The sequence below is a fragment of the Paenibacillus shenyangensis genome, from assembly GCF_000346635.1.
Classification (GTDB): Bacteria; Bacillota; Bacilli; order Paenibacillales; family Paenibacillaceae; genus Saccharibacillus; species Saccharibacillus dauci.
In genome coordinates, this window is the sequence record NZ_AOIG01000025.1 from 1 (window position 1) to 57671 (window position 57671).

Genomic DNA, 57671 nt, shown 5'->3' on the forward strand with positions numbered 1-57671 from the left:
TCCTTTACAAAGGGTACAGTTTAAAACGGATGTCCTCTTTTTTGTTATTCCACGGTTTTGGTATATGGCATGTCTGGAAATGGATTAGTTAATCCACTGCACAACCTGTTCTTTGGTTCTGCGTGCTTTTGGACGAAGACCCTTTTCTGTACGGTAACCAAAAGCAGCCATTACACTAACGCCGAATTCGCCGTTTTCCAGCAGACCTTCATCGCCCAGAATTTTCTCGACGGATTCCATATGGAATCCTTCGATCGGACAGGAATCGATACCGATCTCTGCTGCTGCGGTCATCATGTTACCCAGCGCGATATATGTCTGCTTGGATGCCCAGTCGAACAAAGCGCGTTCACTTTCCAGCAGGTTCAGATCTTTTTCCTGGAATTCTCTGTAGCGACCCAATGCCTGATTGAATACTTCTTCCGGCATTTGCTTCACTTCGACCATTTGCTCACGCAGATAAGCAGAGTCATAACGTACGTTTTTGCGGGCCAGGATTACAACAAAGTGACTCGCTGTTGGCAACTGTCCCTGTGCACCCCAGGTAACTGCACGAAGTTTTTCACGCAGTTCCATATTTTGAATGACCACAAATTTCCACGGTTCGGAACCTACGGAGCTTGGTGACAGACGTCCGGTCTCCAGAATAAATTCAAAATCATCTTCCGAGATCTTTTGTTCCGGGTCAAATGCCTTTGTCGCATGTCTGGACTCGTACGCTGCCAGAATTTCCTGTTTTCTTTGCTCTTTATTCATCTATTTCTTCCTCCTGAATTCGCAACTATTCATAACATACTTACTTTTAATAACAATAACTAGTATAGAGATATCTACTGATCCAGTCAACTATCATTTGTTATTTTCCCAATCGGTTTGCCGGGATATAGAGACGACAAACAGCATATTCGCATTGTTGGCAAATATGCTGCATTATCTTCCCTCTTGTCGGCATGACAGATATGTAGAGCTGCCGGCAGACAGGGACAGCTCTTTGGATATTTTTATTCCCTGTCTGATGGATCATAATATTGCTCATTATGGATGGAATCGATTACTTTTTGGAAGAAGCAGGCAGGATGATCGTATATTGTCCGGATTTGGGCAGAGCAAACTTCATGCCGTGCTTATATTTTTCGTTATAGGAAGTCAGTGCAGCCTGAACATAGCCTGCTGTACCATCCGGGTATTTGGCATATACTTTGAGCCGGTTCATCTGGGTAGAGCTCAGCGCCGCATTTTCCAAAGGGAGTGTGACCCATACCTGTCCGGAAGTATCCGCTGTCTCAATACCGAGCGGTGTACTCTGTGCGCCTGCCGGGCGTTCTGCTCCATGATCGGTATGCAGCTGCACATTAAGGTCTTCCTGGAGGGAAGATACCCGTGAAGGCGGAAGCTGCAGCTTGGCGTACAATGCCTGTACATCCATTCCCTGCTTGGAGGTGGACAGGATCTGAGCGGCACGCTGCGTCATACTAAAATACAGATCAGCGACTTCGGTTTTGTCCGCTTCCGGCATATGAAAAACTCCCATATTACCACCGTCTTTGCGCAGCATATCGGCAGTTAACGCCGCTTCTTTGGGCCCTATCGTCAGACGATCCTTCATCCAGGCAGACTCATTGGTCTCACGGGCTACTGTCAGACTGACCGGCAGCTTGCCTCCTGGTTGATTGCTCACCAATAAGCCGGTAACATACTCGATATTCGATGCAATCTCGGCCTCTGGCAGTTCATCGATGCTGATAGGGGGGCCTGTTGGAATACCAACCGATACATCATTCGTTCCAGCAGAAGTTGACTGCTGGGTAACCGTTACTGCCGGAGAGCTGGCCGCATGAGCGATATGATCAGAACCGGACGCTGGCCAGGCAGTCGGTGCCATCACACAGGTTACAACCAGAATACCCGCTCCAGCGATTTTCGCTGCGGGGGCATGAATGATCCGTCTTCTTTTTTGTTGTTCATGATGATCTTTCATGTCAGCATTCTCCTTATTGTGTCATCGAATAAAAAACACAAATTTATGAGCGAAAATATACTTGGTTATACAAGTATATAAGGAAAAGAGCATTGAGAAGTCTAATACAGCATAGCAGCGAACTTTTCTTATTTCCTATTACTAGGATAATTATATATTAATTAACGGATAAAAGGGAGGTTTGGATGATGTTTTTTTGAAATTATTGTAAAAAAATTGTAAAGGAAAGTTTGGAGGTCTGTCCATAAGGGTAAAGACAAAGGAACTCTCTTTGAGGAGGTACTGCAATGGGATTTATGGAAAATTGGAAAGCACTTCAGAAGTACTCTGCCCAATCGGCAGAACGTTTCCTGACGATCTATCTGAACACTGAGCCAACTGCCAACACCCAGCCGGAATGGAAAATACGCCTCAAGAACGGTTTCAAAAAGCTCGCCGAGTATACGCAAGCTGGAGAAGAACCAAGATACCTGGATATGCTGATGGAGCTTCAGGCCAAAGTCGAGGAAAAGGTGGAAAACAGCCGTACCGAGATGAAAAAAGGTCTGATCATCGTCGCCGATTCATCCGGAGGATTATTCTTCTGCGAAAAGATACAGACTGGCGTGCCCAATGCTTTTTATTTTGAGTCCGAGCCGCATCTGGAAGAATTGCAAGCCCTGATGTCACGCTGCCCGGCTGCCGGAATTGTGCAGTTGAGCAATGATACCGTAACCGTTCTGGACAGTCTGCTCTGTGAGATCAATGCGGAGTATTACTATGAATGGGATATGATCAATGATGAATTCCGGGAACGTCCAAGCACAAGTACCAGCGATCTGAAATCTGCATCCAACAAACAGCGCGAGAATTATTCGGAGCCGTGGGAGGTTATTCGCCCACGCTGGATCAAACGGTTAACTCCGATTATTGAACGCATGGCCCGTGAACATCAATGGGAAGAAATCATTCTCAGTGGTGAGAAGCAAATTGCTTCGCAGGTTAAGGAAGCACTAAACAGCAAAATTTCGGTGCATATCGTACCGAAGAATCTCAGCAATATGCCTTCGCAGAATGTACTGCAGGAAGCATACGCTGTGCTTCACAGCTGATCCTCTGCCATTATTTTTTTCATACTGAATACAACAGCCCTCCCCAAAATCGAAGCTGATTTTGCTGGAGGGCTTTTTTAGTGCTTTTATATTTCAGTCATCAAAAAGGAACATTTGTTCCCTTTTTCCTATTATGATATGCTTGGGTTATTGGTGTATCATAAAAGATATATTTCGATCGAGGAGGACAGCCATGCTGATTTATATCACGGTCAAAAGTCTGGGCCGCCGCAAAAACTGGCTTACCCGTCAGCCGCTTCAGCTTGCCGGTACGCCTGCAACGCTGCGGGAGCTTATCACCTGCATCGTCGAACAAAATGTACGGGAATTCAAGGAAAAACAGACTGACACTTCATTTATCCCCTATCTGACTGCCGAGGCAATCAAAGAGCAGGCCGAAGTAGGCAAAGTCGGTTTCCAGCTGATTCGTGATGAACGAATACCGGAAGAACAGCAGGCTGTAGAGACGGCACTACTGGCTTTTGAAGATGGATTATACAAAGTATTTCTGCGCGAGGAAGAAGTCACCGGGCTGGACGAACATATCGAGCTGGCTGAAGGAGATGAGGCTGCTTTTATCCGGCTGACCATGCTGGCAGGACGCGTGTGGTAATACCCATTATGGAAAGGAGAATGAAATAATGAAGGATATGAATGAACTATACAAGCAGCATCTCAGCCGGATCGAACGTCTCGCAGCCGGCGTACCGGAGCCATTACATGAACTTGCAGACAGCTGTGCGAAGCTGTGCGCCAGCAGATATATACATAATCAGCAGGAGGAGATTGCCCGGCTGATGCAGTGCCTGGAGCAGCTCGTCCAAGATGGCAACCCGGACTCCCTGTATGAACCACTGATAGGTATGGTAGCGACACTGGCAGATGAACGGACTGCCGGCATATTCCGGTATATTACCGCCCATGCGGTCGAATATCCTTACAGCACAGGATATAACCGTCGTCCCTACCGTACAAAGGATATCACACTACATAAGGAACGAATTCTCGACAAAATGGCTTCCCTGATATCAATGCATGGTTTTGGCTTTGACCTGATGACCATGCTGACCCAACGCAATTATGAACTATTGGGCGACTACCGGTTGAATCAGGAAGCACTGTCCGATCTGATTGCCTATGAGCTGGATCAGGATAATGCACAGGTGATGCAGGCATTGCACGATATCATTTATGGAGATAATCAGGCAGCACTGCTCTCTTACGACATCATTCTGGGCATACTGATGTCGCACCGTACCGAAGCTTACCGGATGATCAGCGAGCTATTGGTAGCTGCCCGGCTGCAGGAAGGTCTGCGCCAGTCGATCACCGAGACACTGGATCAGGGGACCCTTGAAGCTTCCATCATGCTGATAGATACTATTCTGCAGCATGATCTGATCCGCTACAGTGCTATCGTCAGAGCCCTTGGTACATGGATAGGCATGCCGCTTGAATCGGCGAATACACGGGTTACGGGACAGTTGATCCGTCAGACGTATGAAGCGCTGACGGACAGCTCGCTTCGCCATGAATGGCTGACCGACGAGAATGCCAACAAAGTATATATCAGCCTGTGGGCGACTGCGGTCCATGAAGAACAGGAACTGTATGACCGGATTCAGTATCTGATGGATACCGGTGTCCGCTACCAGAAGATCGTTGCTCTGTATGTGCTCAGCAACAGCCAGAACAAGGAACTGCGCCTGCGTATGGCCCGTCCTCATCTACAGGAACAGGATGGAGAGCTGCTGTACTGGGTATTGGACAACTATGCTTATGAATGCGAATATACCTGGGATTTTGTCAGCAGCGTCACTGAATCGGAGCGTGTACTGCGGGTTCCCCAGACTTCTTTGCTGGAAGAAAAAGCAGACAGGGTGCAGGATTTCAACCGGATCAGGGATATTTATCTCGGACTGTCCGAGCGTGATATCAGCTTCTCCTCCAGCGTTCTCGATGGTATCACGATTCAGTATTCATCCGACCGGCTGATCCATAAGCTGATCTATCTGGCTGCATATGACATGGATGCACAGCTGATCGGCGAGATTCTGCAGCTCAAGGATCGGATGAGCGCAGATCTGCGCGGCACTCTGCTTCAATATGTGATCAAGGATAGTAATGATCCTGAGCAGCGCCAATTTATTTTTGCATCCCTGACCGACAAGAGTATGTCCAACCGGGAAACTGCACTGAAACTGGCCAAAACTTTTGTATTAACCGATGCGGAACTCCGATTGATCGAAGATCTGCTCAAGCTAAAAACCGGCTCACTGCGTCAGAGTGCAATTCAGCTGCTGCTGCGCCAGCCTGGAGAATTGCTTGAGCCTGTTGTTGCGAGACTGCTGGGCAGCAAAAGTGAATTGCAGCGGCTGGCTGCACTGGAAACGATCACAGAGCTGCAAAGCCAGCCCGAACGTCAGGATCAGTATGAACGGCTGACCGTAATGGCCGAATCACTTACCCATCCGACTGCCAAGGAGAAGACACTGCTGGCGAAGCTGGGACAGGCAGCCGAATATACGACAGCCAATGGCTACGGGTTATGCGATCCGAATCTGGTCGAAGAATGGCTGCAGATACCGCCGAGCACAGCTACTTTTGATATGAAGACACAGGTGTTCACACTGGGATCCGAGCCAATCAGATCATTCCTTCAAGGATTGAATGACCTGATTCATGAGCACCGCGAGCATGAATATGAGGTCGAATACTACAATAATTACAAAGAAACCCTGCTGATCGGCAACAAGCTTCAGCCGCTCTCTTACAACAATTGGGTAGCCGATGATGAAGATACTTCCAAAGTACTGGAACGCTATCCGCTGACCGCGCTGTGGCAGCAGTATCTGGAGCAGAGCGGTATGGACAATCTGGCTGTCATGCAGATCGCTTTGTATACACAACCGGAACGCCTGGATCAGAGTCTGCAGCAGCTGTACCGTTATTTCTCCCATGCCATGGAGTACAACCAGCTGGACAAGCATCAGCTGCTGGAAGGCTGGCGCGGAGAGTTTATCCGTTCCCTTTATCCGGTAGAGCAAATGATCGAGATCCGAGACTGGTATGATCGTCTGCCCTACCAACAGCAGATCGACAACCTGCTGGTCGCTTATCTGGAAGACAGCCGCAAAGAAGAAGTATTCGATATGGCTCACCTGGCGCTAAACTATCTGATGCAAAACTTCCCGGCGGATCATCTGGAGCCGGATGGCGGCACGCTGGTACTGCTGGCCGATCCATGGATCAATCTGCTGCGCAGCCGGTCATATAACGAAGATTCCGCACGTCGTCGCTTCCATACGCTGTATAATTTTCTGCCGCTGGATATTCATTCGATATCCTATACTCATTTGGCACCGGAAGATTACGCCCGAATGTATGATATGAACATTATCCAGGATAATGAACTGTACAAGCAGATGCTGATTGGCTATCAAGCCCGTGACTTTATGCGGCTGATCACCAGTCCTACCAGCCAGTATAATCTGGTGAATCGCTTCCCGAGTATTCGTCCGCTCGCGGAACAGGCGATTGCACGTATTCTGGATATTGAAATGCAGCGCGGAGAACTGCCAACCGAGGTTACCCCTCTGACTATGTCGATCCAGCGTATCGATGGAATGAAGTATTTCCTGTCTATTTTGTCGAATCTGCAAAAAGAAACCTTTATCCGGGGCTATATATACAGCTATGGTAATTCCACCAAGAAAGAGACATTCAGCCATCTGCTGAAAAATAACTACCCGCTCGAAGGCGAGAATGAACAGACGCTGGACGACATGCTGAAGACTTATCCGATCAGTGACAAGCGGCTGCTGGAAGCGGCAATGTATGCCCCACAATGGATCGAGATTATCGCTGCCCATTTGAACTGGCAGGGACTGCGCAGTGCAGCCTGGTACTTCCACGCGCATATCAATGAGACATTCTCTGCCGAAAAGGAAACGATCGTCGCCCACTATTCGCCGATCACTCCACAGGAGTTCAATGATGGCGCATTCGATCTGAACTGGTTCCAACGGGCTTATCATGAGCTGGGAGCAGAGCGTTTCAAGCTGTTGTATGATGCAGCCAAATATATCTCGGCAGGCTCAAACCACAGACGAAGCCAGCTGTTCGCCGATGCTGTACTCGGCAAACTCAACTTGGAGCAGACCCGTCAGAACGTCGCAGCCAAGCGCAACAAAGATCAGCTGCTATCCTATACGCTAATCCCACTATCAACAGAGCAGCGGGAACAGGATATCCGCGGACGCTATGAATTCGTCCAGCAGTTCCTCAAGGAAAGTAAAAGCTTCGGTGCCCAGCGTCGTACCAGTGAAGCGGCTGCTTCTACGATTGCTCTCGATAATCTGGCACGTAATGCCGGTTACGCAGACGTCACCCGCCTGACCTGGGATATGGAAGCACGCAAGGTGGATGAACTGCTCGTTTATTTTGAACCACATGAGATTGAGGACGAACTGTATGTTCAGCTGGAGATTGATACAGAAGGCAAAACCAGCCTGACAGCGGTCAAAAGCGGCAAGCCGCTCAAGTCCGTCCCTTCCCGCCTGAACAAAAATGAATATATCGTCCGGCTCAAAGAACTGAAGACCGAGCTGACCAATCAATACCGGCGTGCACGCAGCGAGCTGGAACGCTCCATGGTGAATCAAACGTCATTCACCGCAGCAGAGCTGAGCCGGCTTCAGCAGAATCCGGTGCTATCGCCGCTGTTCCGTTCTCTTGTCTTCCGCAGTGGTAAGCATCTGGGCTATATCAACCAAGAAGCCTCCTCGCTGCTTCAACCACAAGCAGCCGGAGCAAGTTCTGCCGAATCCAGTGCCAGCAGCAATCCGAATACGACTGATGCCGGCACTGCTCCAGCCGCAATGACCGATTATATCCAGCATCCGCTGATGCCGGAGGATGAAGTGTTTATCGCTCATCCGCTTCATCTATACGAGAGCGGACAGTGGTCTTTGTTCCAACGTGATCTGATCGAGCACCAGTTCTATGCCGAGCAGCGCGAACGAATGGATCAGCGCAGTCGGGAGCCTTTCAAACAGGTATTCCGGGAGCTGTATGTGCTCAATGAGGATGAAAAATCCAATGGCATCGTATCCCGGCGCTATGCCGGACATCAGGTGCAGCCGAACAAAACAGTAGCTCTGCTGCGTGGACGCGGCTGGACAGTCAGCTATGAAGAAGGACTGCAAAAGGTCGATTACCGGAATAATCTGATCGCCAGCGTCTATGCAATGGCAGACTGGTTCTCTCCAGCAGATACCGAAGCTCCAACACTGGAGACGGTACAGTTCCACGACCGGACGACCTACAAACCAGTACCTCTCGAACAGGTTCCAACTGTACTGTTCTCCGAGGTCATGCGGGATATGGATCTGGCGGTGAGTGTCGCCCATGTCGGCGGTGTTGATCCGGAAGCCAGCCTGTCCACCATAGAGATGCGCCGGGCTATTGTGGAAGAGTCGCTTCGACTGATGAAGATTAACAATGTCCAAATCGACAAGAATCATGCGCTTATTGAAGGCAGTCTTGGCACATACAGTGTCCATCTCGGCAGCGCCATCGTATACAAGCAGGCTGCAGGTGCACTGAATATACTGCCTGTACATTCCCAGCACCGCGGACGAATCTTCCTGCCGTTTATGGATGAAGATCCACGTACAGCGGAGATTCTTTCCAAAATCGTCATGCTGGCACAGGATACCAAAATCAAGGACCCAATGATCCTGAACCAGCTGAAGCAATGATTGTTGCTGGTAGGCTCGGCTTGCGTGTGTATGAATCTTCTTCTCTTTAGAAATAGATTCGTATATATCTATGTATCTCTAAGCCAAATTAGATAGTATTTCTCAATTCCAACCATAATAGCCCGAGTGTCATTCTTTGAATATATCAGAGAATGGCACTCGGGCTATTTACATTAGGCTCATTTTCAAGTTCACTTTTCTTCGCTAAATAGGACAATTCTACGCTAGATCAGACAAGGAGCGGATGATGCTCTATTTTCCTGACAACGGTCAAATATCCATCTCATTCCATACCATCACCGCAGCACCGGTCGAGACCGCTGTCTCCTGCAGAATCCCGCGCGAGAACTCCGGCTGGTAGCTGTCTGAATAATAAATATTCTGCTCGGCTACCGCTATCGCTGTATTGTAAAAAAGATCATTGGCGCTGATCATCACGCCGCCCAGAATAATATGCTCGGGATGCAGCACATTGATCAGGTTGGCAAGCCCGATGCCCATATAGGCAGCAGACTGTGCGAAAATCTCGCGTACATACTCATTGCCCGAATCCAGCGCCTGAACGATCGTGGTAAAGTTGATTGCCTCCGGCTTCAGCGCCAGACTTCCTCCCGTCCACTGCTCACGGCTCATTTTGCTGCGCGCACGTACCTGCTGCTCAACCGCCTGCACCGAAGCAAAAGCTTCCAGTGCCCCGTAGTTGCCGCTGCCATGCAGACGCGGACCGTCTGTCTGGATAATCATCTGCCCGATCGAACCTTCCATATCTACTGCACCATGCACAATCCGGCCATTGGACATCATCGCCGAGCGCAGTCCCGTCCCTATATGTACATACAGCATATGCCGGATATTCTCACTGCGTACCATCCAGTGTTCACCGATCAGCGCTGTATTTGCTCCATTTTCCAGAATCACGGGCAGACCGGTTGCCTCCTCCAGCCAGCTGCGCAGCGGCACATCGTTCCAGCCCGGCGCGGCAAAATAGAGCGGATTCAGGATTCGTCCCTGCTCCCGACTGAGTGGTCCTACAGCTCCCACGCCCATACCTATAACCTGTTCCCGGTCCAGCTGATGGCGGAGCAGCAGTTCATGCGTCTGCCGTCCCACATGTTCAACCAGCCGCTGCGGAGTCATCTGCTCATCCATATTCCAGCGCAGCAACTCCAGCGGCTTCATCTCCATATCGTACAGACCCAGCACCGAATAGATCCGCGAAATATCCAGTCCCAGAATATACCGTGCACCGGCATTGATTTGATACAAAATCGGCCGCCGACCGCCTGTAGACTGCCCAAAGCCGGATTCCATAATCCAGCCTTCACGCGTCATCTCGTCCAGCAGACGGGTCAGACTGCTGCTTGTCAGCCGAAAATGCTCCATAATATCCGCTTTGGCAATATCCCGCCGGGAAGCGATCAGATCATATACCGCTTTTTTAACAGAGGGTATCCCTTTGATGTGCTTTACCATATCATTTCACCATTCCCTATAATTCTGATCGGAATTGTTTTTCAATCATTATATATGGTTTTTTGTGGGAATGCTATGTATTTGTGAAAAATTTACAGCTTGTTTATTTTTCCAGATGTTGGAGCGGTGGACTGGCTGCGGGACGAGGATTCTCGGCTCCTGTCGGCCATACATCCGCTTGCATCACCGGACGATGCGCATAGTAAATATACGTAGCGTAAGGTTCATCCGCAAATATGACTTTGACATAAAAAGGCGGCAGTTTTTTACCCCAGACTCCTTTTACAGAAGCGATCTCCGCCTCACTATAATGCTTTTGTTCAATCAGATACTCCTTGACCCGCTGTGCGTAGACCAGTTTATTTACCTGTATGTAGAGTATAGGAAGCAGTACGATTAGTACGATCACGATTATCGCGATCCTGTTTTTTATTTTTGGTTTGTTCATGCTTTCCTCCCTGTTCAATTCGCTTGAAGATCGTTCACAATAACGGGATCCGTAGACGCAAAATGCAGACTGTATCGGTATGGGCAATGCTATAGGACAACAGTACTTTTATATTACCATCAAATGGTAATCATAATACATTTTGGAGCCTATCCACGGCCATACCATTTCCGTTCATGCAGGGTCAGTAACTGTCTGCCGGTTTGCATCAGGAAACCATGTTCGATAGACTGGGAATAAAGGAGGGTCTGTATGCACTGGACTATTTTTATGATTGGACAGCTTGCTTATGTAGCACTGGCACCCCTGTTTCCACCGGAAAAACGCAAATATGACTACATATATCTGGTGATGAATCTGGCTTTTCTTATGGTCGTCATATGGCGCAGTGATAGCCATCCCCTGCTGCCGGACAGCATAATCTGGTGGCTCACGTTCTGCATTTATGCTCCGGTGCTGGTAACGTTCACCAAAAGAAACGCAGAAAAAAGAAAGATTGGCTGATATGCCTTAGTTCTCGTTCGTTTCCCCTTGCTCATCTATGTCTATGTCTTAAAGGTAAAACTCCTATAGCCTATTGATTTGTTATTTGTAACAATTGGTCCACATCATCAAAAGCCCTGCCTAGCGTCAGAGTCATCCTCATGATCGCCAAGCAGGGCTTTTTAGTTTGTCATTTTACAATTCGGCAAAACAGCGAGATCGAAGCATACTGGATTTAGCTGCAACACTCATCAGAATAGATGCGCACTGGGGACAGCCGCTTAATACTCAGCCGAATTTTTGCCGACTCGTCCGAGTCATTACTTCGCTTCGGTTACCACGCTAATCCGCTCGTTCACATGAGCAGCTTTTTCCGCTTCGTCCACGATAGCAATTGCATAGTCTGCATAGCTGGAGTAGCTGTTGCCTTCGCTGTTCACTGTCAGCTGCTCACCTGCCAGTTTGTACGTGCCGGTACGTGGGCCTGCAGGGTCAAAGAATGCACCTGGGCTGACAAATGTCCATTTGATGCCGGACGATTGTTTGAGGTCTTCCAGGTTTTTGCCCTGGTTGGTTGCTGTTGGTTTGTAAGCATCCGGGAAGTCCGGTGTGTCTACGAGGCGAGTTGTATGCGCATCATCTACATACAGACTGCCCGCGCCGCCAACAACGATCAGACGGGTATTGGATGCACCTTTCAATATATCGATCAGATGACGACCTACGACTACATGCTGCTCGGCATCCGGTGTACCAAATGCATTCACCAGTACTTCGAAGTCCTGTACATCTGCTGTCGTCAGATCCGTCACTTCTTTTTCTACCACATTCAGTTTGTCATTTTGCACTTTGCCTGCGCTGCGTACAAATGCGGTAACTTCATGACCTCTGCTCAATGCTTCCTCGGCGATACGTGATCCTGCTTTGCCTGTTGCTCCGATAACTGCGATTTTCATGGTTAATTCCTCCCTGGATTTGGATTATTTTATATTTTAGTATGAATTACATTAAGAATGGCTTACATGTAACAATTATAGTTACATGTTTTTGCAAAGTCAACTTCTTCTTCCTGTTCATTCCATAGATCGTTGTCAGCCGAAGGATAGAGAGGCTTGGACTCTCTTCACGATGACTGCTTAATCTCCGGATAAACGGTATAAAACACAGAAGCAATCGGACTGCTCGCTTATACAACGTATAGGGAAATCCGTTATGATACAATCAAGCAGGGATAAGCATGCTTCTGTAGTTTATTACACACTGCAGAGGTCGGCTCAACCTATTTCGGGTAAATAAAAGAAGCTTTCGGATGATGCATCTGTTAGTGGAAGCAGCGAGGCATTCTCCGTAATGCTTCACGAGATGCAGTTCATCTTACTTTATACAGTCAAAGGAGTGCGTTCAAATGAAAAATCTCGCATGGATCGGCACAGGACATATGGGTCTGCCGATGGCCCGCAATCTGTTAAAGGCGGGATACCCCGTTCATGTCTATAATCGCACAGCCGACAAGGCTGCTCCGCTGCAGCAGGATGGTGCCGTGCTGCATTCTACTCCAGGAGAGGCAGCTGCTGAGGCAGAAGTTGTCTTTATTATGCTGACTAAGGGAGATGCGGTCGCCGAGGTGCTGAATGGCGAGCAAGGCATTCTCGCCCAGACTCGTCCTGGCACACTGATTATCAATATGAGTACAATCAGCCCAGGAGAAGCTCGGGAGCTAGCACAACAGACGCAGGAGGCGGGGGCAGTCTATGTGGATGCGCCAGTATCCGGATCGGTCGCTCCTGCGCAGCAGGGACAGCTCGTGATTCTGGCGGGCGGAAGCGCAGAGGCTATACAGGATGCGCAGCCGTATTTTGATATTCTCGGCAAGCATACGATTCACTTTGGCGAGGTTGGTGCAGGCAGCTCGGCCAAGCTGTCGATTAATCTGATGCTGGGTATTACGATGCAGGGAATCAGCGAAGCGCTCGTCATCGGTGAGCAGGCTGGATTGAAGCGTGAACAGCTGATCGAAATGATCGGCCAGTCTGCTGTAGCCACTCCAATGCTCAATGCCAAAAAAGACATGCTGATGAACGAAGATTTCCCTGCCGCATTCATGATCAGCCTGCTGTCCAAAGACCTCGGTCTGCTCATGGACGAAGCGCGCCGCGACGGAATTGATCTGCCGCTCGCCGCTGCTGCCGACCGTACATTTGCCGAAGCCCGACAAAACGGCAAAGCCGATATGGATATGGCTGCGATCTGGCTGGAACTGCAGGAACGCAGCCGGAAATAAACAGTACAACGTATATTCTTTACAGGAACAAAATGCATAATCCATGCCAAACAGCAGTGTCACATTAAGTGCACTGCTGTTTGTGGTATTCAGGTAATCCGACCCGTTCGCAAATTTCAATTAAAAGCGATGCTTTGATGGGGAACCCGTATGACTGTTATGATTTCAGAACATTTTCCTCAAAACACTGACATACTGTTGTCAGCGAAGATGGCCTATAATGCAGGTAATTCATGCCGAGGTAATGGCGCTATCCGATTAAAGGAGGAATGCAAGTTATGGAAAAAGTAATTGCAGAGTTCACTCCTTATTTAGGTCAACATTGCGAGACAACGGCTATCGGCAATCTGCTGCAGCATGCCGGAGTTCATCTGTCCGAGCCTATGCTGTTTGGGCTCGGTCAAGGTCTGGGATTCATATACTGGGACTCGAAAGCGATGGATTTCCCCTTTATCGGAGGAAGGGTAAAACCGGATGTACTCACTACCAATCTTGCTGCCTGTCTGAATTTAAATATTAACATTCAAGAAACCTCGTCTGTCGACAAGGCGTGGCAGAATGTACAACGTTATATTGAACAAGGGACTCCGGTCGGGCTGAAATTAGACTCTTACTACCTGGATTATTTTACGAATAACGTTCATTTTGCCGGGCATTATGCAGTGCTCTATGGATTCGATGACGAATATGCCTATATGGCAGATACCGAGCAACAGGGAGCACATGCACAGACACGCTTGACCGGTTTGGCCATGGCCCGAAATGCCAAAGGATTTATGAGCTCCCGCAATCGTTCTTTTACCCTTGATCCTGTCAGTAAGCTTCCTCCGCTCGCGCCTGTTCTACGCAAATCCTTAACCCAAAATGCACAGGACTATCTGAACCCGCCTATTCGCAATATTGGCAATAAGGGGATCGTCAAAATGAGCAGTGAAATCCTGAACTGGTTTGCCCGCAGCAGCAATATCGAACAGGATCTGTGTCTGACTGCCTTGTTAATGGAGCGGGCAGGAACCGGTGGTGCTTTGTTCCGCAACTTGTACCGGGACTTTTTAAGAGAGTGCATCGATCTTCTGGCAGAACCCCACATCGAACTGGCGTACCATTTATTTGCTGATATTGCTCCGCTATGGGTCAGTGTCTCTGCAGCGATCGACCGGGCAGGCCGCACGGGAGATGATCAGGAGCTGTTACGAGCGTCACAACTATTACTGGAGATTGCGGATAAAGAACGAACTGCCATGGAGTTACTGCTGTAAAACAATTCATTGGAAAGTGGTCAGGAGAATCCTGCGAGACCGCCCACGATTACCTATTACGTACCCTGTTCAAGTAAAAGAGCTGGCTTAAATTCCACCCAGTCCTGCACGTAAACAGTCAATAATCGCTTCTGCCGTATGCAGCTGTCCGTCGTCATTACGGATAATCAGATCGCACTGGGACAGCGCAGCCATCTCCTCATCAAAAGAAGCCATACGAAGCTCCTGTTCCTCCATACTCACATTGCGTTCCGCCAGTCTCCGCTCCAGCTGCTCACGACTGGCAGAGATGCCGATCAGCAGTGCGCGCTCTCCGAGCAGCTGCTTGACCAGCTTGGCGCCCTGCGCTTCCATAACGCTAGAACGGGCCTGTCCCTGCTCACCTGCCTGCTCCAGCGATTGCAGCGATGTCCCGTACAGATTGCCCCGGTATTCATTGATCTCCAGCATCTGTCCCTGCTGATGCATCCGCTCCATCTGCTCGCGGGTCGTAAAATGATACTCTCGTCCATCCTGCTCTCCCGGTCTTGGCTCACGTGAAGTCCAGGTCACAATACGAGGCAGTCCGAGACGCGCTTGCAGCGTACTTTTCCCCGAAGCGCTTGGTCCCTGAAAAATAACAATCGAAAATGACATTCAATCTCCTCCTGAATGATAGGTCTGTATCTGAAGTATAAGTCTGTATATTATATAGTATGATGAGACCGTTCGTTGATTCATTTTGTAGATGATTCGTCCTGCAACCAGATCTATAGCATACATAGCACTGCTGTGGTCTTGAATTTTCTTTGTCTTAATTCTGGCTGTACTTTATAGCGAGCAGTGATAGCTTCCCTGCTGATCCGGTGCATGATAAGTTTAATAAGCGATAGCCGGCAGTATGACTATCCAATCTTCTGTATCCATTTGCAAGCGATCGGGCTGCTGCTTGATTGGATAGCCTGATGCTATGCGACTTTGTTGATCATTCCGATTTTTATTTATGAATCCAGAAAGGTGTATCTCCCATGAATTCCGTGATTTCTTCGGCTGCAGCCGTGCAATTCCAGAACGTCAGCAAGAATTTTCCTGGCCCGGAAGGTGCATCTGTTCCAGTACTTCGTCAGATCAGCGGCCAGATCGCCAGCGGCTCGATTACAGCGCTGATTGGTCCTTCCGGTTCCGGCAAAAGTACTCTGCTCTCTCTGTGCAATCTACTGATCACTCCCGATGAAGGCAGCATCCATATCCAGGGCAAAGACATACATAGCTGGGCCATTACTGAACTGCGGCGCCGGGTCGGCATGGTGTTCCAAGACTCGCCCATGCTGCCAGGAACTGTAGAGGATAATCTGCGGACTGCCCAGCGGCTGCACGGTACAGATATCGGCAGTCCAGCAGAGTGGCTGGAAAAGGCGGAACTGTCAGCCACCCTGCTCTCGCGTCCGGCACAGGAACTGTCCGGCGGTCAGAAGCAGCGGATTGCTCTGCTTCGCACACTGGCAGGACGCCCGGATATCGTTCTGCTAGACGAGATTACGTCTGCGCTCGATCCCTCTTCGGTTCGGGTCATCGAACAACTGCTGCTGGAGCTGAACCGTCAGCAAGGCACGACCCTGATCTGGGTCACTCATCAGATGGAGCAGGCCCGGCGGATCGGGCAGCATATCTGGTTCCTTCAGGATGGTCAGCTGTTGGAAGCGGGCGATGCGTCCGCCTTTTTCGAACATCCGCAGACAGAGGAAGCGCAGCATTTTATACAGGGGGAATCGTCATGAGCATACTCGCACTAAGTCTGTCCCTCTGCTTTGTATTGCTGGCGGTTGTGCTGTCCCGCTCCTTTAAGCTAGGACTGGAAAAGGACGTGCTGATCGCCATGATCCGCGCAGCGGTACAGCTGCTGATTATCGGTTATGTACTGAATGCCATTTTCGGTCTGGAGAATCTATGGGTGGTCGGTCTGTTCGTCCTGCTCATGATAACGGTCGCAGCCCTCAATGTATCCAAAAAAGGCAAAAACATTCCACAGATCACCCTGAAAATCTTTGCTACTCTGGTCGTCGTCGAGATTATCACGCAGGCGATTATGCTGGGGCTCGGGATTATTCCGGCTCATGCCCGCTATATTATCCCGATCAGCGGCATGATTATCGGCAACTCTATGGTACTGAGCAGCCTCCTCGTCACCCGGCTCAAGTCCGAAGTCCAGCTGCGCCAGCGCGAGATTATTGTCGTGCTGTCCATGGGCGGTACACCGAGACAAGCGATTCTGCCAGTACTCAAAAGCGCTGTCCGTTCCAGTATGATCCCGACGATCGACGGACAGAAGACAATCGGGCTTGTCCAGCTGCCCGGCATGATGACCGGCCAGATTATCGCCGGCGCTGATCCGATCACGGCAGTGAGATTCCAGCTGCTGATCGTCTTCACCCTGATGACGTCGGCGATTATCACGAGTATTCTGCTGGGGCTATTGATTGCGCCGAGTTTGTTTAACAATCAGCAGCAGCTTTTATTGAAGCCGCTGGAGTAAATAGACTACTCGGCCATTCGGTCCTTTAAGACGATAAAACAGTCATTGTTCTATCGTAGAAACAGCTTGTATTTTGGTATGAATCACAGCTTTTTCCAAAATAGCAGTTGCAAATTACTGTCAGCAGGCATATAATCACTACTAATTTACACTACAAATGAGAGATCAGGAGGGATCATGATGAACAATACCAATTTCATTGCGCTGGATAATAATTTCATCATGACAAGCCCATTCACTGATCTGCCGATAAATCTGCATCATCATCACAGGCGTTAGCCTCTCTGTATGAATTAACTACAGGGTGGCTAGCGCTTTTCGCGTTGGCCTCCCTGCGGGATATCGAGCGCGCAGGACCATGGGGTCCTGCGCGTTTTTTGTGTTCTGGAGCGATTTACCGGCGACACCAATCACAGAGGAGAGTTGATTTATATGCAAAATGTCAAAGGAACCCACGACTTTATCGGAGAAGAACAGCGGCTGCGCCGATCTATCCGCAATCTACTGGAACGGCAGTTTGAACTGTATAACTACGAGGAAGCCGATACGACTATCCTGAACGAAATGGGCTGGCTAATCTCGAAATACGGAGGCGGCGAAGAGATCGTCAAAGAGATGTACCAGCTCAGCGACCAGCGGCAGCGTGCACTCGGACTGCGTTACGATCTGACCATGCCGCTGGCCAAGCTGATGGCACTGAATCCGGGAATTCGGCTGCCCTACCGCCGCTTTGAAATGGGCAAGGTCTTTCGCGATGGACCAACCAAGCGTGGACGACTGCGCGAATTCTGGCAATGCGATGCGGATATTATTGGTCTGGCTGGACCGGAAGCGGAGCTGGAACTGTTCCAGCTCGCTTTGCAGACTTTTGCACAATTGGAGATTCCGGTCGTTCTGAAATGGAACAATCGCCGCTTCCTGAGTGAGGTGCTTGGCGCACTTGGCGTTCCATCCGGCATGCTCTCTTCTGTCATGCTGACGCTGGACAAGCTCGCCAAGATTTCCATAGATGAAGTCGCCGTAGAACTGCAGGACAAGCTGCTGCCTGCGCCCGCCATTACTGCCCTGCTGGAGCTGATCGGCAGACCATCTGAGCTGCTGGAGATGAATAGTATCGCACGGATGTATAATCTGACGGAAGCGCCGGGTTATCTGGAAGTGCAGCAGCTTCAACAGCTGCTTGATCAACTGCCATTTCTCGGGCAGCAGTGCGAATTCGATCTATTTCTGTCGCGCGGATTATCCTTTTACACCGGCACGGTATATGAGCTGTTCGATGTCACCGGTTCTTTCCCTTCCAGTCTGGGCAGCGGCGGACGTTATGACGGCATGATCGACAAACTGACCGATCGGGAAGAATTGGAGCTGCCTGCAATCGGATTATCATTTGGTCTGGAATCGATTATGGCTCTCTACCGTGAACGGACAGAACCAGCAGGAGTAGGAGAAGTCTCCACTTCTCGCAGACCGGCTCCTGTCGTTATTGTGCCGATAGGAGATACACTGCCGGATGTGATGAATACGGCTCTCCAGCTACGCGCTGCAGGCATTCCTGTACAGACCGAGCCAGGCGGACGCAAGCTGGGCAAACTGCTGAACAGTCTGTATGCCCGGAACATACGCTATGTCATTCTGCTGGGCGAAGACGAGGTAAAGGCACAGATCGTCACTCTGAAAGATCTGGAACAAAGACAGGAATTCACGCTTGCTCTCGATAAAGCGGTGCATAACCTTACTCAGCTTTATCTGTAAAAAGGACGATTGTTCTTCCATACAAAGTCATACTATAGAAAATGATGCTATAGCAGATGTATCTATAGGAAGTCATTTTACAGAAAGTCGTCTTGCTGAAAGCAATCATGCAAAAAAGACCCCCGGATGACGGATAAATCCATCATCTGGAGGTCTTTGAAATTGAGAAAATGCTATCTATGTTGGACAACTGCATGTATAGCAGTTGCCCCAGTATGCGCCTAATCTGCTGGATCAGACCGCTTTGCCGGATGGGGCTGTTGGTACCTCATTCGCCGGAACTTTGGCTTTTGGCGTACGATTAACCAGCAGAATACTCACGACAATCAGAACCAGTCCGATCACCAGATTCACCGTCACGGATTCACCCATGAACATTACGCTCAATATGATCGATACGAGCGGAATCAGGAACGTGTACGAACCAACCGTACTGGCTTCACCCGAACCAACAAGGCGGAAAAAGCAAAGCCAGCTAAGTGCAATCGCGAAGATCGAGATAAACAGCAGTACCCCAATAAAGGTCGCGTTCCACGTAATATCTGCCCAGCTCTCGGTACCACTGCCAACCGCTGTCATTACGACACCGCCAAGCAGCAGCTGGATCGTAACGAGCCAGATCGGATCAACGCGCTCACCGACTTTTTTGACATAGACGGTACCTACGCCCCAGCTTACCGCCGAAGCCAGTGCCAGCACAATGCCAAGCACCGAGATACTGCCGGTAAATCCGCCTGCACTGATCGTGGCAACCCCTGCACAACCAAGTACCAGACCGATCGCTTTGAGCGGATTCATGGACTCACCCAGCCACAGCCAGGACATAATACCGACGAGTACCGGCTGCAGGAATACAATCGCCGAGAACAGTCCGGCAGGCATATAGGCGATACCGATCGTCTGACAACCGTAGAACAGGATAATGTTCAACACTGCCGAGATCACATAGATTGGCCAGGTCTGGCGCCAGCGTAGTTCACGCAGCTTGGGCAGCGCTACAAACAGCAGCAGCACGCCAGCGATCAGCGTCCGAATGCCCGAGAATAAAATAGGTGGAGCGTACTGCAGACCGTATTTGGACAGCGGCCAGTTCACACCCCACATCAAAATTAGAAACGTCAAAAAGAGGGCAGTCTGCCCTTTGGATAGTGCTTTCAAAGTAATCTTTTCTCCTTTAAGCGTCTGCTTCATTTCTTCCCCAATGAAGCGCTTTAATGATGTAAGTAATGAGTATACATCCGTTTTAACAATTGTTCAATAAGTATTGCACCTATGTTCATTTAATAAAATGAATTTTGCTGTCTACTGCATTTGATTGATCCTAAAGTCAGGTCGTCAATTGTTTTGATTTTCTAATGTATTACACTCTAAACAAAAAGCACCGATTGGGAAATCGGCGCTTCATCATCTTATTTTTCCACTTATGTTTTGGCTATCTTTAAGGTTGCATATAATGTTTCCGTATTTACTACGTCCCACTGACTTCAAGCGCCGACAGGATCCGATGCGTGAATACTAACGTTATCTAAAGGAATCTGACCTCGTGAGATACTTATAAAGTCATCATTAATTCCAAATTGGAAAAGCTAGATTCCGAGTAAATCGAATCGCCATAAATTCCATTCACTTCACTAAATCCGGATTTAATCCAATATCTTAACGCTGGCCAGTTCTTCGTAGAGACATTAATTCGAATTTCTTTATACCCTAATTCAGCAACAACTGAGGAGAATTCCTTTATGATCTCTTGTCCAAATCCTTGCTTTTGGATGTCTCCATGGATATATAGAAACTCAAGATACAGGGAATGTTCTACTGGATATCCATGATATAGACTAATTAGACCAATGGGTTGCAGATTTTCCGTTATTCGTATCGTTTGTATTCTATAGTTCTCCAGTAAACCTTCTGGTGGAAGATTTCCATTCATTAAGCATTTTCTGATATGATCCGGATCATACTCACGACCGTCCCATGCATTCATATATGTACTTGTTTGGTATATCTCCTGAATGATTGGAACTTCCTGCTTGGTTAAATTAGAAATGCTAAGTCTATCTGTATTCCAACTTTTTGGGATTTGATTCAATATAATCACTCCATTTTTTTGCTATTTAGATTCTTTCAGATAACGTTGTTGTATTCATGACTCGACGCATGTCGAGTGTCTGGCGAATGCCAGAACAAGGACGAATGTCCGCAGCATAAATATTATGTTATGCTATCCCCTTGTCCTCTTCGAATCACTCCGACATTTCTTTTACTGCATCTACTATCAGTGATACGAATCCTAGTTCATCATTTTTATTTCGGTGATCAAATCGAAGGGATCTATAAATAAAACCATCTTCAGGATTCCAGTCCTTATAATGAAACTCTCCATGTTCGTCACAGTATTCCAGTAATCTAATCTTAAATCCTGCTTCTTCAAACATACTTGTAATTGTCTTATAATTATGTACGATTTTATGACTTGCAGCCGGGTGCTCTTTCGGACCAGGTCCACCGATCTGAACTATATCCTGGTATTCTTTATTCCTAAAAAAAGCATCTGGAACTGCACACCGAATATATCCTTCTGGTTCGAGAAAATCATAACAAATCCTTGCTGCTTTCATACCTTCTTCATAAGACAAATGCTCCCATACATGTTCTGCAAGAATGGCTCTAATCTTTCTCGAATTAAAGCTTTCTTCCCAATCAGATCGATCTAGTAAATTCAACTCTTCTTCTTGGGTTTGAATCCAGCCTGGATAGGCTTGTGAAGATGCTCCTAATATAATTTTAAGAGGTTCTGACCATTCATTTTTATTGATTTTTATCATGTGATTATTCCTTTGTTTTCGAGTGGTTTTATCTAACGTTACGGTATTCACGACTCGACGCATCTCGAGTGTATGCCCGCGGCGTGAATATTATATTATGAGATGTTATTGTCTTCTTCAAAATCTCTTTCAAGTTGGTTTCCATGAAAAGCTTTAATAAGAAATTCTCGATCTGGAACCTTCAACTCTTCAAAAGACTTTAAAAACGCTTTGTTCTCATAGGCTCTTCCTAAAAGTTGTATGTCTATTGTCTCTTCCTTGAGCTCGACAATTGCATATCTAGCAATCGAATAATCATTACAACCCAATGCACCAGGATTTAAATAAACTCGTTGAGCCGTCTTGAAGTAATGAATCGGATGATGATGTCCAAAGCAGATCAAGTCATAAGGAGAGCCATTATATCTTGTATCTAATTTCAATCCTGTAGGAACTCCATCAATCTCCTCTAGTTCTTCTTTCTTCCTATGATAATGTGTAATTAATATTCGTTGTCCTTCTATCTCTACATCTAATGTTCGGGGTAAATGGGTTATAAATTCAATGTTCTCTTTAGTTAAGTGCTTCCCGATCCACTCATGGTGTTCAGCAACCATTTCATGACCCAAGAGAGGGCCTTTACCTTGCAGTAGATTCAACACTGCTTCTTCGTGATTTCCAGAAATAACTGTTGTGTCTTTACGGTTTTTGATCGTTTCAATTACCTCATTAGAATTGGGACCAATACCAATCATATCTCCTAAACAATAGATATGTTCAATATCGTTATGGAAATCGAGATCAGAAAGAACGGCCTGTAGGGCTGGATTATTACCATGTATATCAGTCAAAAGCGCAATCTTCATTTCGACTTCTTCCTTTAGTTTTAAAATTTATCTTTCCAATAATTTTCTATAACGTTGCTGTATTCATGACTCGACGCCGTCGAGTATCCGGCGACTTTCAGATCATGGACGAGTGTCTTTAGCATAAATATTATATTATGCGATTCCCTTATCCTCTTCGAATCTTCTATTCTAACAACAGGGTTGCTTTCTCGATTTCGCCTTGTTCATCTAAATGTTTTAAAGTGTGTTCAATATCTTCATTATTCATTGTTCTTACAATGATTAAGTGCTGGATATTAAACCCTGGTGGATCTAAATGAGGTTGTTTAAAGTGGTTGACCAATCTCTCTGGTGTTGTAATTAGACACCATCTCTTCATTCCATTACTAAAAGTCACCGTCACTTCGATCAAATCGAAATCCTCTAAGGGATCATCAAACTTCCAGCTACTTAGAATAGGAACCTCTACTTCTCCGTCAGCAAAATAAGATTTATCAATCCATACTCTCTTACTATGGTTTCCAATGACTCTAAATCGATCAGCTTCTTCAGCTACCGCCTGATAAACTTTCCCTTTAGTAAGAGCGTGTCCATACATGCCTATATGTGTACACGTCACCAATTTAAAATCCAATTCTTCACATCCATTACTAGGCTTTAGTTAGGTTTAATCTTACAAAGTTTTCGCATAACGTTTTTGTATTCACGACTCGACGCATATCGAGTGTCCAATGTATGCCGGACCCAAGGCGTATGCCCGCAGCGTAAATATTAGATTATAAGATGTCAGCGCTTTCTTCGAGATCCATACCTATTTACGTCTCATGTAACTAAACAGGTCTTTCCAGTTTGATGCTACATTCTGACGTTGTCGCAGTAACGTATTCGATATAATTTACAGACCCGTTAAAGTTCAAATAGGCTTCATAACGCATACGGATAGCAGGCAGAGTAATCATATCTAGTACCTTTTCTTTTGGAACCCACCTGCAATCGCTTGTTTCTTCAGAGGTGGACAACTCACCACCTAAAAATCTGCATGCGAAATCAAACATTACTTTCGTTGGAACATCAGTCACACCGTCATACCACTTATGAATCGCTGTATTCGACACGATACTAATTAAATGGCTAACTGTAGCATCTATTCCACTTTCCTCTTTAATTTCACGAATTACGCCATCTATCAAGTTTTCACCAACTTCAGTTATACCGCCCGGATAAACCCAACCATCGTCATGGGCCTTTACTAACAGAATGTTTCCATTCTCATCTTCAACAATTCCCCCAGCCGATACAATGTGTGTTGGAAATGCCATTTATACAACCTCCTATTTAGGTGAAATGTATTTTCTATGGTACTTATACTATATTATGTTAGGTGATGTCCCTGTCTTTTATGAAATACTCTAAAATATTATTGGCTCCCCGCTATTCCAAAAGTACTATTAATCGCTTTCTCATAGTTATCCCACTTGAAATAAAAAGGGCCTATATCAATACTTTGATTGCTAGGTTCTACCTTAAAATCATGCCATATAATCCAATCGTCTTCCCTCTCAATGTAAACAGAGATGAATCCACACTCTTCGTCTCCGCACCATGGGCAAACTAACAGGGGATATCGTTCATACAAATAATCATGTTGTTTCTTTAATAGAAAGTAATCAATCATATTTTTTTGATGTTCTTGACCTCCCCATCCTAGAGAAGGAACCCTATCCTGCTTTCTGAGCATTTGATATAACGATCTACCATCAATAATGAAATCTGCAAATTGGGTGTTTTTATTACCATCTTGGTCCGGATCAAACTCATCGTATCGACTTGAAGATCTAGTCTCTAAGTAATTTAAAGTTTTCATATGCCTCCTTTACTTGCTTTACAGGGATTTCACCTAACGTTCCTGCATTCACGACCCGATGTATGTCGGGTGTCCGTCGACCGCCGGAGCAAGGACGGATGTCCGCAACGTAAATATTATGTTATAGGATGTCAGCGTCTTCTCCAAATCGCCTATACAATCTTCATTTGGTTTTCACCTATCATTTATATAGATTTATTTATCGATTCTGGTTTCTATCATTTTTATTAATTCTGTTTCGGCAATAGGTTTTATTAATCGATCTAATTCCTGTGAATGAAACCAATCCGGTTTTTCGACCGTTCTACCACCATACTTAATTACATGTGTAACGGTACTTGGAGACATGTAAATGTTATGAGGCTTTAAAGGCATAACAGAGACCATTTCACCTGATTTCAAGTACTTCAGTGTTAGTTCCCCTGATTCAGCGAGTTCTGCATAAACTATCCATCCACTCTCTACAATATAAATTTCATTGAGATGTTTATGGTAATGACTATTTTGCCAAGCTCCAAATGTTGAACTTTCTGTTCGAATATAAGAACTTCCATCTTGATTAACTAAACGAAACCTTTTTTCACCATTCTCCATTACATTATGAATAGCTTCTACACCTAGTAGCTTTGCTTCTTCTATTGAAATCTCATTCATCTTTATTGCTCCTTACTGTATTCGTTCACTATTTTCGTTATTGAGTTCGATTCTTAGCTTTTAGTTCTTTAATGATTTACACTGGTTTACCGGTATAAACGATCAATTCAATTCTCGTCCCACCGTAATCACGTAGTCAACATCTTCTGTAATGTCACCTCTTATTTTCTTGCTCACCGTATCTCCCTTTCTTACTGCCTTCAGTGGTGGCTCAGAAGATCGCGAATAGGGATCCATACCAAACTGTCCATTACTGTAATGAAACAAAGGATTAATATCCGCTTTACCCGCCGGAATCGTATGACCGGAAACATTCAGAGCCGTTATTGTCATATACTTGCCTTTGATCGAATACGACTGAATGACCAGCGCATTTTCATTTTTCACGCTCGTGGCATCCATTCCCATGAAGTCTTCAAAAGGTTCTCCTTTGACCACCCGATCATCCGAAAGGATGATCTGCTGTGAGGCTTGATCCCAGCGCCACTTCACATCAGTCGCATCGAGAAAGAAGCGGATCGGAAGAAACATAGCTTGATTCTTTAAAACGGGAGTGGTGTCCATCTGCACGGTCTTCCCGTCGATTTGAGCGATTTTGGAGTTGATCATGAATTGGAAGGTATGACCCATCCATTCGACATCTGCCGTTTTGGACGATGGGTTATACTTCACCTTACCGCCCAGCAGGTCTTCGATCGACCGAAGCGGAACCTGCACCCTATGTGCTTGGTCGGCAAAAGGCGGAGCAGGCTGCGTGTAAAGGATCGAATACTTTCCGACTTTCAAATGAACCGGTACAACATTGGCAGCCTCGGCAGTGGACGTTATAGGACTGAAGGTGCTAAGTACCATAGCCCCCAGGAGACCGACAATCATCGATTTGATTTTCATAAGCATCCTAACCTTTCGATATTCTATTATTTATATTTTCAGTGATTTAATTAGAACAATATTGTATGGACTTTATTCTTTTATGCTTTTTAGAGATTGTAGTATAATGTTTCTGTATTCACGACTCGACGCATGTCGGTTGTCCGGTGAATATCGGACCCAGGACAAATGCCCGCAGCGTGAATATTATGTTATCAGATGCTATAGACTACTATGACAATAATAGGTTTTTAAAATATATTATTCCACTCATCGAATGTCATTTCGTTTGATAATTCACCATTAAATACTCTCTCTCTAATTTCTTGAGAATAAATTGTAATTGGCCATTTCCGTATTCTACCTTGCCCACTACCCATCATATTAACTTTACGAAAATACCATTCAAGCTCTCTCATATCTTTAAATGTCCATGACAATTTCGAAAATAAACCAGCCAATAAAACACTTATTGGTGTAAAATAATCTTTTTGATGATCTCCACCTATTGCCGAAGCTGTGTAAGAAGTTACTGCCGATCCATTCTCTCCGTATATCTCTTTGAGAGTTTCATTACCGTCTAGGATTTTAGGTGACATATAAACTATTTTACTTGTTTGCCAAGTAGCTAAATCTGAGACTGTTATGAAATCGATTTGCTGAATTGGATGTTCAACAAACTCCTTATCAGCTGCCCACAATGTTTTCTCGACATTATCTATTGGCTTAGAATTTTGAGCTTTCCAAGAATATGAATGTGCTAAAATCCCATAGATTATACTTGAATTCAATTCTTTATACGGTGAACCTAATCGATTAGAAATATTTTTCTTCAAACTTGATGCAGTTCTTACTGCCTCTTTAATGTGAGAAGCTTTGAGGGTAGTTTTACATTCAAAAGCAGCTGCGACACCCGCAGCTAAATATAATTTTTTGTCTAAAAGCACCTTAGGATACGAAGGATGTAGAACTAAAACATCAACTTGTGGAGATGCATATCCATTATCACAAAGTATTCTTCCTTTAGTAACTATTTGGAAGTAACTAGGAAGCCAACTCTTAAGTAAAGAAGCCCAGTTTTCTTCACCTTGATCCCCTGCTGTCCCAGGATCTTCTTTTGCTCTTTTTAAAATTCGAGTATATTCATCTTGAATATCACGCTGAGCAGCCAACAAAAAATCATGTATATCATGCATATTCATCTTACTCCTATCGATCTACATTTGTATTTTGTCCATAATTTCTGATAACGTTCCTGTATTCACGACCCGGCATATGCCGGGTGTCTGGCAACTGCCAGACCAAAGACGAATTTTTACAGCGTGAATGTTATGTTAGACGAATATTCATACTCCTTTGAGAAAGCTCTACTCCTTTATAATTTATGTTCTTTACTCTTTTAATTTAATTTCAAGAACTCATTCCTCTAATTCATCTTTTAATTCAATAGGTACTTCTGAGTCGATTCTATATCTCCAATCCACAAAATCTTTCGCTACTTTTGCAGACAATTTTTGAATATGCTCAGGATTAATATAGGCTCCTTCGTATCCCTTGAAAACTTCACTTATTGCCTGACTTATAATTTTATCTAGCTCTTCTTTCTTTGATCTTTCTGCATAAATATTTAAAATTTTATTTAAGCTACTTTTCATCCCCTCAATATTTTCCACTAAGTAGTTTTCTTTATCTCTAATTACATCTGGATTGAATTTTTGCTTTTTTAGTTTGAGAAATATTTCTTCACGTTTAGTATCGATAGGTTGTCTAACTCCATAACTAAAATCAATTCCTTCATATTCGTTATGAATTATAGCTGAAAAATATATATGTCCGAATACTATAACGTGTCCATAAATAAGTTTTTGGTGCTTTGATCCTGATATAAATACATAGTTTGCTAAGTCTTCTTCAGGAATTAAGTATGGAAGAGGATTCACATAATCAATTCCAGTACTTCTATTGTCTATATCTTTACTATATCTTAAATAATTTTGAGTACTGCTCCAATCAATATTAGGAAGAGTAATTATTGATTCTCTATCTAAATAATGAATGAAGTTATACAATATTTTAGCAACAGCCTTAGTGCTTTCTTCTCCTCCTATACTTAACTCAAGATCAATAGGTTTATTAATATATGTTTTTCTCGACACTGCATTAATAGAAGAAAAACCTTTTCCATATTGCTTTTGCACATGCTTTAGTTGTTCTTTAGCCTTTTCTAAGTTTGGAGCTGATATTTTAAATTTAATATTACCTTCTTCATCTTTCATCTCTTCTCTTTTAGATTTTTGATAAGCGAACTTTCCACCTGGCTCTAACAGTATCGCACTACCCTCATGTTCTATCTTCTTTATGATAGGAGGCATTTTTCCTCTATCACTTCTTATGTTTAATAGATTTCTTATAACTGCAAATTGCTCAACAAACTTATTGTCAATATATCCAGACTCTTTTGTTGAAAAGTAGTTATTACATTCTTTACAGATTATTTTGTTCGATTGCAAACTAGATCCTAAGGCAGAATGAATGATATGTTCATTAGACTTTTCTGTTATTTCAGCATTACAATAGATGCACTTATTCATACTTTTCTCCCCCTAATAAATTTAACAATATATTGAAATTGAAAAATTGCTCGTCTGTCTTTTTCACTTTCCTGGATTTTCGTATAATGTTCCTGTATTCACGATCCGACGCATGCCGGACCAAGGACGAATGTCCGCAGCTTGAATATTATGTTAGATGTAGTTTGATTAGCTACGTTTAAAGTAGTTACTAAATTTTTGAATCATTTTTCTAAAAACTTTTTTTTCGCTAAATGCTTCTTTTTTTTCGTCGTGCTTATTTTTTATTTCTTTAGGCGGAGGAAGAACCTCAACTTTTTCTATTTTGTCTTTTTTTCGTTCTGGAACATTGATCAATCTACTAATATGCTCTCGTTTTATATTGGGCTGAGAATTAGCCTTACTAGCGAGCTTATAGTCAGTACTTTGTTTTTTATCATTGCTTAATTTGTTCTCTTTAATTTCTTTACTACTGAATCTTAAACGCAAGTCTTTGTCCTTGATTACACTCACATTTAAATCGCTAAGTGTATTTAAATAATAACGATCTGTACCTTCATAATAATTAATCTTTCCGAAGGCTATGACGATATCATCTTTTTTAATGTTTGTTTTGTTCTTTTCAGCTTTATATGCAAAAGAAGTCGTTATATTCTTCCCACCGATTTCGTAAGAATTAATATAGAGTTTCCCCTTGCTAACTTTAACACTTTGAACAATATATATAACGAATCTTTCCTTGAAATTTAGCCTCTTTGTAAGCTCATCTGCTAAAATTACTACTTCGTTAATTCCTAACTCTTCATCTCCTATTTTGTATTTGAATTTAATTTTTTGTAGTTCATCAATGGTATTTTTCTCAAGTAAATTTTTCATTTGAGAGACGGTTCTTATAATATCTCTAAATACTTTTTTATAATTTGTATATTTATTATATTTTTCAATTTCTTTAGTTGAGAGATTGTCGGTAAGCCGAACTATTTTTTCATTATCAATACTCTCGCTCTCTCTTTTTAAAGTGTTAAAATCAATTACTATTTCAAGGTTCCCTTCATTGCCGCTAAGTGTTTCAACTAATTTTCTACCTTCCCAATTAGCATTAAAATATTCTATTGCTGTTCTCTTACAATTGTGTCCGCCTCTACCTGGCAATGCTCTAAAAAATGTATTTTGTACCCCAGTCACTTCTAGTAACGGGTTACAGAATGGACAAAAAATCTCTCCTTGTTTATGTATTGATCTATTGTAATCAGAAATTTTAATATACCCATTTTTATATTTTGCGATAGTTAATTTTTCCATGTTACCTCCACTTCTGCCAATCAAATTCCACCTAACGTTCCTGTATTCACGACTCGACGACTGTCGAGTGTCCGGCGAATGCCGGACCAAGAACAAATGTCCGCAGCGCGAATATTATGTTACTGTCTTCTTGATCTGCTTCCACTACTTATCCTTGTCTACAAAATCTCTATATTTATCATGTAGTTGTACTCCCTTTTTTATAGATTCTCCTGTTTGATGATATACAAGATCCAGCTCAAAATCTAAATCACTATAACCATCAAGCATTTCTAATATTGAATATATGACTTCTTCTATTAATTCTGATTGAATATCTTTGAACTTATCTGAGCTAATTACTTCCCCTATACTCTCATATTCTTTTTTGAATTCAGTCCATGACATTTTTGATTCCTTATGCAAGCATGAAGAAGATAAATCACTATAAGTTTGTTTAATATTTTCGAGCTGTTGAAAAAAATCATTTAATTTATTGCTATTAGAATTCACTATAATGACTCACCTTCTTTCTATTTAACGCTTTTCAGTAATTTCATTTAACGTTTCCGTATTCACGACTCAACGTATGTCGAGTGTCTGGCGAATGTCAGACTAAGGGCATATGCCCGCAGCGTGAATATTATGTTATATGATGTAAGTCAACTTCTCTGAAATACTTTAAAAAGAAAAACTATATATGTTACAAGGATATTCTTGTTTAGGATCTATAATCACATTATTTCTATGAAAAATCATATGCCATATGGAAATGAACGCATCGACATTATTATAACTGTTAATTTGATTATGAGAATAAGCTAGTATGCTAGTAATCAAATAATACTTTGAACTGTCTACTACATAAAAAGACAATGCAGTTAAGTAAGCGTCTACACTATGTTTTGATTTAAAGAAATTTCGTTGCATTAAATAATTGTATTGAAAATGAGGTTTACTGTCCCCCGTGACAAACCCTTCAAATAAGTAAACTCTACAAATTTCTTTCTTCCAGTTGCTTTTATCTACCGTACAAGAGTACTCTAACCCCTCAAAAATTTTACTTAGCAAAGAAATAGCTTTAATTGATGCTCCTCCACCATTATCTAAGTACCATTCTCTTTTTTCTTCTCCATAAAACCTGGGACCAAATTCATAGTTTGTCTTTTTAATTTTCGGTAGTGGAATCCACATAGGCGCTTCTACCCCAACAGCAATTAGATTGTCCTCATCAGCTAGCAGTTCATCCATTAGTTTTCTCAACACAAGAATATGTTTTCCCTCAGAGTAAACCGTACCATGTTGATCAAGAACAACCCACCGAAAGCTGTTTTGTACTCCTATATCCATTCCAATAAAATATTTCATATACTCTCCTTGTTTGGCCTATTTCGTATAACGTTCCTGTATTCACGACTCAACGTATGTCGGGTGTCTGGCGAATGCCCGCAGCGTGAATATTATGTTATAAAAAGTGGCTGACGTCTCTGAGCTTCTTTCAATTCAAAAAACGGAAAAGAGTTAAATCCTCTTTTCCGTTCATATCTCATATCTTTAATTGACGTAATTTAATTTACTACCCCAAACAATCAAGAGGGGCTAATTTACCCAACAGGTACACTGACATCAAACCAATGAATCCTACTACAGTACACAAATTAGAGATCATAGACATCCCTCCTTGAATGTTAGCTATCATGTTACAGTCCCCGCTCGCTTATTCAGCACCATTAGCAACACAATCTCTCAACTGTGTGGGGCAGGACAAGTTTATTATACAGCATTTCTCATCTTTTTCAATTCCAATTCCATTTTCTTATAAGTAGTAATGTTTCTTGTTGACTTATCTTGAAAACGTGCTAATAGCTTGGGTAATTCATGTTTTGAAAATTTAGTTTGTAAGAGGTACAAATTTAAATGATTATATTTAGCTCCGGGTAAATGAAGCAATTTGTTTTTACGAATATATTTATCGTCCTTTAGATTTTCAAGTGTTTGTAATAAGAGAGCGTCAACATTTATTTTAGGATACTGATTTAACACTTTGACGTTTTCTAGCAGTTTAATATCATCACATTTTTTTAAGCTAGTGTTGACTATCGTAGAATAATTAATTACTGCCCCTCTAAAATTGCAATTTTTAAATTTACAAGCCATAAAAACACAGTCTGATATTACAGCATTCTCAAAAGAGCAATCTTTGAAAGAACTTCCCCAAAAATCGCATCCAGTAATAATAGCATTTTTGAAAGAAACTTTTTTAAAATGCGATCCTCTAAAATTAACAAAATCGAATCTTACTGCTGTAGCACTGCATCTAACCATTTGACTTTTTGCTAAATATCTTCCTCTTATATTTTTTACAAGCTTTTTAGGCTTACACTTATACGACATTAATTTAACTCTATCTACTTTATATGATTGAGACATGAGATCACCTCTCTGTTAATAAAAGAACTTTGGTTATAATTTTTTTCGGCTATTTCTTATAACGTTCCTGTATTCACGACTCGACGCATGTCGAGTGTCCGGCGAATGCCGGGCCAAGGACGAATGTCCGCGGCGTGAATATTATGTTATAGGGTGTCACCTTCTTCTTTGAAATACGCTCAAATTAGTTACCTACATATTTTTTAAATATTTCTTCCATCTTAATCGATTGATTTTCCAAAATATTCATGAGATCTTTTAATATAATATTCATTTCATCTTGTACTTTTTTTCTAAACTCGATGGTTTTTACAGGAGTTATTGCATTTGTTCCAAATTCATCGTCAGCAATTTGACGGGAAATTAAAGGATGATTAACTGATTTCAAGAGAATCTTATCTTTTTTACTTCTGATTTCTTTCATTTTCTCATAAAGAGTAGCTTCTATTTTAATCCCTTTTTCTGTTGATTCATTAATTAAAATCGACATTGAATCAAAATACGTTGATGGATTTTCAAATGGCTGCTTACCTTTAATAAAATGTTCATTATAGCTAAATAAATCATGTTTTTTTCAAGTTCCAGTATGGTTTCCCTAAGCAGATTAATTTTCCCCGGAAATTCATCTATGTATTTTTGTCTTGCTTGGTTACTAATTGTTTGTTTAACTCCTAAATAAGTGAATAGCCCACCGATAAGACCACCAAAAATCCCTCCAGCATAACTTGTAAAAAAACCTATCCAGGATTCAGTAGTACCATATGTAATAGATGTAGTCCTTCCCATGAATGTTATATTGATCAAGAAAGGAAATGCCATTAAAAAAATTAAACCTGAATTAATCAACTTTTTGTTCATACAAGTATCCGCCTTTATATTATTTTGATTTTCAATTTTATTAAGTTGATTTCCTATAACGTTCCCGTATTCACGACCTAGCGCATGCTAGGTATCCGACGCATGTCGGATCCAGGGCCGTATGGCCCGCAGCGTGAATATTATGTTAAGCGTTGCTTCTGACTTCTTTGAATTTCCCCACGTACTTTAGTTGTTTCTTCTATGTTTGAATTGCTTACTATACTAATTAAATAGACAACATCAAAAGCAACTTATGATGAAGAGCCTTTGACTAAGTATTACGGGAATTCTCTAACAAAATTATTACTAGCGCTATCAAAACTAATTCCATCAATATAAGATATAATTTTTATCATACTTTCAAACTCAATTTTAAAGTTTTCAATATCTTTGGCATTAGAATTGTACCATTGAGATACGTCTTCAGAAGCATGAACATTCCTGTGTCTATTATTAACAATTTCGTCCAACAAAGTCTTATCATTCCCTATAAAGGCTCCACACCTAAAACCATCCTCGATATTAAAATTAAGCTCGTTCATTATTATGGTCTTTATTTTATCAAATTTAGGATTATTTAATGATTTTAATCTCGCTACCAACTCTAGAAGCTCTGTACTATTATCCCCTCTTATCATTGCACTAGTATAAATTATATGTTTAACAGACCCTTCTAAAAAACGTGTAGCTTTTGTATATACGTCTGTATTTAGCACTGATCGAATCTTTACGTCATTAGCGGTTCTGATTGTAAATTGCTCAATGTTCATTAGTTCCCTAAGGAAACTATTATAAAATGAATCAATATCAGGATGATTAAAATTCATATGTATCACCACCAAGAATTTTACAGCCAATATTCACTCTTTGACTTGTTCTTCTTCCTTTCAGTTCTCCTCTAATAACTAATTGAGATACTCTACTAAAACTCTCTCTTAAGTTATAAATTTTAATATCGTCTCTAATAAATAATCCAGTCGGTATAACAAAAGCGTCATACAGCGCAAGACTGAACCTTCCGTTTTGCGTTATAGATTCATTTTCCAAATTATTTTCTATGAACTCTAATGTATTCAGAAATAATTGCCCATATTTTCGAGCTTTATTATGATCAAACCTATTGTATTGTAGAAATTGATCTATTTCGTCATTAGATTTGTACATAGTAGAATGCTTATCCATAATCGTGAAGAACTTAAGTATTAGTTCATAATCTTTGTATCTATCCTTTCTTGACCCCCTATACATACTTCTCCATAAATGGTGTTCACTGATCATCTCAATCTCTTTCAACATATCACCTGCAAACATACGATTACGTAATTCCTGATTATTTAGACTTTCACCACCAATATTCAATCTATAAAAAATATCTGTAATTACGTCTTGACTATTTTCCATATAAGCTACAATAGTAACAGGTATTCTTGCCATTAAGAATTTTTGTCTATCATAATTACTCAAGTTTTCAAAGGTATTACCTTGAAAATTTAAAGCGTTCCTATAACTATAGTCCTTTAAAGAAAAGTAATATAATGTAATTAGCCTTTGAATTCCATCTATTATTGTATAAGTGTTATATTCTTCCTCATAAAAAAATAAACTAGGCATTGGATAGTCATTCATTAAAGAATCAAGAAACAAATTTTGCTTGTATTCAGTCCATCGTAAACTACGTTCTAAATTTTCATCAAAAGCAATAATCTTTTCTTTTAGTTGATTTAGTATTTCACTTACAGACATTGTAATATTCATTGTCTTAATTGGATTGTAATTTTCCTTATACATTTAAAAACCTCCAAATAACTTATATTTTTAAATACTGAAGTTATTTTGCCTGTAGATATCAAGTCCCATCTTTATTGACTTTGTAATTTGGTTATAACTTTTTAATCTCTAATGCTTTTGGAAGTTTCGCTTAACGTTCCTGTATTTACGACCCGACGTATGTCGGGTATCCGGCGAATGCCGGATCAAGGGCGTATGCCCGCAACGTAAATATTATGTTAAGCGTTGCTTCTGTCTTCCTGAGTTCACTTCATGAGTCTTATCCTGACTTCATCTTTAATTCTTCTTGATAGCAGCATACCAATTTAAAATTTCTTTATGTGTTCGATCAATCTTTGTATAATATTTTTCTTTAATATCGTTTGGATCATACCCATACCATCTTTCACATTCAATCAAAAGATCTCGAGCTTCATCGAGTGATTCTTTAAAAAGAAGTTCTAATAGGGCTGTAGTTAAATCATCATGCTCATTATCAGGAGCGCCATTTTCTACTAAACTTACAGGATCAAATCGGTTAACGATTTCTCTCAGTTCTAAAAACATCTTTGAATTTTTGGAGATTTTTATTTTATTATTTTTGTTAGCCTTATGCTCGAATTTCATTCCTTCTCTCCTTAATCAATGTTTACATCATGCCCATATGCTACATTTGATTTACTCTCGCAGCGCGTGCTTCGTTTCCGAATCTGCTTCGTCGTTTAATAAGACTTCAACCATTCTCTGCTCTTAAATTGCTTTTTAATTAGCCCTTCAGAAGTTGCGCTTAACGTATTATTTACGAACTTCATACAACTTAAACTTTTCAAGGTATTTACGAATTTCTTTTTTATTGTAATTATATGCCAAGTCACGCTCAAAGTTCCATCCTTATGTAATTCCTAATCACATGCCTTTTCGAACATAGCAAAGCTATATGGCAGTATCCATCACACTCTGAACATTATATACATGGAATCCCCATCACCCTCTTCAATTCACCGCGACAAGCCTCGTGCTGCCGGTCTTATTTTTGGCATTCCTAACCGTTTTAAGATACTTGGAGTGAAGTCTGGAGCAGTCATGATTTTTACGAATACGGATTGTACATCTTATATATATCTCCCATCCTTCCTCCTCTTCTATAAACGCTTCATTCCCCATTTACAAGCATGATATAATAAATCTGGCGCGATATTGCGCCCATATTAACTACTTTATAAATAAGCGCACCAATCGATGCGCAGGAGGTATACATTTAATGGAAATTACAAGTTATCAGGTAGAATGGATTCGCGACCCGTTTGGCATTCTGACCGGCAAGCGTTATGAATTCATGCTTGATCTGAATATCGATGAAGAAGACGATCTGTACACCCCAAATGGTGTCTATATCCGCGCCGTATATGGTGTAGATGGTGAACAGGGCAAGCTGGTAACCTATGACCTGCTCGAAAAAGGAACCGATCGTCTGCTGGAGTTCGATCTCGAGGATGAGGAAGAGCAGGAACTCGCCGAATTCTGCAGCCAGCATTGGAATGAAGCTGAAGAATAATCCATGGAGCAGGAGTGATTATTCATGAGAATTCTGCTATTGGGAGCAACCGGTCGAACAGGGCGTTTGATTCTGCAGCATGCACTGCGAAATGGACATGAAGTGCATACGCTTGTACGCTCGCCGGAGAAGCTGCAGGAACAGCTGCTGCAGACGATACAGGAACCTGACTTTGCCAAACGGTACTATCTGCCAGCAGAGGAAGACACTGCCCGGTGGAAGGAACAGCTGCATATCTTCACCGGGAGTGTATTGGAGCCGAATGATCTGCTTACTGCGCTTCACGGAGTGGATGCCGTCATCAGCGCGATCGGCACCGATGGGTCAGATACTCTCTCTGCGAGCACCCGGATACTGATTCCGCTGCTGGAGCAGCAGGGCATTCAGCGGCTGATTACCATAGGCACTGCCGGTATTTTGCAGAGCCGGACCCAGCCGGAGCTGTTCCGCTATCAGTCCTCCGAGTCCAAGCGGCGCAGTACCCGTGCTGCCGAGGAGCATCGTAGTGTGTATGAACAGCTGCTGCAATCCTCACTCGACTGGACGATAATCTGTCCTACCTATTTGCCGGATGGAGACTATACCGGGCAATACCGCGTAGAAAAGGACATTTTGCCGGAAGATGGATCACGCATCTCGACGGGAGATACGGCGCATTTTGCCTATCAGCAGTTGCAGGATCGGCAGTATCTTCGTTCACGCGTAGGCATTGCTGATTAATGAATAGCGATATAGTAATCGAGAAATCAAACAGCAGGGTCATGGAAAAGAAGTATCTTTTCCATGACCCTGTTGTTGTATATAACAGCTACCTTGTTGTTACTTCACGATCTGAAAAGTTTTACCGATCCCGGCAACCTGATTGGACATCTGATTGTACTGTTTGGTCTGTTCGGAATCGGAAGGATCATACTGCACATCTGTAGGTGTGAAAAGTAGATACACCTGATCCTTGTATTCTCCCAGCTTTTGAACAGGAACTTGCTCCTTCACTTCCTCTTGCTGGCTCTGCCATTGTTTGGCTGGCCAGATCGCTACCGTAAAGACTACTCCGCCCCATTCTTTGGCCTGCTTATCCACAAAGTCTACAGCCCAGGTCTGATTACGTTTAACGGGAACTGTCTCATATTTACCAGACCAGCTCTCCGGCAAACTCACGGAAAAGTGATGCTCCGAATTGGTATACTGGCTTGTGCGATTCGTTCCTGCATCTGTGCTTTCCCCTGCTTGACCGGACGTATACTGCTGCTCTGCCACCGGAATACTCTGAAGCTTCTCTACTTTTTGATGAAGACGCTGGATCATGGTAACAGCTTCAGCACGTGTAACCGGATCATTCCGATGGAAGCCTTCTACAGTAGCAGACGTTTTCCCTGTCACCAGATTCTGATCAAGCAGATAGCGGATCGAATCCGTCTCGCTGTAATTTTTTCCGACGGCATTTGCCATATAAATGGCTGCCTGTCCTCTTGTCAGCGTATCTTTGCTGCCTGATGAGGATGGCACACCTCTCCATCCCATATTGCTGGCATATTGGAGATATGGAGCCGCCCAGTCGCCGGATGCCTGTGTCGTATCCAGATCGGATGGATGGTAAGCCCGCAGCAGCATCGTCAAATACTCTTGTTGGTTAACCTTTTGGGCAGGATGAAAAGTCTGATCCGGATAACCCTGAATGATCTGTTCCTGCACTCCCCACTGAATCGCCGTATAGCCCCAATACTGGCTTGGCACATCTTTAAACGAAGTCATTTTCGCATCAGCCAGACTGCTGCCAAGCGACCAGCTCAAGCCAGCGGTCAAAGCAATACACAGTCCCTTTTTTATGTAATTATTCATACCTTCACTCCTCCAGCTAAAATTTCAAAAAATAACGGTTAAGCTGTGAACTTAACCGTCATTATATAACTATTTGTATAATTTTTACAGGTACGCCTTATTCATTCTGTACGAGCCGTATTCACTATCTTTCCATCCTGCAAAATAGGAATTTAACTGATCATTCGTATGCGTCTCTACAGTATTGTGACTTCATTATTGGATACAACGGACATACCATGAGAATCAGTACGAACAATGATCAGCCGGTCAGCAGCTATAGCATCGCTGCCTGCCTCTTCATCTTTCTTCTATTTCCTTTTTAGTGATCCACTACATTACGCTGCATCCGGTATTCCGTCGGTGTGAGCGTGAATTTTTTGCGAAATACCTGGGTAAAGTGCCGTACACTGCCATAGCCAATCTGTTCTGCAATATCGACGAGCCGCAGATTGGGGTTGAGCAGCAGCTGCTTGGCCTGCTCCATACGCAGGGAAATTACATATTCCTTGTATCCCTGTCCGGTCTTCTGCTTGAATAGCTGACTGAAATAGACCGGATTCAGGAAGACGACGGCCGCTACCTTTTCCAGTGATAATTCTTCATTAAAATGAGTCTTGATGTACTGAAGTGCTATATGAATCGCAGTCTCGCTGCCCTGCGGCTCATTCTGCTCCTGTACACCGGCTGCTGGTCGCTGACGGAGCTGGCGCACTTCTCCGGCGATACGTTCGAAATCCCGATAAGGGCCGGAATGTACACTGCGGAACGGCTGTGTCTTTAGGCATTTATGCAGATGGGAGCGGATCTGCTCCTGCAGCACCCGCATCTCGATCTCGCTGCCAGGTCTGATCAGGCCGAGCAAGCTGTTACGGTCAAAGCTGGTAACGAACCCTTTGCCATAACGGTCGATCAGTTCGGTCAGTACATTTTCGATAATAAAATGTTCCAGCGGACCATGCTGCTCATTCTCCAGCTCTACGAGCAGCAGATAATATTCCGGATATTCCTCTACCAGCGGTTCCAGACTGAGCTTGCCGATACTAAGACCGGCAGCCAAACGCTGAAAAGCCGCTTCCCGCAAATATTTCAGTCCTTCCCGCAGGGTCTCTTCGCCCCGGGAATGCATCTGCTCCTGCCGAATCTCCTGGGTAAGCGATTCCATGATTTCTGTCAGTTTGGCTTTGCCGATCGGCTTGAGCAGATAATCGCGCGCACCGAGATGCACCGCCTGCTGGGCATAACTGAATTCCGAGTGCGCCGAGATCACGACCCATTTGGCCTGCGGCTGCTTGTGGCGTGAGATGCGCATCAGCTCCAGCCCATTGATACCGGGCATCAGAATATCGGTCAGCACAATATCCATTCGGTGCTCACTCATCAGCTGCACGGCTTCCTCGGCAGAAGCAGCCAGATGCACATGATAATCAGGATATGCGTTTATAATCGTACGCTTGATACCTTCACGAATAAAATTCTCATCGTCTGTGATCAGAATATGCATATCAGGTTCCCCTTTCCCATTCATTGCGTCTATTCTGTTCCGGTCCGAAAATCCGATCCGGCCGATCCGTTATGCGGCAGCTGTTGTCGTCCTGCAGCATCCTGCCCCGCAGGCTGAACAGGCAGTGGCAGCCGCAGGGTAACCGTTGTTCCTTCATCCGGCACACTCTCGATGCCAATGCCGTATTCTTCGCCGAACATATACTTCAGCCGCTGATGCAGGTTCTGCATGCCTATCCCTTGGCGAACAGCGGATAATCCCTCTTCGCCTGCCGGTTCGGTGGTATACGTATTCAGTGAACGCTGCAAGCGAGCCAGCGTCTCGGCCGGCATACCTGCACCATTATCCTGCACACGGATATTCAGATATTTCTCATCTGGTACGGCGCGAACAGTGAGTAGCCCGGACTTTTGCGCTTCCAGACCATGCTTGACGGCATTCTCGATCACCGGCTGCAGCAGCATTTTGGGTACCGGCAGATTCATCCACTGCTCGTCGATATCGATCTCCACTGTTAGTCGGTCTTCCAGCCGCATCTGGATAATATTGAGATAGTGACGGATCTGCTCCACTTCTTCTCGCAGCGTCACCTCGGCATTACCTTCCCAGTGGCTGCTGTAGCGGAACATGTGAGACAGGGACAGCACGACTTCGCCGAGTCGGTCATTGCCCTTCTCATCCAGCATCCAGTAAATCATATCCAGCGTATTGTACAGAAAGTGCGGATTCACCTGCGACTGAAGTGCATGCAGCTCGGCATTCTTTTCGCTGACCGACGAGATTTTGACACGCTTGATCAGCTCCTCCACCCGCTTGACCATATGGTTAAAGGAAGCTACCACCACATTAATCTCCTGATATGAAGTCACCCGGACAATGCCATGGAAATTACCATTCTCTACCTGCTTCATCTGGCGTACCAGCCGCTGCAATGGCAGCGAAATCGTCCGCGAGACGATCAGAGCAATCAGCGCAGCGACGAGGATCAGAATCGTGACGACGATGAACAGATACCGTTTGGTCTGGGTCAGCTCCACGTTCAGATCCTGGGAAGGAGTAGAGCTGACAACGGTCCAATCAGTCGTACCCAGTTTGGAAGCAGCGATCAGACGATCCCCCAGCTGATCCACAATGACTTCGCCGGGATCGCTCGGCGTCTTCATATGTTCAGGCAGCAGCGTATGTACCGGATTCGCTTCCAGGGAAGTGGGTACAGACTTGCCTTCGCGGGTGATAATATCCACGTCGCTATTGGGTCCCAGCTTCAGATTGCTCATCGCTGCCAGCACCGTATCTGCTTTGGCTTCGAACAGAACGATACCGATCTGGTGCTGCTCGTTCAGATCGAAGATCGGTCTCCCAAAAGCAAACACGGCATCGTCTTCGGTCGTATCGATCAGCGAATGGGGAAACACGCCGAGCCAGACCATTTTGCCGGACGAGTCGTTGATCTTTCGGTACCAATCCGAGCTGCCATAACGGGGATCGACGACTGTCGTGTAATTGCCGTAGTTATAGATTTTGCCGTTCTCCCCGATAATATGTATCCCGACCAGATCATCACGGGAAAAGTAGATCGCGCCCATCATCGTGGTAATGGAGTGCTGATTGATGTATTCGACCTGCGGCGGCAGCTTTTTCTTCTCACCGACCAGACGGACGATATCTCCGTTCGTACTGATTGACTTGGACAGACTGTCATAGCTGGCGAGCAGCAGATCCAGCAGACCCGCTGTCTGAGAGACATTTTTCTGGGCAATCTCGCCCAGCTTTTCGTGAAATTGTGTCGTGGTACGGTTGTAGAACAGCGCACTGACAATCAGCAAAATCGCAGTCATACAGAATAAGAACAGGATAAACAGCCGGGTATGAATGGAATGGAACCTGCGCGGCAAGATGGCTCCTCCTCTCTGCACGTTCTTCGGAAAAAGCCAAAGGGCGACAGCAGCAGAAGGTTTTGAACACCTTCTGCCCAGCTGTCGCCAGGCTCCTATATCTTGGATAATACCAGTTGAGGGATGTTTTGACAAAACAAACTATTACGGTTCATGCACGTTAGCTATCCAGCTCAGGACGACTCCATGATCCGGCAGTACAATCTGTTCCAGATTGCCCACCAATTCCCCTGCAGGATCACGGACAAGAGCAGATGCTATCTTGTTTTAGCCTTTGACCGCACCGGCTACCATACCTTTGGTAATCCGTTCGGACAGGATAAAGTAAATCAGGATAACCGGCAATGCGCCCATGATCAGGAACGCTCCGATATTACCGTAATTGACCGAATACTGGCTGACGAACGTATACACCCCGAACGGCAGCGTCTTGAGATTCTCGGACGAGATAAACGTCGCCGCCACGATATATTCATTCCAGATATTGATAAAGGTCAGAATACATACCGTCATCACCGGTGGCAACGAGATCGGCAGGATAATGCTGCGGAAAATCCGGTATACACTCGCTCCATCCATAAACGCCGATTCTTCAATATCCGTCGGAATCGACCGCATAAATCCACTCAGGATAAATACGGCTATCGGCAGCGCAAACGCTGTATACGGAATAATGATCGACCAGCGGGTGTCCAGCAGGTCCAGGTTTTTGAAGATGATCATCAATGGCAGCAGTGTCGCCTGCATCGGAATCATCATGCCGAGCAAGAACAGCAGTAGCACATACGGTCCGTATTTCCATTTGAACCGTGAGATCGCATAGGCGGTCATCGCGCTCAGAATAATAACGGCCAGCAGGGTCACACCGGTAACGAGTACGCTATTGCCCAGATATTTGAGATAGCTGCCGGAAGTGTAGGCTTCCGCATAGTTATGCCACTGCGGAATATTCGGAAGTGCGAAAAAGCTGCCGCTTAAGATCTCTTCGTTGGTCTTCAGGGAATACATGAGCAGCCAGAACAGCGGATACAGCTGGGTAACAACCAGGATTGCGAAGAGAAGATACACAAATCCTTTTTTCACTTTTAGCATCTCGCTCTCCTCCTTAGGTTACCTTGCGTTCGATTTTGTTAAATATAAAGTTGATCACTACGGTTACCGCCAGACAGAAGACAACGAGGAACGTTGCAATCGCGCTGCCGTATCCGTATTTCTGGGACAGGAAGGACATGTTATACATATGGGTCGCAATCGTATCGGTTGCATGTGCCGGACCGCCGCCCGTCATAACCATGACCAGCTCGAATGCCTGCAGAGAACCGATAAATGCCAGTACAATCGAGATTTTGAAGATCGGCACGATCATCGGGAACGTGATATAACGATCGGCTTTGAATCCGTCTGCACCGTCGATTTTGGCAGCTTCGTAGATCTCGTCGGGAATATTCTGTACACCCGTGAACTGGATCAGCAGATGATAGCCAAAGTACTGCCACAACGATACAAAGTACAGGGCATACATCGCAGTCGCCGGCTCTGTGAGCCAGCTGTGCGTCCAGCTCTCCAGTCCCAACTGAACGAGAATACCGTTCAACATACCGCCCATGGAGGTCGGGTTGTAGATCGTTTTCCACAATTGTCCGAGAATAACATTGGACAGGATCACGGGGACAAAGTAAATCGTAACCAGCCGGCTACCCTTGCGAACATAACGGTTCAGCAGGATGGCAAACAGCAGACAGAATGGAATCTCGATCATGGAGAACACCGAATACATCAATGTCCGCTTGACCGATGGCCAGAAGTTGGTATCTTCGAACAACAGCGTATGGAAGTTGGCCAGTCCGATAAACTTGGCATCTCCGATACCGTTCCAGTCCAGTGTTGCCGTATAAAAGGAAACCAGAATCGGTACGAATACCGTTCCTATGTACAGGAGCAGACACGGCAGTACAAAAATGGCAATCGTTGGGGCAGGTACTTTTAATACATTCATGGTTTCTCCCTCCTCTCCAGTGGTGGAGCTTCTATTTGTAGTGGGCTTTGCAATGTGTGTACAGTTGTAAATTACTGAGCAGGATATGCACCACCCGCTACGGCAAGAGATTCTGCCACGACCTCCGGTTAAGAATAGAGATCCTGAATGACCGCCTCGCGGTCGATCTCTATTCTTAAAGGTCGGTCTTTGGCAGAATTATCTTGCCTTCGCTAAGTGCTTAAAAATTCATGCATGAATAAAGGGGCGCTGGTGGGCGCCCCCCTGGTAGAACTTGCGCCTGTATGGTTGTGAGTTGTTATGCAGCGCTAATGCTCGCAGCGAAGGGAAGGAAATTCTGCCAAAAGGCTGACCTTTGAGAATGGATATTTACCGCAAAGCGGTATTTCAAAATATCCATTCTCAATCGGAGGCCGCTGGCAGAATTCCTTGCCGGAGCGCTGCTGCAGGTCAGGAAATAATCGCTTAAGGATTCGCCTCGAAAGCTGCCTGGTGCTCTGCCGCTACCTGCTTCGGATCAACCGGCTGTACGAACAGGTTCTGGATACTGCTCAGGTGAACCTGGGATACGGCTGGATTCATCGTATTATCAAAGGAAAGATCGCCGCCTTTGATGTTTTTGAACAGATCCAGTACATCGATCGCCAGTGGAGAGTAACCGGCTGCAGCGAAGTCGCCATCGACTTTCTGACCCAGACCGACTGCATTTTTCAGTTCAAAGGATACTTTTGGATAATTGGTTGCAAAGTATTTCAGGAAATCCTTGGTTTCTGCCAGATGTTCGCTGTTGGCGGATACGGCAAATGCACTGCCTGGTGCCAGCATGAACTCATCCGGATTGCCTTTGCCATTAACAGTTGGGAATTTGAATACACCAACGTCTTTGCCGACTGTGGAAGAATCGTTCGCGCCAGTTTCCCATGTACCGATAAAGAACATTGCTGCTTGACCGGTACGGAACATGTTACCGCCTGCTGTGGCATCGATAGAGGTTGCGCCTTCAGGGAAGGCACCTGCCTGTACGAGCTTTTGGAACGCATCGACCGCTTCGATAAAGGCTGGGTCGTTAAAGGTTTTCTTGCCATCGGCTACGTCCTGCAGGAAGCCAGGACCACCGTTGGTGCGAAGCAGGATGTTCATGAACAGGAACGAACCGGTCCAGGAATCTTTTTCTCCGATTGCGATTGGAGTAATACCTGCGTCTTTGAGTTTCTTCACGTCTGCCAGCAGCTCTTCGAAAGTAGCAGGTGGAGCATCGATGCCTGCTTTGGCGAACAGGGCTTTGTTGTAGTAACCCACTTCGATATTATTGCCATCCGGCAGTGCATAGACTTTGTTGTCTTTGCTGTAGTAATCGAGCAGGCCTTCCTGGTATGTATCACGGAGGCCGTCTTTGTCCAGAATGTCATCCAGTGGTGCGAGCAAGCCTGCATCCACATACGGCTTCATCTGTGCGGAAGGGTTCACAATGGTGATATCCGGGATTTCACGGGAAGCTGCCTGCGTTTTCAGCTTCAGTTTTTGCTGGTCGGTATTCAGGGTATCCAGAGCGATTTCTACGTTTGGATGTTCTTTCTGGTAGGAATCGACGATCTGGCGGATCATTTTATAGGTAGGAGTCGTTGGGTCCGGATAGATGTTCTGGAACGTAATGGTCACTTTGTCGCCGCTGCTGCCACTCGCGCCTTCACTACTTTTACCGGAATCGCTGTTACCGCATGCTGTCAATCCCAGTGCCAGTGCACCAGTCAGCAGCAGCGATAGTACTTTGCCTGTTTTTCTCATATTGTGTATTATCCCCCTTGGTTGAATGATCAATATTATTATTAACATTACATCCACATTATGCTGTAAACGCTTACTTACAGCAATACAGAAATTCAAGGTTTGTGGTTCGCATTTTCAAGGTGTTGTAAAAATAAGGAACTCGACAAAAAAAACTGATCATTATGCGCATGGCAATCATGGCATGATGATCAGACTTGGTTGTTGTGATATTGTAGTTTGTGATTCTTCTGTATGCAGTGGGATAGGCTATTATTGATCTAATGATTATTGATTTACTGGCTTATTCCTACAGCACGTACATATATTTTGCGTGTAGAAGAATCCTTGGTAAAGGTACGAACCATATAGTCATTATCACTGCTCACGAGTAGCGGTCTGCTTACCTGCTCGTAAACAGCTTTTCCTGCGGAACTCATTTGTCAGCTTTTTATCTCTTAAATTTGGATAAAGATATGTTACGTCCAGCAGAATGATTACATACTAAACTTTTGAGACTATTTTGATGTCGTAATATTTACAGTTAAATTAATCTTGTCGAAATTCACCTTGGCGTCCATTGCTTCACTGATAAATCGAAGATTGACCAGCGATGTGTTTTTTGCCATATAAGGGGTTTGGGTCAGTTTAATTTTTTTGTTGTTTACATATGCATCAAAACGGTCCAGTGTTAATCGGATTGTAGTATCCTCTTTTACAGCAGTGATAGTTTTGGTCTTTTGATTCCATGTTACTTTCGCTCCATACGCTTCGAAGAGCTGGCGGAATGGCACCATTGTATTGCCATTTTGAATAATGGCGTTCGGATCAAAATCCAGTTCAGAGCCATTAAGAATTACTTTGACTTTGGAATCATCGAATACATCAGCACTCGTGTTTGAGGATACCGAGAAAAACAAAGTTAAAACCGTTATAACTGCTATAATCTTTTTCACAAAAACATCCTTTCCGTGGAATAGAAGTTATTTTTAACCATTTATACAGACGTATACGACTATAAAAGGTTACAACTGTCTGATGTATCTTCTCCCAAAATAAAAGCGCAGATTAGATTTAATCTGCGCTCTGTACCGTTTTATCCGATTGTTCCTACACTCGTCAGCAACACTTCTCCTTCTGCTGTCACCTCAATTCGCTTACTTCCATCGACCGTTATAGTAACGGGATGTACTTCCGCTTGCTTGTCCGAAGAAAACCATATCCTCCCCGGGCGACCCAGCAGCAGATAAGAATCTCCCTCACCCATAAAATTGAGCCCTTCACCTAATTCTTCATCAAGACGGGGACGAACACCCCAGTCGATCAGTCGCTCTCCCATCTCCATCAGCCTTGGAGTCGTCACATTGATCTCACCAATATTGAGAATCTGTGCTATACCAAATGGCTCTTCCACTACCGGAGATGCCGATTGTCTGGAAATCAACTCCACTATATTGCCAGAAGGATCCGTAAAGTAATACGAATAGGCATCAAAGTTCTTAAAAAAGACTTCGTCCGTCCCTTCTTCCAGATGCAGGATTACCCGCTTCTGAAGCCATTCTTTAGCCTGCCGGAACCGATTGGCGGGAATATTAAAAGCAAAATGGTAAAACGGTCGGCTGTTGTCCATAGTCTGCACAAATTCAAGAATACTGCTGCCAATCTGCAGGCTAAAACGATCCTGCTGCTTGTTCAGATCCAATAGTCCGAAAGTGTCGGTATAAAATAAATAGGTTTCTTCCAGTGCACAGGTCTGGATCGTTACGTGATTGATCTTCATATCTTGTCGCTTCCTTTCAGCTTTTAAGTTTGACGCTTGCTACTTTTCTGGTAAGTATGTAATTGTTTGCTATGCTTTTAATGTATATCTTTTTATCTCATCCTACATGAGGACTGGATGAGGAAGTCGTAAACAAGACATGAAGAATGTATTTTTGTTTCTTATTTTCAATAAAATGGTTAGACTAAATGATATAATAAATTCATTTTGCGAAAAGGAGAACTACATATGAAAAATGTTGGTATTCAAATGAAACGGTTGATGCTCCCCGCATTCATTACTTCGGGTTTTCTTGTGGTTTGCAGCGGATCAGCTTTGGCTATGGACAACCATTCATCGTCTCTTCCGGCTTATACCAATCATGTTGTAGCCAGTGTTCATTATGATACAAAGTACACCATGTCCACACCAAATCAAATACATATTACGGTAGTCAGAAACTTTCAGCCAACAGAAGATATTCCGTCTGCGATCCGATATTCGGAGAATTATCCTACTGCAGGACAATGGAGCGGTGTATTGAAACGAACCGATATACAGCAAAAACCAGACTATTCCTCTATCACTTTTACAGGCACCATTATCCGGGCGTCTAACTGACTCCCTTTCCTGATACCCTACCACTACATAAAGATGTTCAGCCAAAAAAAGCTCCACCAGACGGTTACTGAGTAGGTTCAGTACCGATCCGGTGGAGCTTTTTGATATCTCTATATCATTGACTCTGTGCTGCTTATTACTTGTTCATCTTGAACTGCAGGAACAGCTCATTGTAATGCACGAGCATCTTTTTCCCCAGATTGTCGTATACTTCCAGGCGGCGGGTCAGATCTGCTGGCGGATAGAAGCGTTCGTCTCCGGAAATATCCTCCGGCAGCAGCTTCAGCGCTGCATCGTTTGGTGTCGAATACCCTACATACTCCGCATTCTGCGCTGCCACCTCAGGGTTCATCATGAAGTTAATGAACTTGTGCGCACCGTCTATATTGGCTGCAGTCTTCGGAATAACCATGTTATCGAACCACAGGTTCGTGCCTTCCTCCGGTACCACAAAGTCCAGATCCTCGTTCTCGCCCATGATCTCCGATGCGTCTCCGGAGAATACGAGTCCGGCGGCGGCTTCGTTGTTGGCGAGCAGCAGTTTGATCTCGTCACCAACGATAGCTTTGACATTTGGCGTCAGCAGCTTGAGCTTGGCCAGCGCCTCCTGCAAGTGAGCTTCTTTGGTGTCGTTCAGTGAGTAATGCAGGCTGTTCAACGACATCCCGATTACTTCGCGGGCACCATCGGTCAGCAGCACATTGTTGCGCAACGACGGGTCCCATAGATCGTCCCAGCTGTGGAATTTGAGATGGGTCAGCTTGGGATTATATACGATACCAACCGTTCCCCAGAAGTAAGGCGCCGAATACTTATTGTTCGGGTCAAACGACAGGTTCAGGAACGATGGATCGATATTTTTGAGATTGGGCAGCTTGCTGTGATCCAGTGGCAGCAGCAGATTCTCCTCGCGCATCTTGGAGATGGCATAGTCGGACGGAATCGCTACGTCAAAGGTGGTGCCACCCTGCTCGATCTTGGTCAGCATCGCTTCGTTGGAATCGAATGTCTGGTAGATAACCGTAATCCCGGTTTCCTTTTGGAATTGCTCCAGCAGGTCAGGATCGATATAGTCGCCCCAGTTGTAGATCGTCAGTGTATTGCTACCCGAGTATCCCTGGCTGACATTTAGCCGGGCTGCCAGATACATGAGCAGCAGCGCAGCGACGATGATGACGATAAACATACGGCTGATCGTTTTCATTTATCTTGGCACCCCCATTTCGGCAGCCAGTTCACTCCGGCGCGTACGGGTCTGTGCCCGGCGGTTGATCATGTAATAACCGACAACCAGTGCGGTCGTAAACAGGAAGATCAGCGTGGACAATGCATTGATCGACAGTGCTACACCCTGTCTTGCCCGGGAGTAAATCTCGACCGACAGCGTAGAATATCCGTTACCGGTTACGAAGAAGGTTACCGCGAAATCATCCAGCGAGTACGTAAATGCCATGAAGAATCCGGCGAAGATTCCCTGCTTGATAAAAGGCAGGATAACACGTGCCAGTACATCCCGTCGGCTTGCGCCCAGATCGCGTGCCGCATCGACCAGCGTCGGGCTCATTTCCTGCAGACGCGGCAGAATCATCAGCACGGTAATCGGAATACTGAACGCGATATGCGAGATCAGCACCGAGGCAAAGCCCAGCTTGATGCCCACAATCGTGAACAGGATCAGGAATGATGCACCGATGATTACGTCCGGGCTCACGATCAGTACGTTATTGAGCGACAGCACGGCATCCTTGAGCCGGCGGCGCTGAATCCGGTCGATCGCGAGCGCACCGATAATACCGATAATCGTCGCAATCGCCGAAGACAGCAGCGCGATGACCAGTGTATTGATCAGGATAATCATCAGGCGCGTATCCTGGAATACCTCGCCATACCACTGCCAGGTGAAGCCTTCGAATTTGTGCATATTGCCTGCACTGTTAAAAGAGTAATACATCAGGTACAGAATAGGTGCGTACAGCACCGCGAATACGAGTACCAGATACAGATTGCCCCATTTATTCTTATTTCCCATGACGCACCTCCTGTCCGAAGCCGCCGGTCAGCAGCATCAGTACAGCCATTGCAATAATCAGCACCACGGCTACCGTTGAGCCCATACCCCAGTCCTGTGTGACCAGGAAATGCTGCTCAATCGCCGTACCGAGTGTAATAACCTTATTGCCGGCAATCAGGCGGGTGATCATAAATAGCGACAGCGAAGGAATAAATACCGCCATACAGCCGGACTTCACCCCGGACAGTGTCAGCGGGAAAATGACGCGCCGGAATGTTGTCCAGCCGGACGCGCCCAGATCGCGTGCCGCCGAGATCAGCGTCGGATTGAGTTCTTCCAGCGCATTATAGATCGGCAGAATCATGAATGGTACGAAAATATACACCGATACAAAGACAAAGCTGAATGCATTGAACAGCAGCTGCTGCTCGCCAATCCCGATTGTACCGAGCAGCGCATTAATCGGACCGGACGTACCGAAGATTCCGATAAACGCATACGTTTTGAGCAGCAGATTGATCCATGTCGGCAGGATAATCAGCAGAATCCATAGCTGCCGGTGCTTGGTCCGGGTCAGCAGATAGGCTGCCGGATAAGCAATCAGCAGTGAGAACAGCGTCACCAGAAAGGCATACCAGAACGAGCTGAGCGTCATCTGCATATATACCGGCGTGAAGAACGTACGGTAATTCTGCAGTGTCAGATTCCCATCCACATCGAAAAAGGAATAATACGCAACCAGCACTACCGGTGCTACGACAAACAGGACGATCCATACGTAATATGGCAGCATATAGATCGCGCGAGTATTAGCCTGCATGGACACCGCCTTCTCCGTATCCTTCCAGACGGCGGTCGAAATCTTCTTCACTTTCCCCGAATCGCATAACATGAATCGCTTCGGCCTCAAAATCCAGACCGATCTGGCTGCCCGGCTCTGCTTTGCGGGTCGAGTGGACCAGCCATTCATGACCGGAATCATCATAGCAGCTGATCTCGTAGTGAACACCACGGAACAGCTGACTATCGACGCGTACCTTGAGCTTGCCGCGATCTTCGGTCGTCAGCTCCAGATCTTCCGGACGAATAACGACTTCAATAGCTTCATTCGGACGCAGTCCGGCATCGACGCACTGGAACTGCTTGCCGTTGAATTCAACCAGATAGTCTTCAATCATCCGGCCGGGTACAATATTCGATTCCCCGATAAAGTCCGCCACAAAGCGGTTAATCGGCTCATCATAGATATCGTTCGGTGTACCGCTCTGTTCGATCTTGCCTTTGTTCATAACAAAAATCTCGTCCGACATCGCCAGCGCTTCCTCCTGGTCATGCGTAACGAAGATAAAAGTAATGCCCAGACGCTGTTGAATCTCGCGCAGCTCGTACTGCATCTCGGTACGCAGCTTCAGATCCAGCGCAGACAGCGGCTCATCCAATAGCAGCACTTCCGGCTCGTTCACCAGCGCGCGTGCAATCGCGACCCGCTGACGCTGACCGCCGGACATTTCCGAGATCGCCCGCTGGCCATAGCCTTCCAGATTGACGAATTTGAGCGCCTCCAGTACCTTGGTCTGGATCTGCTCCTTTTTCATTTTTTTGACACGCAGTCCAAAAGCCACGTTCTCGAACACATTCAGATGCGGGAACAGCGCATAATCCTGGAATACCGTGTTCACCTGGCGTTTGTTGGCAGGCACTTTGTTGATCACTTTATCGTTAAAATAAATCGAGCCGCCGCTCGGCTCCGTAAAGCCGGCGATCATCCGCAGAATCGTCGTTTTGCCGCAGCCGGATGGGCCGAGCAATGTGTAGAATTTACCCCGTTCGATCTCGAAGTCTATATGTTCCAGTACCAGCGTTCCATCCTCGTAACGCTTGGTCACTCCATCAAACCGGATAATGGTATTTTCGTTCATAACAGCCTCCTTGTTTGCATCCGCCTGTATCGACTGGCGGTGCTCCGTTTCGTTTACCTTCGACTGCATGGATCCATCTGGGATACCTGTTACAGCCGCCGCTTCCATTTATATGACTAAATAACATTTTATGTGATGAAAAAGCATCATTTTATTATTTAACCACTTCAATCTTACGCAAAAGGCACCATTGCTATTATAACGACTCAAGTCCAATAGAAATAGTATATTTTACAAAGAATATATAAAAATTTTGTATAGAGACTGTAGAAAAGGGACCAATTCCGTCTATACCAATCTGGACACTTTGTAATGCCCATCGTAGAAACACACATACAGTACGTAGAATAGCCCCTTCACGAGAGCGCTATCATAAGCCACTATAGATTTTGACTTACCTGTTACATAACATGCTGAGGGAGGAAATATATGAACAAGAAATGGACGAATATGTTGCTATCTGCAGTACTGCTGGTGGGAGGAACGCTGAGTGCAGCCGGACCTGTCCGCGCCGATGCAGCCAGCGATGCTTCCAACAAGGCGCTGATCTGGCTGGAGACGCAGCAGGATGCTACTGCCGGGCTTGCCTTTGACGGACTGGTAGACAGTTTTGAAGACTTCTGGGGACCTAATAATCCCAAGCAGATTGTCTATACGTACGATCAAGCTGTGGCTGCGATTGCCTTTGTTGTCAAAGGAGAGCGTGGACGCGCCGAGAAAGTATTGAACAAAATGCGCGATATCCAGGACCCTCAGGGCTTCTGGCTCAATTCCTACTGGTACAACAATGGTGCAGGTGAGGAAATCCGCAAGCATGTCGGTCCGGTCGTCTGGATGGCAATGGCTGCAATGGCATATGAAAAGCAGTACAATGACACCCGCTACCGCCCGATGGCGCTCAAAGCCCTCGACTGGTCCCTGCAGTACCAGCAGGCTAATGGTGGGGTAGCCGGCGGCTGGAGCGGATGGAGCAATTCCAATGAGCCGTGGAGCTCCACCGAGCACAATATCGATATTTACCGGGTACTTCAGTATTATGCATCCGTCGACTCTTCCAAAGCAGCCTCCTATAATGCAGCTGCTGCCAAAGTCAAAAGCTTCCTCGACACCAAGGTATGGGATGAATCCCACAAACGCTTCACCGGCGGCTGGAAAAACGACACCGGTCTGATCGATCCGAAGATTCCACTCGATGTAAATCCATGGGGTGTACTCGCACTGGGCACCAGCGGCACTCATAATTATGGCGCCAGTCTGGCGTATGTAGAGAACGCCAACGGATCACCGGGTACGATGGACAATCCGCGCTACAAGCAGACACTGACGTATAATGATGCCGGCAATACATTGACCGGATATGACTTTGACTGGACCGATCAGGTAATGCCTGCCCATGACGATAACGGCAACCAGATCGGCAGCACCGGAGCGGACGTATGGTTTGAAGGGTCGGCCTTTATGTCACTGGCCTATTATCTGCAAGGCAATACAGCCAAAGCCGACGCTATCAACAATGAAATTATCAAAAAGCAGGGAACTTCAGGCGCTTCACTCGGCGGTATCCCTTATTCCCTCAAAGGTACCAGCAATAGCTACTGGGTAATGGCACAGCAGAACTGCGTATCCAGTACAGGCTGGCTGATCCTGTCGCTGCACCGGTTCAACCCGTTCACCGGGCAATATCTGACTGGTGGCACTACACCTCCGCCAACAACAGAGCCGCCGGTAACGCCGCCGACTACAGGCAATGGCAGCGAGAATACAACAGCTGACTACACCGCCAGAGCAGCCACCGTCTCCGGTACGGAGATTAGCATTACGTTCAAACCGGTCACCTCTGCCAAGTATGTGGATCTGCACTACAAAATCAACAATGGTGACCAGCAGAACTTCCGTATGACTGACAGCTCCGGCACCTGGCGCAAAAATATCACCGGGCTCGCCAAAGGCAACAAAGTAGAATACTGGTTCACGTATGAGAAATCCGGTCCTCAGTATGATTCGCCTCATTACAGCTACACGTTGAATTAAGCTGCAGACACAGCATTCTGTTTAGGCATCAGCCGCTCATTTCTTCTTATTGCAGACATATTCTCTATACAACAGCCCAACGACCTCCTTTTATGGAGGTCGTTTTTGGCGTAATTCCAGTCCCTCGATCTCTGTCAGTCGGTAGGATGCGATAGCGCATTATTCAGCTGCCCTGTCTACACTACATACCACAGGCAAGTCTGTCTGTCCTCTCCCGGCAGACTTTGATATACTTTGTAAAATGATTTCTGTACAACTTACCAGCGGAAGTCGGCTTGACCGAACACCGCATCTTTTACATATTTCTCTATCCAGAAAGGAAGACTTCCATGGAACATCTGCTCAACTCCTCCGTCAAAGAAATCCAGATTAGCGGTATCCGTAAAATCGCCAATGCAGCTGCCCAGTATCCGGATGCGCTAGCCCTTACACTCGGACAGCCCGATTTCCCGACCCCACTGCATATTATCGAAGCTGCCGAGCGTGCGATGCAGGAAGGTCGTACCGTCTATACACCCAATGCAGGCATACCTGCACTGCGCCAGGCGGCAGCCGATTTTGTACGTAGCAAGTATGGCCAGCAGTATGATGGAATGAGTGAAGTTATTATTACGGTCGGTGCCAGCGAAGCACTGGATATTACACTGCGCACGATTATTACACCGGGAGATGAAGTCATCCTGCCGGGTCCTATCTACCCTGGCTATGAACCGTTGATTCGTCTGGCTGGCGGCATTCCGGTCTATGTAGACACTCGCAGTAGCGGCTTCAAATTGACCGCCGAGCTGCTGGAACCGCATTTGTCGCCGCGTACCAAAGCTGTCGTTCTCGGCTATCCGTCCAATCCGACAGGCCGCGTCATGAGCCGCAGCGAGCTGGAAGATATCGCCGCCCTGCTGCATGAGCGCGATATTTTCGTTATTTCCGACGAAATCTACAGCGAACTCATCTACGATGTACCCCATGAATCGATAGCCCTGCTGCCAGGGATGCGTGACAAGACCATTATTATCAACGGCGTCTCCAAGTCCCACTCCATGACCGGCTGGCGGATCGGTTATACACTGGCACCTGCCTGGCTCACAGCGCATATGCTCAAGGTCCATCAATACAATGTATCCTGCGCCAGCTCCATCAGCCAGTATGCGGCACTGGAGGCGCTGACGCACGGTATCGACGATGCACTGCCGATGCGGGATGCTTATCGGGAACGCCGGGATTATGTATACGACCGGTTGATGAATATGGGACTGACACTTGATAAGCCGGAAGGCGCTTTTTACCTATTCCCTTCGATTGCCCATCTCGGACTGCCTTCCATGGAATTCGCGCTCCGTCTGCTTGATGAAGGTAGCGTCGCTGTCGTGCCTGGGGATGCTTTTTCCCGATATGGCGAGGGATATATCCGTCTATCTTATGCCTATGCGCGTCCGGTGCTTGAACAGGCGCTCGATCGTCTGGAACAGTTTGTCGGGCGGCTTGGCTAATATTCATATCATACTTTGAATAAGAGTATAACAAACAGCATGTTTGCAGATCCGATCGGCATTGTAATGCCAATTGCCGGGCTGCAGACATGCTGTTTTTTTGTGAATCCTGCATTTTTTTCTTGTTTTTATGTTTTATACAAAGTTACTTTCGGTTCTATCTTTATTCAAAGTCGTTTTCTGTCGATAACATATTCATTCAGATCATAAACGGGGGGATTCGATGAACGCAATCAAGGCTTTATTTCTTAATCAATCGTTAGGCCGCAAACTGATGTTTTATTTCTGTGCTGTACTCGTAGTAGCACTGGTAACCTCCAGCTTGGTTTCTTACTTTACCGCCCAGCGCTCGCTCAGCGAAGAACTCATTGACAGCACTGCACTCAATGCAGGCACACTGAGTGCGATTGTAGATAACGATATGCAGCAGAACGAAGATACCGTTGACTATTTTGCCAAACAGATTACACAGCGTGACTATACGACTGCCGGCAGTCCTGCACTGCTCGAACGTCTGAACACATATGATGATGCGACCAGCAAAGTGGAAGGCATCTATGTAGGAACTACAACAGGAGCATTTTTCACTTCTTCGGACGCTCCGACTGCGGCTGACTACGATCCAAGACAACGTCCATGGTATCAACAGGCAGAAGCCAGCCCGGGCAAGACCATTATCACCAATCCGTATATCTCTTCATCCACACAGGAAATGACCGTAACTGTCGCTAGACAAACTGATGACAAAAGCGGTGTAGTCGGACTTGATATCAGTATTGCCTCACTGCTCAAAATCACCTCCACGATCAAGATCGGCGATGAAGGCTATGCCGTGATTGTTGCACCGGATGGCACTTATATTTCTCACCCAACGATCAAAGCGGGCGAGACCGATGATATTGCCAAGCGTATTATTGCCGAAAATAAACCACAGGGCAATTTCAGCTATGTATTCAACGATGTCGATAAACAGCTCAGCTATACAACCAGCCCGCTTACCGGCTGGAAGCTCGTCGGCAATTTCTCTCACAGCGAGATTGACGAAAAGGTAAAACCGCTGCTCTACCAGACACTGCTCGTAATGGTGCTCGCCCTGATTATTGGCGGCGTTATCGTCTGGCTCGTGACACGTTCGATCAGCAAACGAATGAACAAGCTCGTTCATGTTGCCAATGCGATCAGCCAGGGAGACCTGACCCAGTCTGTCGAAGACAAGAGCAAGGATGAACTGGGCCGTCTGTCTGAAGCCTTTAACCATATGAATGAATCTCTGGGTTCTCTCGTCGGCTCGATTCAGGATACTGTGAGCGACGTGGTCTCCTCGTCCGAGCAGCTGAATGCCAGCTCCGAGCAGACCAGTCAGGCGACCGAACAGATTACGTCCGCTATCGAACTGTTCTCTTCAGGTACCGAAAAGCAGAACCAGAATATGAGCAGCAGCGCTTCCCAGCTGAACGATGTGGCACGCTTGCTGCAGGAAGTACAGCAGCACTCCCAGTCTCTACTCGGATTGTCGCATACCTCCAATACGATGGCAGACGAAGGCGATCAGCTGATCCGCCGGACAGTCGGTCAGATGCAGCATATTGATCGTTCCGTGAACCAGGCTAATGAAGTGGTAACCGGACTGTCACAGAAGTCTACCGAGATCTCCACGATCCTCAAAACGATCAATACGATTGCCGAACAAACCAATCTGCTCTCGCTCAACGCAGCGATCGAAGCGGCACGTGCCGGTGAAGCCGGTAAAGGATTCAGCGTCGTCGCCGGTGAAGTGAAAAAGCTGGCCGAACAGTCCCATCTGTCTGCTCAGCATATCGAAGGATTGCTGCAGGATATTATTCGCGAGATTCATGAATCCCTGTCCACCTTCAAGCAGATCCATCATTCCGTAACCGATGGTCTGACTTCGGTAGAGCATTCTGCCGAGCAATTCCAGCAGCTCAAATCCAATTCGCACCGTATTTCTTCGAACCTGCAGGAAATGAATACACTGGTCGAGGAAGTCAATTCAAATGCCGGACAAGTTGCCCGTTCTGTCGAGGAAGTGACCGGTATCTCCACCCGCAATACCGAGAGCATGCACGATATCGCTTCATCTGCCGAGGAGCAGCTGGCTTCTATGGAAGAAATCAGTTCTTCTGCCCAGTCCCTCGCTGCACGTGCCGATGATCTGCAAAAGGAAATCGAGCATTTCAGAATCAAATAAGTACCTTGGTTCCAACTATTTATTCAAGCCCTTTGTACAGCATCCTCTTCGCTGTCCAGAGGGCTTTTGGCTGTGCTTTTATGTACAATGCGATGTCATAGGCAGTACCTGCCGGAT

54 protein-coding genes are annotated in these 57671 nt (G+C 45.3%); 15 read left to right on the forward strand and 39 right to left on the reverse strand.

Annotated features, from left to right (window positions below):
* Positions 1 to 84: 84 nt before the first annotated feature.
* Positions 85 to 756: an NAD(P)H-dependent oxidoreductase gene (locus H065_RS0119350; RefSeq protein ID WP_017814738.1), complete on the reverse strand. Its 672-nt coding sequence runs from the start codon at positions 754 to 756 to the stop codon at positions 85 to 87.
* A gap of 295 nt (positions 757 to 1051) precedes the next feature.
* Positions 1052 to 1978, reverse strand: a complete 927-nt coding sequence (locus tag H065_RS0119355) for a hypothetical protein (protein ID WP_017814739.1) — start codon at positions 1976 to 1978, stop codon at positions 1052 to 1054.
* Between the two features lie 287 nt (positions 1979 to 2265).
* Here H065_RS0119355 and H065_RS0119360 point away from each other — a divergent pair, with 287 nt between their 5' ends.
* The 3 genes from H065_RS0119360 (at position 2266) to H065_RS0119370 (ending at position 8831) form a co-directional block, all read left to right on the forward strand.
* Entirely contained in the window at positions 2266 to 3069 is an 804-nt protein-coding gene (locus H065_RS0119360) for a VLRF1 family aeRF1-type release factor (RefSeq protein WP_017814740.1), read from the forward strand.
* Positions 3070 to 3262: 193 nt separating this feature from the next.
* On the forward strand, positions 3263 to 3682 hold the full coding sequence (locus H065_RS0119365; RefSeq protein ID WP_017814741.1) for a hypothetical protein: 420 nt from the start codon (positions 3263 to 3265) through the stop codon (positions 3680 to 3682).
* Positions 3683 to 3710: 28 nt separating this feature from the next.
* Entirely contained in the window at positions 3711 to 8831 is a 5121-nt protein-coding gene (locus H065_RS0119370; RefSeq protein WP_017814742.1) for a DUF4132 domain-containing protein, read from the forward strand.
* Positions 8832 to 9101: 270 nt separating this feature from the next.
* On the opposite strand, the gene H065_RS0119375 is transcribed toward H065_RS0119370, so the two are convergent.
* Entirely contained in the window at positions 9102 to 10304 is a 1203-nt protein-coding gene (locus H065_RS0119375; RefSeq protein WP_017814743.1) for an ROK family protein, read from the reverse strand.
* A gap of 103 nt (positions 10305 to 10407) precedes the next feature.
* A complete protein-coding gene (locus H065_RS0119380; RefSeq protein WP_017814744.1) occupies positions 10408 to 10752 on the reverse strand; it encodes a DUF3139 domain-containing protein in 345 nt (114 codons plus the stop codon).
* A 252-nt stretch (positions 10753 to 11004) separates the two neighbouring features.
* On the opposite strand from H065_RS0119380, the gene H065_RS0119385 reads away from it, so the two are divergent.
* Positions 11005 to 11256 carry a hypothetical protein gene (locus H065_RS0119385; RefSeq protein WP_017814745.1) on the forward strand — a complete coding sequence of 84 codons (252 nt, stop codon included), beginning with the start codon at positions 11005 to 11007 and terminating at the stop codon, positions 11254 to 11256.
* 299 nt (positions 11257 to 11555) lie between these two features.
* Here the strand turns inward: H065_RS0119385 and H065_RS0119390 are convergent, their stop codons facing one another.
* Positions 11556 to 12191, reverse strand: coding sequence for an NAD(P)-dependent oxidoreductase (locus H065_RS0119390; RefSeq protein ID WP_017814746.1), 636 nt, complete (start codon positions 12189 to 12191; stop codon positions 11556 to 11558).
* Between the two features lie 449 nt (positions 12192 to 12640).
* Here H065_RS0119390 and H065_RS0119395 point away from each other — a divergent pair, with 449 nt between their 5' ends.
* Positions 12641 to 13516, forward strand: a complete 876-nt coding sequence (locus tag H065_RS0119395; RefSeq protein WP_017814747.1) for an NAD(P)-dependent oxidoreductase — start codon at positions 12641 to 12643, stop codon at positions 13514 to 13516.
* 278 nt (positions 13517 to 13794) lie between these two features.
* On the forward strand, positions 13795 to 14775 hold the full coding sequence (locus tag H065_RS0119400) for a BtrH N-terminal domain-containing protein (RefSeq protein WP_017814748.1): 981 nt from the start codon (positions 13795 to 13797) through the stop codon (positions 14773 to 14775).
* An 87-nt stretch (positions 14776 to 14862) separates the two neighbouring features.
* Here H065_RS0119400 and H065_RS0119405 read toward each other — a convergent pair whose 3' ends face one another.
* Positions 14863 to 15411, reverse strand: coding sequence for a guanylate kinase (locus H065_RS0119405; RefSeq protein WP_017814749.1), 549 nt, complete (start codon positions 15409 to 15411; stop codon positions 14863 to 14865).
* A 371-nt stretch (positions 15412 to 15782) separates the two neighbouring features.
* Here H065_RS0119405 and H065_RS0119410 point away from each other — a divergent pair, with 371 nt between their 5' ends.
* The 3 genes from H065_RS0119410 (at position 15783) to hisS (ending at position 19039) form a co-directional block, all read left to right on the forward strand.
* Positions 15783 to 16532: an ABC transporter ATP-binding protein gene (locus H065_RS0119410; RefSeq protein ID WP_017814750.1), complete on the forward strand. Its 750-nt coding sequence runs from the start codon at positions 15783 to 15785 to the stop codon at positions 16530 to 16532.
* Complete coding sequence (locus tag H065_RS0119415; protein ID WP_017814751.1) at positions 16529 to 17287, forward strand: ABC transporter permease; 759 nt, start codon at positions 16529 to 16531, stop codon at positions 17285 to 17287. The genes H065_RS0119410 and H065_RS0119415 overlap by 4 nt, the downstream gene beginning before the upstream one ends.
* A 432-nt stretch (positions 17288 to 17719) precedes the next feature.
* A complete protein-coding gene (gene hisS / locus H065_RS0119425; RefSeq protein WP_017814753.1) occupies positions 17720 to 19039 on the forward strand; it encodes a histidine--tRNA ligase in 1320 nt (439 codons plus the stop codon).
* A gap of 234 nt (positions 19040 to 19273) precedes the next feature.
* On the opposite strand, the gene H065_RS26415 is transcribed toward hisS, so the two are convergent.
* The 20 genes from H065_RS26415 to H065_RS0119525 form a co-directional block, all read right to left on the reverse strand.
* A complete protein-coding gene (locus H065_RS26415) occupies positions 19274 to 20197 on the reverse strand; it encodes a DMT family transporter (protein WP_046227759.1) in 924 nt (307 codons plus the stop codon).
* Positions 20198 to 20591: 394 nt separating this feature from the next.
* Complete coding sequence (locus H065_RS0119435; RefSeq protein WP_017814755.1) at positions 20592 to 21128, reverse strand: GNAT family N-acetyltransferase; 537 nt, start codon at positions 21126 to 21128, stop codon at positions 20592 to 20594.
* Positions 21129 to 21282: 154 nt separating this feature from the next.
* Positions 21283 to 21864 (reverse strand): class I SAM-dependent methyltransferase, encoded by a 582-nt coding sequence (locus tag H065_RS0119440; protein WP_017814756.1) that lies wholly within the window; start codon positions 21862 to 21864, stop codon positions 21283 to 21285.
* A 95-nt stretch (positions 21865 to 21959) separates the two neighbouring features.
* On the reverse strand, positions 21960 to 22709 hold the full coding sequence (locus tag H065_RS26420) for a metallophosphoesterase family protein (protein ID WP_017814757.1): 750 nt from the start codon (positions 22707 to 22709) through the stop codon (positions 21960 to 21962).
* A 166-nt stretch (positions 22710 to 22875) separates the two neighbouring features.
* Positions 22876 to 23325 carry a hypothetical protein gene (locus H065_RS0119450; protein WP_017814758.1) on the reverse strand — a complete coding sequence of 150 codons (450 nt, stop codon included), beginning with the start codon at positions 23323 to 23325 and terminating at the stop codon, positions 22876 to 22878.
* 196 nt (positions 23326 to 23521) lie between these two features.
* Positions 23522 to 24010 (reverse strand): NUDIX hydrolase, encoded by a 489-nt coding sequence (locus H065_RS0119455; protein ID WP_017814759.1) that lies wholly within the window; start codon positions 24008 to 24010, stop codon positions 23522 to 23524.
* Positions 24011 to 24108: 98 nt separating this feature from the next.
* Positions 24109 to 24555, reverse strand: coding sequence for a hypothetical protein (locus H065_RS0119460; RefSeq protein ID WP_017814760.1), 447 nt, complete (start codon positions 24553 to 24555; stop codon positions 24109 to 24111).
* A gap of 195 nt (positions 24556 to 24750) precedes the next feature.
* Entirely contained in the window at positions 24751 to 25209 is a 459-nt protein-coding gene (locus H065_RS0119465; protein ID WP_017814761.1) for a cyclic nucleotide-binding domain-containing protein, read from the reverse strand.
* A 102-nt stretch (positions 25210 to 25311) separates the two neighbouring features.
* Entirely contained in the window at positions 25312 to 26100 is a 789-nt protein-coding gene (locus tag H065_RS0119470; protein ID WP_017814762.1) for a copper amine oxidase N-terminal domain-containing protein, read from the reverse strand.
* A 230-nt stretch (positions 26101 to 26330) separates the two neighbouring features.
* Positions 26331 to 27275 carry a DUF6602 domain-containing protein gene (locus tag H065_RS0119475; RefSeq protein ID WP_017814763.1) on the reverse strand — a complete coding sequence of 315 codons (945 nt, stop codon included), beginning with the start codon at positions 27273 to 27275 and terminating at the stop codon, positions 26331 to 26333.
* A 222-nt stretch (positions 27276 to 27497) separates the two neighbouring features.
* Positions 27498 to 28670, reverse strand: coding sequence for an HNH endonuclease (locus H065_RS0119480; protein WP_017814764.1), 1173 nt, complete (start codon positions 28668 to 28670; stop codon positions 27498 to 27500).
* A gap of 168 nt (positions 28671 to 28838) precedes the next feature.
* Positions 28839 to 29951, reverse strand: coding sequence for a hypothetical protein (locus H065_RS26425; RefSeq protein ID WP_017814765.1), 1113 nt, complete (start codon positions 29949 to 29951; stop codon positions 28839 to 28841).
* Positions 29952 to 30095: 144 nt separating this feature from the next.
* Entirely contained in the window at positions 30096 to 30443 is a 348-nt protein-coding gene (locus tag H065_RS0119490; protein ID WP_017814766.1) for a hypothetical protein, read from the reverse strand.
* 168 nt (positions 30444 to 30611) lie between these two features.
* The gene (locus H065_RS0119495) at positions 30612 to 31298 is read right to left on the reverse strand and encodes a hypothetical protein (RefSeq protein ID WP_017814767.1); all 687 of its coding nucleotides are present in this window, start codon (positions 31296 to 31298) and stop codon (positions 30612 to 30614) included.
* Positions 31299 to 31703: 405 nt separating this feature from the next.
* Positions 31704 to 32360, reverse strand: a complete 657-nt coding sequence (locus H065_RS0119500) for a pentapeptide repeat-containing protein (RefSeq protein WP_017814768.1) — start codon at positions 32358 to 32360, stop codon at positions 31704 to 31706.
* A 184-nt stretch (positions 32361 to 32544) separates the two neighbouring features.
* A complete protein-coding gene (locus tag H065_RS0119505) occupies positions 32545 to 32850 on the reverse strand; it encodes a hypothetical protein (protein ID WP_017814769.1) in 306 nt (101 codons plus the stop codon).
* Positions 32838 to 33218 (reverse strand): hypothetical protein, encoded by a 381-nt coding sequence (locus H065_RS0119510; RefSeq protein WP_017814770.1) that lies wholly within the window; start codon positions 33216 to 33218, stop codon positions 32838 to 32840. Before H065_RS0119510 ends, H065_RS0119505 begins: the two co-directional genes overlap by 13 nt.
* Before the next feature lie 278 nt (positions 33219 to 33496).
* Positions 33497 to 34045: a hypothetical protein gene (locus H065_RS0119515; protein WP_017814771.1), complete on the reverse strand. Its 549-nt coding sequence runs from the start codon at positions 34043 to 34045 to the stop codon at positions 33497 to 33499.
* On the reverse strand, positions 34035 to 35006 hold the full coding sequence (locus H065_RS0119520; protein ID WP_017814772.1) for a DUF262 domain-containing protein: 972 nt from the start codon (positions 35004 to 35006) through the stop codon (positions 34035 to 34037). Before H065_RS0119520 ends, H065_RS0119515 begins: the two co-directional genes overlap by 11 nt.
* Positions 35007 to 35282: 276 nt before the next feature.
* The gene (locus tag H065_RS0119525; RefSeq protein WP_017814773.1) at positions 35283 to 35612 is read right to left on the reverse strand and encodes a hypothetical protein; all 330 of its coding nucleotides are present in this window, start codon (positions 35610 to 35612) and stop codon (positions 35283 to 35285) included.
* 634 nt (positions 35613 to 36246) lie between these two features.
* Between H065_RS0119525 and H065_RS0119530 the strand changes: the two genes are divergently transcribed.
* Both H065_RS0119530 and H065_RS0119535 read left to right on the forward strand, forming a co-directional pair.
* The gene (locus H065_RS0119530) at positions 36247 to 36540 is read left to right on the forward strand and encodes a DUF6509 family protein (protein ID WP_017814774.1); all 294 of its coding nucleotides are present in this window, start codon (positions 36247 to 36249) and stop codon (positions 36538 to 36540) included.
* A gap of 24 nt (positions 36541 to 36564) precedes the next feature.
* Positions 36565 to 37260 (forward strand): NAD(P)-dependent oxidoreductase, encoded by a 696-nt coding sequence (locus H065_RS0119535; protein WP_017814775.1) that lies wholly within the window; start codon positions 36565 to 36567, stop codon positions 37258 to 37260.
* A 99-nt stretch (positions 37261 to 37359) separates the two neighbouring features.
* Here the strand turns inward: H065_RS0119535 and H065_RS27165 are convergent, their stop codons facing one another.
* From H065_RS27165 to H065_RS0119580, 9 genes are all read right to left on the reverse strand, one after another.
* Complete coding sequence (locus H065_RS27165) at positions 37360 to 38379, reverse strand: S-layer homology domain-containing protein (RefSeq protein ID WP_017814776.1); 1020 nt, start codon at positions 38377 to 38379, stop codon at positions 37360 to 37362.
* A gap of 301 nt (positions 38380 to 38680) precedes the next feature.
* Positions 38681 to 39862 (reverse strand): response regulator, encoded by a 1182-nt coding sequence (locus H065_RS0119545; RefSeq protein WP_017814777.1) that lies wholly within the window; start codon positions 39860 to 39862, stop codon positions 38681 to 38683.
* A 29-nt stretch (positions 39863 to 39891) separates the two neighbouring features.
* Complete coding sequence (locus H065_RS0119550; protein WP_017814778.1) at positions 39892 to 41757, reverse strand: sensor histidine kinase; 1866 nt, start codon at positions 41755 to 41757, stop codon at positions 39892 to 39894.
* 267 nt (positions 41758 to 42024) lie between these two features.
* The gene (locus tag H065_RS0119555) at positions 42025 to 42849 is read right to left on the reverse strand and encodes a carbohydrate ABC transporter permease (RefSeq protein ID WP_017814779.1); all 825 of its coding nucleotides are present in this window, start codon (positions 42847 to 42849) and stop codon (positions 42025 to 42027) included.
* 13 nt (positions 42850 to 42862) lie between these two features.
* A complete protein-coding gene (locus H065_RS0119560; RefSeq protein ID WP_017814780.1) occupies positions 42863 to 43753 on the reverse strand; it encodes a carbohydrate ABC transporter permease in 891 nt (296 codons plus the stop codon).
* Positions 43754 to 44218: 465 nt separating this feature from the next.
* Positions 44219 to 45538 (reverse strand): sugar ABC transporter substrate-binding protein, encoded by a 1320-nt coding sequence (locus H065_RS0119565; RefSeq protein ID WP_017814781.1) that lies wholly within the window; start codon positions 45536 to 45538, stop codon positions 44219 to 44221.
* Between the two features lie 275 nt (positions 45539 to 45813).
* Complete coding sequence (locus tag H065_RS27960) at positions 45814 to 45957, reverse strand: hypothetical protein (protein WP_017814782.1); 144 nt, start codon at positions 45955 to 45957, stop codon at positions 45814 to 45816.
* Between the two features lie 78 nt (positions 45958 to 46035).
* Positions 46036 to 46473: a copper amine oxidase N-terminal domain-containing protein gene (locus tag H065_RS0119575; protein ID WP_017814783.1), complete on the reverse strand. Its 438-nt coding sequence runs from the start codon at positions 46471 to 46473 to the stop codon at positions 46036 to 46038.
* Positions 46474 to 46613: 140 nt separating this feature from the next.
* Positions 46614 to 47297: a toxoflavin lyase-like VOC family protein gene (locus H065_RS0119580; protein ID WP_017814784.1), complete on the reverse strand. Its 684-nt coding sequence runs from the start codon at positions 47295 to 47297 to the stop codon at positions 46614 to 46616.
* 228 nt (positions 47298 to 47525) lie between these two features.
* On the opposite strand from H065_RS0119580, the gene H065_RS0119590 reads away from it, so the two are divergent.
* A complete protein-coding gene (locus H065_RS0119590) occupies positions 47526 to 47897 on the forward strand; it encodes a hypothetical protein (protein ID WP_017814786.1) in 372 nt (123 codons plus the stop codon).
* 136 nt (positions 47898 to 48033) lie between these two features.
* Here H065_RS0119590 and H065_RS0119595 read toward each other — a convergent pair whose 3' ends face one another.
* The 4 genes from H065_RS0119595 to H065_RS0119610 are packed head-to-tail and all read right to left on the reverse strand — an operon-like array spanning position 48034 to position 51827.
* Positions 48034 to 49101 (reverse strand): ABC transporter substrate-binding protein, encoded by a 1068-nt coding sequence (locus H065_RS0119595; RefSeq protein WP_017814787.1) that lies wholly within the window; start codon positions 49099 to 49101, stop codon positions 48034 to 48036.
* On the reverse strand, positions 49102 to 49926 hold the full coding sequence (locus H065_RS0119600; protein WP_017814788.1) for an ABC transporter permease: 825 nt from the start codon (positions 49924 to 49926) through the stop codon (positions 49102 to 49104). It lies immediately after the preceding gene.
* Positions 49916 to 50728 carry an ABC transporter permease gene (locus H065_RS0119605; RefSeq protein ID WP_017814789.1) on the reverse strand — a complete coding sequence of 271 codons (813 nt, stop codon included), beginning with the start codon at positions 50726 to 50728 and terminating at the stop codon, positions 49916 to 49918. Before H065_RS0119605 ends, H065_RS0119600 begins: the two co-directional genes overlap by 11 nt.
* Positions 50718 to 51827, reverse strand: coding sequence for an ABC transporter ATP-binding protein (locus tag H065_RS0119610; protein WP_017814790.1), 1110 nt, complete (start codon positions 51825 to 51827; stop codon positions 50718 to 50720). Before H065_RS0119610 ends, H065_RS0119605 begins: the two co-directional genes overlap by 11 nt.
* 429 nt (positions 51828 to 52256) lie before the next feature.
* On the opposite strand from H065_RS0119610, the gene H065_RS0119615 reads away from it, so the two are divergent.
* From H065_RS0119615 to H065_RS0119625, 3 genes are all read left to right on the forward strand, one after another.
* Positions 52257 to 53858 carry a hypothetical protein gene (locus H065_RS0119615; protein WP_017814791.1) on the forward strand — a complete coding sequence of 534 codons (1602 nt, stop codon included), beginning with the start codon at positions 52257 to 52259 and terminating at the stop codon, positions 53856 to 53858.
* A 329-nt stretch (positions 53859 to 54187) separates the two neighbouring features.
* Complete coding sequence (locus tag H065_RS0119620; RefSeq protein WP_017814792.1) at positions 54188 to 55345, forward strand: aminotransferase A; 1158 nt, start codon at positions 54188 to 54190, stop codon at positions 55343 to 55345.
* A 223-nt stretch (positions 55346 to 55568) separates the two neighbouring features.
* Positions 55569 to 57554, forward strand: coding sequence for a methyl-accepting chemotaxis protein (locus H065_RS0119625; protein ID WP_017814793.1), 1986 nt, complete (start codon positions 55569 to 55571; stop codon positions 57552 to 57554).
* The last annotated feature ends 117 nt before the right edge of the window (positions 57555 to 57671 follow it).

Bases quoted from the DNA above. Each gene is read 5' to 3' on its own strand.
- H065_RS0119350 (WP_017814738.1), bottom strand. From the start codon at position 756: ATGAATAAAGAGCAAAGAAAACAGGAAATTCTGGCAGCGTACGAGTCC.
- H065_RS0119545 (WP_017814777.1), bottom strand. From the start codon at position 39,862: ATGCATATTCTGATCACAGACGATGAGAATTTTATTCGTGAAGGTATC.
- H065_RS0119515 (WP_017814771.1), bottom strand. From the start codon at position 34,045: ATGAATTTTAATCATCCTGATATTGATTCATTTTATAATAGTTTCCTT.
- H065_RS0119370 (WP_017814742.1), top strand. From the start codon at position 3,711: ATGAAGGATATGAATGAACTATACAAGCAGCATCTCAGCCGGATCGAA.
- H065_RS0119470 (WP_017814762.1), bottom strand. From the start codon at position 26,100: ATGAAAATCAAATCGATGATTGTCGGTCTCCTGGGGGCTATGGTACTT.
- H065_RS26420 (WP_017814757.1), bottom strand. From the start codon at position 22,709: ATGAAGATTGCGCTTTTGACTGATATACATGGTAATAATCCAGCCCTA.
- H065_RS0119520 (WP_017814772.1), bottom strand. From the start codon at position 35,006: ATGTATAAGGAAAATTACAATCCAATTAAGACAATGAATATTACAATG.
- H065_RS0119590 (WP_017814786.1), top strand. From the start codon at position 47,526: ATGAAAAATGTTGGTATTCAAATGAAACGGTTGATGCTCCCCGCATTC.
- H065_RS0119565 (WP_017814781.1), bottom strand. From the start codon at position 45,538: ATGAGAAAAACAGGCAAAGTACTATCGCTGCTGCTGACTGGTGCACTG.
- H065_RS0119405 (WP_017814749.1), bottom strand. From the start codon at position 15,411: ATGTCATTTTCGATTGTTATTTTTCAGGGACCAAGCGCTTCGGGGAAA.
- H065_RS0119595 (WP_017814787.1), bottom strand. From the start codon at position 49,101: ATGAAAACGATCAGCCGTATGTTTATCGTCATCATCGTCGCTGCGCTG.
- H065_RS0119455 (WP_017814759.1), bottom strand. From the start codon at position 24,010: ATGGCATTTCCAACACACATTGTATCGGCTGGGGGAATTGTTGAAGAT.
- H065_RS0119375 (WP_017814743.1), bottom strand. From the start codon at position 10,304: ATGGTAAAGCACATCAAAGGGATACCCTCTGTTAAAAAAGCGGTATAT.
- H065_RS0119610 (WP_017814790.1), bottom strand. From the start codon at position 51,827: ATGAACGAAAATACCATTATCCGGTTTGATGGAGTGACCAAGCGTTAC.
- H065_RS0119500 (WP_017814768.1), bottom strand. From the start codon at position 32,360: ATGTCTCAATCATATAAAGTAGATAGAGTTAAATTAATGTCGTATAAG.
- H065_RS26425 (WP_017814765.1), bottom strand. From the start codon at position 29,951: ATGGAAAAATTAACTATCGCAAAATATAAAAATGGGTATATTAAAATT.
- H065_RS0119460 (WP_017814760.1), bottom strand. From the start codon at position 24,555: ATGAAAACTTTAAATTACTTAGAGACTAGATCTTCAAGTCGATACGAT.
- H065_RS0119615 (WP_017814791.1), top strand. From the start codon at position 52,257: ATGAACAAGAAATGGACGAATATGTTGCTATCTGCAGTACTGCTGGTG.
- H065_RS0119360 (WP_017814740.1), top strand. From the start codon at position 2,266: ATGGGATTTATGGAAAATTGGAAAGCACTTCAGAAGTACTCTGCCCAA.
- H065_RS0119555 (WP_017814779.1), bottom strand. From the start codon at position 42,849: ATGCTAAAAGTGAAAAAAGGATTTGTGTATCTTCTCTTCGCAATCCTG.
- H065_RS0119480 (WP_017814764.1), bottom strand. From the start codon at position 28,670: ATGAATAAGTGCATCTATTGTAATGCTGAAATAACAGAAAAGTCTAAT.
- H065_RS0119535 (WP_017814775.1), top strand. From the start codon at position 36,565: ATGAGAATTCTGCTATTGGGAGCAACCGGTCGAACAGGGCGTTTGATT.
- H065_RS0119465 (WP_017814761.1), bottom strand. From the start codon at position 25,209: ATGAATGAGATTTCAATAGAAGAAGCAAAGCTACTAGGTGTAGAAGCT.
- H065_RS0119505 (WP_017814769.1), bottom strand. From the start codon at position 32,850: ATGTCGATTTTAATTAATGAATCAACAGAAAAAGGGATTAAAATAGAA.
- H065_RS0119415 (WP_017814751.1), top strand. From the start codon at position 16,529: ATGAGCATACTCGCACTAAGTCTGTCCCTCTGCTTTGTATTGCTGGCG.
- H065_RS0119355 (WP_017814739.1), bottom strand. From the start codon at position 1,978: ATGAAAGATCATCATGAACAACAAAAAAGAAGACGGATCATTCATGCC.
- H065_RS0119475 (WP_017814763.1), bottom strand. From the start codon at position 27,275: ATGCATGATATACATGATTTTTTGTTGGCTGCTCAGCGTGATATTCAA.
- H065_RS27960 (WP_017814782.1), bottom strand. From the start codon at position 45,957: ATGAGTTCCGCAGGAAAAGCTGTTTACGAGCAGGTAAGCAGACCGCTA.
- H065_RS0119365 (WP_017814741.1), top strand. From the start codon at position 3,263: ATGCTGATTTATATCACGGTCAAAAGTCTGGGCCGCCGCAAAAACTGG.
- H065_RS0119580 (WP_017814784.1), bottom strand. From the start codon at position 47,297: ATGAAGATCAATCACGTAACGATCCAGACCTGTGCACTGGAAGAAACC.
- hisS (WP_017814753.1), top strand. From the start codon at position 17,720: ATGCAAAATGTCAAAGGAACCCACGACTTTATCGGAGAAGAACAGCGG.
- H065_RS0119560 (WP_017814780.1), bottom strand. From the start codon at position 43,753: ATGAATGTATTAAAAGTACCTGCCCCAACGATTGCCATTTTTGTACTG.
- H065_RS0119495 (WP_017814767.1), bottom strand. From the start codon at position 31,298: ATGAAATATTTTATTGGAATGGATATAGGAGTACAAAACAGCTTTCGG.
- H065_RS0119525 (WP_017814773.1), bottom strand. From the start codon at position 35,612: ATGAAATTCGAGCATAAGGCTAACAAAAATAATAAAATAAAAATCTCC.
- H065_RS0119410 (WP_017814750.1), top strand. From the start codon at position 15,783: ATGAATTCCGTGATTTCTTCGGCTGCAGCCGTGCAATTCCAGAACGTC.
- H065_RS0119530 (WP_017814774.1), top strand. From the start codon at position 36,247: ATGGAAATTACAAGTTATCAGGTAGAATGGATTCGCGACCCGTTTGGC.
- H065_RS27165 (WP_017814776.1), bottom strand. From the start codon at position 38,379: ATGAATAATTACATAAAAAAGGGACTGTGTATTGCTTTGACCGCTGGC.
- H065_RS0119620 (WP_017814792.1), top strand. From the start codon at position 54,188: ATGGAACATCTGCTCAACTCCTCCGTCAAAGAAATCCAGATTAGCGGT.
- H065_RS0119600 (WP_017814788.1), bottom strand. From the start codon at position 49,926: ATGGGAAATAAGAATAAATGGGGCAATCTGTATCTGGTACTCGTATTC.
- H065_RS0119390 (WP_017814746.1), bottom strand. From the start codon at position 12,191: ATGAAAATCGCAGTTATCGGAGCAACAGGCAAAGCAGGATCACGTATC.
- H065_RS0119395 (WP_017814747.1), top strand. From the start codon at position 12,641: ATGAAAAATCTCGCATGGATCGGCACAGGACATATGGGTCTGCCGATG.
- H065_RS0119510 (WP_017814770.1), bottom strand. From the start codon at position 33,218: ATGAACAAAAAGTTGATTAATTCAGGTTTAATTTTTTTAATGGCATTT.
- H065_RS0119625 (WP_017814793.1), top strand. From the start codon at position 55,569: ATGAACGCAATCAAGGCTTTATTTCTTAATCAATCGTTAGGCCGCAAA.
- H065_RS0119440 (WP_017814756.1), bottom strand. From the start codon at position 21,864: ATGATAAAAATCAATAAAAATGAATGGTCAGAACCTCTTAAAATTATA.
- H065_RS0119605 (WP_017814789.1), bottom strand. From the start codon at position 50,728: ATGCAGGCTAATACTCGCGCGATCTATATGCTGCCATATTACGTATGG.
- H065_RS0119385 (WP_017814745.1), top strand. From the start codon at position 11,005: ATGCACTGGACTATTTTTATGATTGGACAGCTTGCTTATGTAGCACTG.
- H065_RS0119380 (WP_017814744.1), bottom strand. From the start codon at position 10,752: ATGAACAAACCAAAAATAAAAAACAGGATCGCGATAATCGTGATCGTA.
- H065_RS0119400 (WP_017814748.1), top strand. From the start codon at position 13,795: ATGGAAAAAGTAATTGCAGAGTTCACTCCTTATTTAGGTCAACATTGC.